This window comes from Pseudomonas sp. SDO524_S393 (assembly GCF_054071875.1).
In genome coordinates this window covers 1-52,329 of record NZ_JBSVVZ010000046.1, presented here as the reverse complement: position 1 = coordinate 52,329, position 52,329 = coordinate 1, and the positions used below count along the sequence as shown (strand labels likewise).

The window sequence follows — 52,329 nt, the reverse complement described above, 5'->3', positions numbered from 1 at the left end:
CCACCAACCCGTTCCCGTGGATGAGCGAGATCATGGACTTGAAGAAAGAGAAGAATTTCTTTGAGACTCGGGTGATTGAGTATCAGACGGGTGGTGCGTTGAGCTGGGATTGATACACAAATAAAAAAGAGCTGCTAAAGGCAGCTCTTTTTTTTGACAAATAATCAGGATCGGATCAGCAGCATGGAAATGCTTGTCTTCACACTTATCAGCATCGCCCTACTTTCCCTGGGAGCCTGGGGCATCCTGAGCGGAAGGCTTTACAGGAAACCGTTTACCCTTTACCTGATTGGATTCCTCCTGGCACTAGGGGGCGGATACATTGCCTATGGTCTGGACCTGGGATCTCAAAACGATACAGTTTCCAAGTTTTTCACCCACCTAAAACTAGCCTCCTCGTTCGTCAGCTACACCATCGCAGCAGCGGGCGGTAGTCTCATTGCCAGCGGTATTGTCTTGAAAGCGCAGCACCAAGCCAAAGAAGACCACCTGAGGGCGAAAGCTTCGGTAGAGCTTATTTTAGAAGCCATCAGGATCATCCAATTGAGCGCCAAGGAAATACTCGATGATCCAGGAAGATTTCCGTTAGAGCAGCAGGAACAAAGACTTGAATACCTGCGCCAACGTTTTTTCGACCAGCAAATCGCATTGCGTCACGCCATCGATCGACTGGAGCGCATGGAGTACCTATAAGGTCGAAGCAGTGCGGACTGCTTTTTTCATCGTCCCTGCAATGCTGTAGCCTTGTGCCCCAATTGCCACCTGCGTTGTTACTGGTCCAAATGGCCGCTGTCTTCGCAGATGAATGACTAAATTTACTAAATAGGACCGAGGCCACCCGTGAACCCAGACATGCTCGAAGCCGGCCCCGCTGACGCCAAAGTACTCTCCGTCTTTGACTTCGACGGCACCCTGACCCATCACGACAGTTTCGTGCCCTTCCTGAAATTCGCCTTTGGCCCTGGTGAGTTCTATGGCCGGATGGTCAAGCTGGCGGTGCCGGGGCTGCGTTTTTTGGTGCGGCAGATCAGCCGGGATGAGTTGAAGGCGCAGTTGATCCGCACCTTTATGACGGGGGTGGAGAAGGCGTGGGTTCAGCAGAAGGCTGAGGCGTATTGCCAGAAGACGTGGCCACGGTTGATGCGGCCGACGGGCTTGCAGTCGGTGGCGGATGAGTTGAAATCCGGGGCGGTGGTGACGCTGTGTTCGGCGTCGCCGGCGTTGGTGTTGCAGCCGTTTGCCGATCGGTTGGGGATCAAGCTGATTGGCACTGAGCTTGAAGTGGTGGATGGGGTGTTGACCGGCAAGCTCACCGGGAACAACTGCCGATGTGAGAACAAGGTGCTGCGGCTTGAGGCGGTGTATGGGGATTTGGGCGAGTATCGGCTCAGGGCCTGGGGCGATACGCGTGGGGATCGGGAGTTGTTGGCGGCGGCGCAGGATGCGCATTTTCGGCATTTTCATGCGAAGAAAAAGCGGGCTCGGTTGCAGCGGTGATGCGGGTGGGTGGGGTTAGCGGGTAGACCGAGGCGATCCCATCGCTGCCTCGCTGGGGCTCGAGAGCTCCCACATTTGATCGGTGCTAGAGGCCTAGTCGTCTAAGGACTCTCGGTCCTGGTGTTTCTGCTGGGTCCTTTCAAGCATGAAGTCGCTGGAGACGAATTCAGGGTTTAGGAAGAAGCTGTCCCAGGTATTTTCTGCAGGAGCAATGATTCGCTCATTGCCCATCGCGCGCACCGTTATATCTTCTACCTCTGCCGGGAAATGCAAATCTGCTGGGATGCAGACTGTTTGTTCTCGGTTGCCTGAGTTAATTTTTGTTTGATGCATAGGCGTACTCCTCCTGGTTGGTTAAAGACAATACAAGTCAGATGGCTTGCCGCCTAGGCAGAAAATGTATCGATACAAATAGCGAGTTCGGCGGGTGGACCGAGGCGATCCCTTCGCAGCCTCGCTGGGGCTCGACAGCTCCCACATTTGAGCTTCGTCAGCTTGTTGATCAGTGTTCGGCGGGGGCTATGTTGCGGCCTTGAGGTCTACGCCCAAGGCTGTGGCAAAGGCTTTCACCATCGAGCTTCTTGGGGCGTTGTGGCGCAGGATCAGGTTGAAGGCGGTGCTCAGTTGAACCTGTTCCGGGCACAGCGAGCGCAGGCGCCCTTCTCTTACCAGCGGTGCGGCGTAGTGTTCCGGCAGGAAACCGAGGAAGCGGCCTGTGAGGATCAGAATGGCGACAGCTTCCACTTGTGAAGCCGACGCAGACTGACTGTCGTAGTTGACGAACTGGCTCTTGTCCCGGTGAATCGCGTAGCGATGGTTCACCACTTCGTACTGGCGCAGCACTTCCGGTGTAATTTCACTCGCATTGAACAGCGGATGGCCTACGGCACAGTAGGCGTGGGCCTTTTCCTCATACAGCGGGAAATAGTCGAATTCTTCGCGGCGCTGGTACACCGGCACAATGCCGACGATCAAGCGCCCCTCCACTACACCGCGCTCAACTTCGTCCAATTGCGAGGCATGTAAGCGCAGCCTGATTTTCGGCGACTCGCTATGTAATTTTCCCAACGCGGCAATGAGCGGGGAATTAACATCGGACACGGTGTTATCAATAACGCCCACACTAAGGTCGCCAATAAGCTCGTTTTGCGCCGAACTAAGCTTGTCGCGAAAACTGTCCACCGAGGTAAATAACTCGATGGACGCCTGATACACCAGCTTGCCTTCTTCGGTCAGACCGAAGCCTTCCCTGCCCCGTGTGCACAGGCGCATGCCGATACGGATTTCCAGGTCGGAGATCTGTTTGCTGATGGCCGCCAGGCCCACGTTCAGCTCGTTTTGCGCGGCGCTGAAGCCGCCGGCTTCGACCACGGCCATGAACACACGCAGCAATTTGAAGTCCAGCCCGCTCAGTTGCAGGGGCGGTCTTGTGCCGGGTTTGGGCGGTAGGTTTCCAGAAGTGGAAAGTGGGGTTTCCATAATACGCGTTGACCTCAAGTGCCATATTCAACAGGCTTCAACCCAATCCTTGAACATAGCCAGGCGGCGATAATGAACATAAACATCCGCCCTTGGCAACCTTGAATACGGCGCGTCAGACGCTGGTTCAGTCTAGTTGAAAACTTATTTTTACTGCCTCCGACTCTTCTAAAAACAAGCGTGAGGAACACCCATGTCTCAGCCCACCGACCGCCTTTGGGGCGCTCGTTTCAAGACCGGTCCCTCGGTTGCCTTGGCCGCGTTGTCCCGTTGCCCTGAGCGCTATTTCCGCCTGACGCCCTACGACCTGGCCGGCTCCCGCGCCCATGCCCGTGAGTTGCAGCGCGCCGGTCTGCTGGACGAGTCGGAAACCGCGCGCACCCTCGCCGCCCTGGACGGTATCGGCGCGGATTTCGCCGCCGGCAACCTGCATCCCACGCTGGATGACGAGGATGTGCACACCTTCATCGAACGTGTACTCACCGAACGCCTCGGCGCCCTGGGCGGCAAGCTGCGTGCCGGGCGTTCGCGCAACGACCAGACTGCCAATGACCTGCGCCTGTTCCTGCGTGACCATGCGCGCACCATCACCACCGAGGTGTTGGGTTTGCAGCAGGCGCTGGTGGAGCAAGCCGAGCAGCATGTGGAAAGCATCTGCCCAGGTTTTACCCACTTGCAGCAGGCGCAACCCATTGTGTTCGCCCACCACTTGCTCGCCCATGCTCAGTCGATGTTGCGCGATGTGCAGCGTTTGGTGGATTGGGATACGCGCACGGCGTTGTCGCCGTTGGGTGCTGCCGCCATGGCCGGCTCCGCGATTGCCCGCCAGCCTGAGCATTCGGCCCAGGAAATGGGCTATACCGGGCCGTGCGAAAACTCCATCGATGCCGTCGCCAGCCGTGACCATGTGGCGGAATTTCTGTTTGTGGCAGGCATGCTCGGGGTGAATATTTCGCGCCTGTCCGAAGAATTTTGCCTGTGGTCTTCGCGGCAATTTCGCTGGGTAGTGCTGGACGATGCCTACGCCACCGGCAGCTCGATCATGCCGCAGAAGAAGAACCCGGACATTGCCGAATTGGCGCGGGGCAAGGCTGGGCGGTTGATTGGCAACCTGACCGGGTTGATGTCGACACTCAAATCGTTGCCACTCTCCTACAACCGTGATTTGAGTGAAGACAAGCACAGCGTGCTGGACAGTGTGGACACCCTGCTGCTGGTATTGCCGGCGATGGCCGGGATGGTTGCGACCATGAAGGTGCAAGTGGAAGAGCTGCGGCGCCAGGCGCCGATGGGCTTTACCCTGGCGACCGAGGTGGCGGACTGGTTGGCGACCCGGGGTGTGCCGTTCAAGGAGGCCCATGAGATTACGGGCGCTTTGGTGCAGGCCTGTGAGAAGCATGAGATCGAATTGTGGGAAGCCTCGCCAGCAATGTTGGCGGAGGTGGATGCACGGCTGACGCCTGAGGTGCGCGACTGCCTGACCCTGGAAGCGGCGATTGCGGCGCGCAGTGGATGGGGTGGGACGGCGCCGGAGCGGGTTCGGGAGCAGATTGGGCGGTTGAAGTCCGCATTAGCGGCTCAACAGCAGTGGGCAGAGAGTTATCAGGGGTTCCGGATTTAAATCTGCGGTATTTGGGCTGGCGTCTTCGCAGGCAAGCCAGCTCCCACATTTGGACCGCGTACAGTAGTTAGAGCGTTGTAAGTTTTGGAGATTCACCATGAACCAAACCCCGGCCGAGCGCTTGGCAGCCGAGCGCAAATTGTCCGAGAACCAGTTCGATATCACGCAGTACGAGCACGTGCCGCGGCGCTATTACGGGCGGATGTTTTTTGCCACCTTGATCGTGATCGTGTTGGCCGCGTTGTTGCGCGCATTCGCCAATGGCCAGATCGAATGGTCCTACATCAGTCAGTTCCTCACGTCTGAGGCCATCCTTTGGGGCCTGGTGAATACCATCGTCATGTCGATCCTGGCCATGGCGTTGGGCGTGGTGATCGGGGTAATCACGGCGATCATGCGCATGTCGGCCAACCCGATCCTGCGCTACGTGGCCATTACTTATACGTGGCTGTTTCGCGGCACGCCGCTGATTCTGCAACTACTGCTGTGGTTCAACCTGGCGTTGATCTTCCCGGTGATCGCGATCCCCGGCCTGTTCAGCATCGACACCGTCGACCTGATGACGCCATTCGTCGCCGCCCTGCTGGGCTTGAGCATCAACCAGGGCGCCTACACCGCCGAGGTGGTGCGCGCCGGTCTGCTCTCCGTAGACACCGGCCAGTACGAAGCCGCCAAGTCCATCGGCATGCCGAGCCTGCAAGCGCTGCGTAGGGTGATTCTGCCGCAGGCGATGCGCGTGATCATTCCGCCCGTAGGCAACGAGTTCATCAGCATGGTGAAAATGACCAGCCTGGCCAGCGTCATCCAGTACTCGGAGCTGCTGCACAACGCGCAAAACATCTACTACGCCAACGCCCGGGTGATGGAGCTGCTGATCGTGGCCGGCATCTGGTACCTGGCGGTGGTGACTGTTCTTTCATTTGGCCAAAGCCGCCTCGAGCGTCGTTTTGCCCGCGGCGCCGGCAAGCGTTCGTAAGTCTGGGTTGAGGAGAATTGCCCCATGAGAAGCATCGTCAAGGCCGTCAACCTGAACAAGTATTACGACCAGTATCACGCGCTGCGCGACGTCAATATCGAGGTCGAGCAAGGCGAAGTGATGTGCATCATCGGCCCGTCGGGCTCGGGTAAAAGTACCCTGCTGCGCTGCGTCAATCAGTTGGAAAAGATCGACAAGGGCGGCCTGTGGGTCGACGGCGAACTGGTGGGTTACCGCGTCGTCGGCAACAAGCTGCATGAGATGAATGAATCCCAGATCGCTCGCCAGCGCCTGGCCACCGGCATGGTGTTTCAGCGCTTCAATCTGTTCCCGCACATGACCGTGTTGCAGAACATCATCGAAGGCCCGTGCCAGGTGCTCAAGCGCTCGCCCAAGGAAGCCATCGAAGACGCGTTGGAACTGCTGGCCCGCGTCGGCCTGGCGGACAAGCGCAATGCCTACCCGGTGGAGTTGTCCGGCGGGCAGCAACAGCGTGTGGCGATTGCCCGTGCATTGGCGATGCGCCCCAAGTTGATGCTGTTTGACGAACCCACGTCAGCCCTCGACCCGGAGCTTGTAGGCGAAGTGCTGTCGGTGATGCGTGATTTGGCCACCACCGGCATGACCATGATCGTGGTCACCCATGAATTGGGCTTCGCCCGTGAAGTTTCCAACCGCATGGTGTTTATGGATGCCGGCCAGATTGTGGAAGCCGGCAGCCCCGAAGAAATTCTAATAAGCCCACAAAACCCGCGTACCCAAAGCTTTATTTCTGCCGTTCGCACTTAACTAAAAAACAAACGAGAACGCCCCCATGAAAAAATTGTTTATCCCAACGTTGCTCGCAGGCCTGATGGCCTCCACCGGTGTGTTCGCGGCCTTGCCGGCGGCCATCAAGGACAAGGGCGAGATCAGCGCAGCCATCGTGCCGAACTACCCACCGATGGATTTCAAGGATCCGGCCACCAACAAGATCACCGGCCTGGACTTCGACCTGGGCAACGCCCTGGCAGAGCGCCTGGGTGTGAAGATCAAATGGCAGGAAACCGGCTTCGAGCAGATGCTCAGCGGCCTGACCACCAAACGCGTGGACATCGTGCTGTCGGGCATGACCGACACCGCCGAGCGTCAGAAGGCGGTGACCTTCATCGACTACTTCACCAGCGGCCCGCAGCTGTACACGATGGCCAAGCGTGAAGACCTCAAGGAATTGACTGACCTGTGCGGTAAAAAAGTCGGCACCAGCCGCCGTACTACCTGGCCGTCGGAAATTACCGCATGGAGCAAGGAAAACTGCGAAGCCGCCGGTAAGCCAGCGATTGTGGTGATCGGCACCGAAGGCTCGGCGGACGCACGGGCGCAGTTGCAGCAGAATCGTCTGGATGCGGCGATGCAGGGCAGCGAGACCATTCCTTATCTGATGTCGCTGGACAAAGGTAAGTACAAGCCAGTGGGCCTGGCGATTTCCAAGCAGTTCACAGGACTTGGGATCGAGAAGAGCAACACCGAGCTGGTCACGGCGATCAGTGAGGCGTTGCAGGGCATGATCGATGACGGCACCTACGGCAAGATCCTGAAGAAGTGGGATCTGGAGCAAGGTGCTGTAGAAAAAATCACCATCAATTCCGGCCAGTAACTCACTCTGATTGTGGGAGCGGGCTTGCCCGCGATGGCGGCAGGTCAGCTTGCATATTCATGGCCTGACCCACCGCTATCGCAGCAGTGCAACGACTCGACAAGCCAGCTCCCACAGTTGATCTGTGTTCACTCCTGATTTGTGTTGTATTGAGAAACAACAAGGACGCTCGCCTCCACCGTGGCCACCTACTCCCTGGTAATCCGCCGCTTGATGATCTGCTCGCTGACCATCGTGATCAGCCGGGCGATGACCAGCCCCTTGATGACCTTGTTGCTCAGCCGTCGCCTGGGCCTCAATCAGCAGGACATCGGTTTGCTGATGGGCATCGCGGTGTTCACCGCCACACTGATGGGCCTGTATGGCGGCTACGTCATCGACCGCATGGAAAAGCGCAAGCTGCTGATCCTAGCGATGCTCTCCAGCTCCATCGGTTTTCTGTTACTGACCTTTGCCACCAACCTTTACCTCACCACCTTGACCCTGGTGATTACCGAGTCGGCGTCTGCGCTGTTCCTGATCGGTTCCAAAGCGATCATCAGCGAGAACCTGCCGGTGGACCAACGCGCCAAGGTGTTTTCCCTGCGCTACACCCTCACGAATATCGGCTACGCCACGGGCCCCATGGTGGGTGTGGTGATTGCCGGGCAGATGCCGCTGTTGCCGTTCATGCTGTCCAGCGCGATTGCGTTTATCAGCGTGTTTCTGATGATTGGCATTCCGCCCACCCAGCGCGACGAAAGCAGCAAACCCTTGAGTTTTCTCACCACCCTCAAAACCCTGCGCAACGACAAAAGCCTGGTGTTGTTCACCGGCGGCAGCCTGTTGAGCACCATCGTGCATGGCCGCTACACCCTGTACCTGTCGCAATTTCTGTTGGTGATTCACAACCCGGATGATGCGCTGAAAATTCTGTCCGCCGTACTCGCGTGCAATGCCATCACGGTCATGCTGCTGCAATACCAGATTGGCCGCTTCCTCAAGCGTGAACAATTGCGCTATTGGATCCTGCTCGGCACGGCATTGTTCATCGCTGGCCTGATCGGTTTCAGCCAGGCCGACAGCCTGCTGTCCTGGTGCGTCGCGATGTTCGTATTTACCTTGGGCGAGATGATCATCTTCCCTTCCGAGTTCCTGTTTATCGACACCCTCGCCCCCGAGTCGCTGCGCGGCAGTTACTACGGCGCACAGAACCTGGCGGCCTTTGGCGGCGCATTGAGCCCGGTGATCTGCGGCTATCTGCTGATCAATTCACCTCCCACCACAATGTTTTACGCGCTGGCCGGTTTGACGGCAGTGGGCGGCACACTGTGCTTCTTGAGTGGCAGGCGGGTTGCACGTTCTTGCTGATATTTGAGCTGGATCCCGCTATTAATAGCGAAACTTCTCACGGACCCGAGCCCCATGAAATTCGACACGGCCTACAGCCTGAGTCTCGACGACAAGCTGTCGATCTATGACGTTCGAGACCTGAATTTCGACGAAACCAGCGATTTCGACTCCGACAAGGATCGCTTTCTCTGCCCCAACGACGACTGCCGCGCAGCGTTCGATACGGGCAACGTCTTGAGCACCTTCAACGCCAAGAACGTCAATTACCTGCGTACTCCCCACTTCAAGAACAAGACCACCACCCGGCATATCGAAGGCTGCCGCTATGCCAGCACTCACAAGAACGCGACCGGCGAAAGTGACGACGAGCGCGAGGATAATTTCCCATCGGAATGGGTACTGACGCGGCGCCAGTATGAGCGTAAGACGCTTCCGGCCGGAGTCGAGGGTAGCCTCCCACAAGAACCGGCAAAGGCACCTTCACTCCGCGCCAGCAGCGCCTACAGCACCGGTGACAGCACCCCGGACAAGACCAGCGTGTTTGCCCATCCGGTGGAGTGTTACGTGTCCAACATCGATGATAAGGACAAGCTCAAGCGCATGCCGCTGAAGATCGGCGAGCACACCGCGACCTACTGGACGTTCTTCAAGAAAATCGAGTACCTGCAAGACAACAAGGGGCTGATCTACTGGGGCAAGGTCAAGGCGATCAAGGACTACACCAGCAGCTTTCGCATCGACTTCGAAAAGAAGGTGTGGCTCGACAAGAAGCCGTATTCGGTCAACGTTTACTTGAGCAAAAAGCTCATCGAAAACTACCGCAAGCGCAATGCGTTCCTGGAGCAGATCAAGGCCGCCGTGGACAGTGAGCGAGTGTTGTATTGCTTCTTCTACGGGGTGACGCCGGAGCTGAAACAGGTGCCGAGCAAGAAGAACCCCGAGCAGACCTTCGGGGTGTTCAGTGCGAATATCGAGAACCTGGACCACTTGATCATCCGCGAGGCGCCAGGGGTGGAATAAGGGCTGGTGAAACAGCCAGGTGATGAGCGGTCAGAACAACTGTATAAAAACACAGTATAGTTTGCCCTCACCGTCAAATCCTGGAGAAACCCCATGTCCTCTCTGGCAATGAGCTCTTTCGTAGAACAGCAGATCGTCCTGCATCAATTCACCGCCAAACACAGTGCCCAGGCCCGTGCAATGCTGGGCTGGAGCCGCGAAGAGCTGGCCCGCCAAGCCGAGGTGACGGTGGAGGCGGTGCAACGGTTCGAGAACCTGGGCGATGTGGACGATAAAACCCGTTTGAATCTGGCATTTCGGCTGGAAGCCGAAGGGCTGGTGTTTTTTCCGGGCTTTGCTCCGGGATGGGGAATGAGTGCCCGCCGGTTTGAAACGACACCAACCGACCCCGCCACCCCCGGCCTTATCTCGCGATTGATGGGCTCCACAGGCGTATCCCTGGAGTCGTCAAACCCTCAACCGAATGGCGCCTAGCATCCAACCGAATCACCGCAGCGACGTCAGGCCTGCAATTGCAGCGCGCGACGCATCATTTGCGGCGGTTGGCCAAAGGCACGCAGGAAGGCGCGGCGCATGCGTTCGGGGTCACCAAAGCCGGTTTCGCGGGCGATGATGTCGATGGAATGGTCACCGGACTCGAGCAACAAACGCGCCGCCTCGATACGCAACCGTTCGACGGCCTTCGCCGGTGATTGGCCAGTTTCGGTGCGAAACAAACGGCTGAACTGACGCGGGCTCAAATGGGCAACCTCGGCCAGGCGCTCTACCGACAATTCGTCTTGCAGATGCCGGCGGGCATAGGCCAAGGCGGTTTGTATGCGGTCAGATTTTGGGTCGATTTCCAGCAGGGCGGAAAACTGCGACTGGCCCCCCGCGCGGCGATGATAGACCACCAGTTTGCGTGCCACTTCACGAGCGATTTCCACGCCAAGGTCATGCTCGACCAGTGCCAGGGCCAAGTCGATGCAGGCGGTCATGCCGGCCGAGGTCCAAAGTGGGCCGTCGACGATGAAGATCCGATCTTCTTCCAACTTTACATTGGGGTAGGCCTGGCGGAATTCGCGGGCGTGATACCAGTGGGTGGTGGCTTTGCGCCCCTCCAGCAATCCGGCGGCAGCCAGATGAAACGCGCCCGTGCAGGTGGACGTCACGCGGCGAGACGTCTGCATGCCTTCCTGCAAATAGGTCAGCATGCCGGGCGTAGCCTTAAGTACTTCGTTGTCCCCCACCACCATCAGGGTGTCGTAGTGACGGCGGCCAAAGGGCACGCTGTCGATGGCAAACCCCATGGAACTGTTGATCGGCCCGCCCTGTTCCGACACCAGGTCCACCCGATAGAACGGTTGCTCCCTTTCCAGGTTGGCAAATTCGAACACGGTGCTGGTACTCAGGCTGAGCATCTGAAACCCGGGAAACAACAAGATACCGATGGACACCATGGTCAAACCCCATGTCTCAAAAAGAGGGATATACGTCATTGCCGCCAACACATTACGCTCATAATCTGGATCCAACAAGGCCGCCCTCCCCCGGCCATTCTGGAGCTGCTGCAATGAGTCAATCCAAAGGTTTTGCCCTGATCACCGGCGCGTCATCCGGTATCGGCGCCATCTACGCTGACCGTCTGGCCCGCCAGGGCTATGACCTGATTCTGGTCGCACGCAACCAACAGCGCCTGGAGCGGTTGGCGACACGCTTGACGGCCGATACCCAACGAGAAATCCAGGTGGTGGTTGCCGACCTCAACCTGCCGGCCGACCTGGCGCGCATCGAACAGATCCTGCACGACGACAGCCGCATCAGCCTGCTGGTGAATAACGCCGGGGTGGGTGCCACCGCCTCGGTGCTGGCCTCGGAAGCCGACAGGATGGACGCCATGATCCTGCTCAACGTCCTCGCCCTCACGCGTCTGGCCAAAGCGGCAGCCGCCAATTTTGTTGCTCAGGGGCGCGGTACGTTGATCAATATCGGCTCCATCGTCGCGGTTGCACCCAAGCTGTTGAACGGTGTGTACAGCGGTTCCAAGGCTTTCGTGCAGGCGTTCAGCGAATCCCTGGACCATGAGTTGAGCGACAAGGGGGTGACCGTACAAGTGGTGTTGCCCGGCGTGACCGCCACCGAGTTCTGGGACGTGGCAGGATTGCCCGTGAACAACCTGCCGGAAGCCCTGATCATGAGCGCCGAAAACCTGGTGGATGCGGCCCTCGCCGGACTTGCCCAGGGCGAAAAAGTGACGATCCCCTCCCTGCCGGATCTCGTGGACTGGAACGCCTATGAAAGCGCGCGCCTGGCGTTGGGGCCGAACCTTTCCCACCAAAAGCCAGCCGCACGTTATAGCCTGGAAAGCGCCTGACCTTTTCAGCGCCCAGGCTTCGACAAGGCCTGGGCCGTTGCCTGCTCATAGCCATAGGCCACGGCCAGCAGTTTTTCTTCAGACCAGCGCGTACCGAAGAAGTACGCGCTGGTGGGCTTGCCCTCCTCATCGGTACCGGAAGGTACGGTGATGCCCGGGTAGCCTGCGGCGGCTACGCCGAAATAACTATTGGTTTCGAAATCCGCCACCATGGCGTCCAGGTTTTCCTCGTTGATCGGCTTATCCACCGTTGCACGAAAGTCCGTGATCAAGGTGGTCCAGGCCTCCTCGCGTTCTTCAGGCGTAAGGGTCGAGCCACTCACCTCGTGGAGTGTCGGCTGATGATCAGTCTCTGTCCCGTCGCGTTCGTCGTTGAATTTGATCAGTTCCGTCAGTGACTTGACCGGTAATCCGTTACGCTGGCTCAGGTAAGTATTCAGTTCCTGTTTCACATCCGAGAGCACCAGTTCTTCGTAGCGAGAGGCGTCTCCCAGCCGCATGCTCACCGGCACCAGAATCGCACCTTGCTCCCGAAGTACCTCCAGGGTCTTGGTGAACTGCTCACTGTTAACCACCGGTTCCAGTTGACCTTCTACGACGAAGTTGGCGGGATAGCCGATACGCTTGCCCATCAGCGCTCCGGGAACGAGGGCCTTGGTGTAATCGATGCCTTCTGGTGCGCCGACGCTGGCCGGATCCTTCGGGTCGCGACCCGACATGGCGTTGAGCATCAACGCCACATCAAACACCGAACGTGCCATCGGCCCCGGCGTGTCCTGATGATGGCTCGCGGGAATAATGCCGTTGCGGTCCAGCAAGCCGACACTGGGCTTGAGCCCTACCACACCATTGAATGCTGCCGGTACGACGATTGAGCCATTGGTCTCGGCGCCGACTGCCAAAGGGGCCAGTCCTGCGGCTACCGCGGAGGCTGATCCGGAGCTGGATCCACCTACGTCCCAACTCGGGTTGAGCGGATTACGGGTTTGCCCGCCCCGACTGCTCCAGCCATCAGGGCCGCCGCGAAAACCACCGAGTTCGGTCAGGTTGGTTTTACCAATAATGACGGCCCCTTGTTCAATCAAACGCTGGACCAGCGGCGCATTCTTGCCAGCTGGATCACCGACAAGGCCAAAAGCCCCTGCGCTGGTTTGCATGCCTTCGGTCTCGATAGTGTCTTTGATCAGGATGGGGATCCCATGCAGCGGGCCTCGAACTTTGCCTTCGGCACGCTCCTGATCCAGCTTGCGCGCATCTTCCACCGCCTGGAAATTGAGCTCGATGACCGCATTCAAGTTAGGGTTCTGCCTGTTGATACGGTCCTGAAAGTACTTGACCAGATCGACTGAGGTCAGACCGCCCGGCTTGCTCATTTGCCTGCCCAGCTCACTGACGCTGGCGTACTCCAAGCCGGTCGGCATCGGCCTCAACGAGCCGGCCAGGGACGATGCCCCCACAAAATGCGAGGCAAGATGAATAAATGCGTGTACACCGTGACCAATTCCAAACATAAAGCACCTTTTAAGAGGGGGTAAGAAATGACGAAGCCCCCTTGTGGGGAGCGGGCGCCAGTCTAAAAACCCTGATCCTTCCAGGCTGCAAGACGCAGGTCGTTCACTTCGTGTGATTGTTCACTGCATGTTGTGTGTGCTCCCTAAACATCTGACAGACAACACACCCTGCGATACGCCTGCATCATCGACGCCAGCGAGTCCCCGGACCAACGCGTGCCGTAGAACCACAGCGTCGCACCGTTCCCAAGCGGCTCACCGACATGTGGATACCCATTCCAGCAGGCCGTACGAAACGCAGCGGTGTGGCTGTCAGACACCAGAGCATCCAAACGATGCTCGCTCACATGGGCATCGATTTCGTTGTGCGTCTGCAGGCTGAAACGCAGGGTTTCGTCAGGCCGCTGGGCCGACACCGCCACCAACTGCGCCCCGGCGCGGCGCAGAACGTCCAGCGCTTTCAGGAAAACAGCGCTGTGTTCGATCGGCTCACGTTCATGGCCACGCACCCACCGGTTGGCGAACCCCAGGCGTCGGCCTGTCAGGGGCTGGGAGGCAGTAAAGGTGGTGTTGTTCTGCACGAGGGGCACTTCAACCATCACCGGTCCGGAAGGATCGACACCGCTCAAGGCAATCAGTGATAACGAAGGGTCACGGGAAGGCTTGAGTGCCAGCGTGGGAGCGTCATACCCGGGAATAGGCACGCCGCCCTTCGACTGAACGCCGAACGCGATGCCGCGTGGGCTGGCGCTTTCACCCGTTGAACCGGGCGATTCAAAGGCCTTTCCCGAAGGCTCCAACAGCGACGACAAGGGCTGGCCCAGCCGACAGGCCATACCCACTCGCCAATATTTCTTACATTCTTCATCCATCAGAACCTGCCCCCGGAAAATGAATTTCCGGGGATCATCGCACCCTATTCCGGGACTTGTCGCAGGCCTGAAACACCTTGAAATTTCCTTTTTTCCGAACGCTCCGCGATCAGCTTACAAGACGCTCCTCCGCGCCCTGGTTTTCCACCTCCAGCCACCACGCATGGCCACGCTCAGGCTGGTTCAGGCTGAATGCCTGCCCCATTGCCGGCGTGGTGATCGACACATTGCGCTCCCAGGCCAAGGCCATGATGCGATCGAACGGTTCATGCCAGGCGTGGAAGGCCAGGTCGAAGGTGCCGTTGTGAATGGGCAGCAGCCAGCGCCCCTTCAGATCAATGTGCGCTTGCAAGGTTTGCTCCGGCTGCATATGCACATGAGGCCAGTCGACGTTGTACGCGCCGGTTTCCATCAGCGTCAGGTCAAACGGACCGTACTGCTCGCCAATGCGCTTGAAACCGTCGAAGTAACCGGTATCGCCACTGAAAAAGATCCGCCGCGTACCGTCGATCATCACCCAGGAACACCACAAGGTCTGGTTGCCATCAAACAGCCCGCGACCGGAAAAATGCTGTGCGGGCGTGGCGACGAAACGAATGCCCTCTACCTCGGTACCCTGCCACCAATCCAGTTGGCGAACTTTGCTCGCATCGATCCCCCACTTGACCAACGTGTCGCCCACGCCCAATGGCGCCAGGAAATAGCGGGTCTTGTCGGCCAGTTGGATGACAGCCTTGTGATCAAGATGATCGTAATGGTTGTGGGAAAGAATCACCGCTTCCAGTGCAGGCAACTCCTGCAGGCTGATGGGTGGCTGATGGAACCGCTTGGGACCGGCCCAACTGAAGGGCGACGCGCGCTCGGCAAACACCGGGTCGGTCAGCCAGAACTTGCCGCGCATTTTCAACAGCACGGTGGAATGTCCCAGGCGGAATACGCTGTGATCCGGCGCGGCCAGCAATTGTTCACGGGTCAGCGGTTGCACCGGAATCTGGCCTGTCGGTCGCGTGGTACGCGGCTTGTGAAACAGCATGTTCCAGAAAATACGCAGGGTCTTGCCAAAGCCGCCGTGCTGCACGGGGGTCCCATTACTGAAGTGGCCCTGGTCCTGCTCGGCAGGCTTGTGTGTCGCAGGCGATGGATCGAGACGGGATGAGATCGTGGCCATTACAAGGTTACTCCGAGGGACCGCTCAAAAAATTACACTGCACAGTGTAGTTTCAAGATTGCAACAAAATGCGGAGCAAGTAAACTACCGAGTGTAATTTTCTCTGAAGAGCCGAGCGCCGACCATGACTGCCCCTCAACGCCTCACCGACCGCAAGCGCGAAGCCATCGTGACTGCGGCCATTGCCGAGTTTCGCGACAACGGCTTCGAGGTCACCAGCATGGACAAGATCGCCGCCACCGCCGGCGTTTCCAAGCGCACGGTGTATAACCACTTCCCCAGTAAAGAAGAGTTGTTCGCAGAGATTCTCCACCAGCTCTGGGCCAGCAGCGCGGCGCAACTGGACGTGAACTACACCAGCGAGCGTCCGCTGCGCGAACAATTGCGGGGTTTGCTGGAGGCGAAGATGAAGATGATGTCGGACGCCAACTTTCTCGACCTGGCCCGGGTCGCCATCGCCGCCACCATCCATTCCCCGGAACGTGCGCAAGACATGGTCAACCGCCTGAGCAAACGCGAGGAAGGCTTTACCCAATGGGTACGCGCCGCCCAGGAAGACGGCCGCCTTGACTGTCCCGATCCGGCCTTCGCCGCGCACCAGATACAAAGCCTGCTCAAAGCCTTCGCCTTCTGGCCACAGATCACGCTGGGCCAACCCACCCTCGAAGTGGCTGACCAGGCCAATGTGATCGAGTCGGCCATCGATCTATTCCTCGCCGGGTACGAAGTTCATCCGCCAGCCCCTCGATAAACGGTTGCATGAGCGACATTGCACGTCGCTTTTGACGCATCCGCCCTCTGTTTCACGCAAATGGCCCGGAAGGACACTGATTATTCCCGCGCGAATAACTGACAATATTCACCGGTATTATCCGATCAACGGTTAATCCCACGAATGCGCGTTGCCGTACCTGCAAAAAAGAGTTGACCCGGAAAGCTATGGAAAACAGACGAGGCAAAGGGCTTTCATTTGCCAGACGTATCTACAAGCCAAGGATCATTGGCCTGGGTATCGGCAGCATCAGCGTTGCTGCGGCCCTCTCCCCCCTGCCGATGCCCGGCTGGGTCTGGGTATTCCTGTTATTCAACGGATTTGGGTGGGCTCACGTGGCCTATCAGCTTTCAAGCCGTTCGCAATTCCCCTACCAGGCCGAACAACGCAACCTGATCTACGACTCGCTGTTCGGCGGGTTCTGGGCCGCCGCCACGCAGTTCACTCCGCTGACGGCGGTGACCATTCTGTCGATGATGACCATGAACAACGTCGCCGCCGGCGGCAAGCGCCTTTTCCTGCGCGGTGTGCTCGCGCAAGCAGCCGGCGTTGCGGTGGCCTGGCTGCTGTTCGGCATGAAGTTCAACCCCAATGTGAGCCTGACCCAGGTCTATGCCTGCCTGCCGATGCTCACCCTCTACCCGATGGCCATCGGCATGGTCTGCTATCAACTGGCAATCAAACTCTCGGAACACAAACGCGCCCTCAGTGCGTTGAGCCGTACTGACAGCCTTACAGGCCTGCTCAACCACGGCTCGTGGAAAGACCTGCTGCAACTCAAGTTCCACAAATGCCAGCAGCAACAAAGCCACGCCACCATCGCCTTGATCGACATCGATCACTTCAAGCAGATCAACGACAGCCACGGGCATATCGTCGGTGATGCGGTGCTGCGACAACTCAGCGTGGAACTGCGCAAGCACTTGCGGGAAAACGACCTGGCAGGACGTTACGGGGGCGATGAATTCTGTGTGATTCTTCCACTCATGCCCTCGGAAGAAGCGGCACGCGTGATGGAACACATGCGCGAAACCTTCAGCAACTACCGTAACCCGCAGATCCCCGAACTGCGGGTGAGCCTGAGCATCGGCCTGGCAGACTTCCAACCCTGGTTCACCGACGCCGCGATGTGGCTCAATGCCGCGGACCGTGCCCTGTATGCCGCCAAGGACACCGGGCGCAACCGGGTCAATGTCAGCGACGAGCCGATCGCCCACTCGGCCTAGGCGTCGCGTGACGGCCAGCGCACATGCCGTCCCAGCTCGTCGAACAGCGTCACCACCGAGCGTAATGCCCGGCAATCGGGACGCGTCAGCAACCACAGTGCTGTGTCACGCCCTGCCAGTGCGGGACCGATGGGTTGCAGGTCCGGCGCCAGCATGAACGCCGGCAATGCTGCGACCCCCAACCCTGCCCGCACCAGTTCGGCCACCGCGAGCATGCTGTTGCAGCGATAAGCAGGACGCACACCGGGCAAGTGTTCGCGGCGCCAGACCACCGTGGGGTGATCAGGCAGAAAATCGTCCGGCGCAATCCAGGAAAGCTCAGTCAATGCCCGGTCCTGATGCCGGCGCGCGTAATCGGGATTGGCGCACACCTGATACGTCACCGCCCCCAGGCAACGCCCTACAAGGTGCTCGGGCGGTGTCTTGGTCAAGCGCAGGGCAATGTCTGCGTCGCGGCGGCTGAGGTTGGCAAAATCGTTGGACGTACTCAACTCCAACGTCAAGCCCGGATATGTCGGCATGAACTGCGCCAGGGCCGGCAGCAACAGGCCCTGCAACACCGAGTCGGTGCAGGTCAGGCGCACGGTGCCGCTGACCACTTCACCGCCCTGCTCCACACCGATACGCGCGGCGTCCAGCGCCTGCTCGGCGCGCTCGGCCTGCTGCGCCAGGTGGCTGGCCAGGCTGGTGGGCAAATAGCCAGAGCGGCTCTTTTCAAACAGCGACTGACCCAGTGCCGCCTCCAGGCGCCGTACCGCACGGAACACCGTCGACACATCCACCCGCAGCAATGCCGCGGCGCGTGCCAGGGTGCCGCCGCGCACGAGGGCGAGGATCAGCGAAAGGTCCGGGTAGTCGATTCGATAGTGCGCTGCTGCATTGAACATGTGGGCAAACGCCAATATTGATTGCGTGAACGCCAATCTATAGTGCGCGCCAGGACACAACAAGCCATGGGATGCCCACGATGAAAACCACTCCACTGCACATCGCCTTGATCGGTGATCACGATCCCCATGTCACTGCACACCAAGCCATTCCCGTGGCCCTGCAACGGGCTGCCGACACCCTGGGTCTGGACATTCATCTGCACTGGCTCGACACCGACAACCTCACATCCACGCTGCCCCTGCATGGTTTCGACGGTTTCTGGTGCGTACCCGCCAGCCCTTATCGCGATACCGAGGGCGCACTGCGGGCCATCCGTTTCGCCCGGGAACAGCGCCGTCCTTACCTGGGCACCTGCGCGGGTTTTCAGCACGCCGTATTGGAGTACGCGCGCAATGTGCTGGGCTGGGCCGACGCCGAACATGGCGAGTTGGCACCCGAGGCCAAACGCGCTGTCATCGCCCCTCTCAGTTGTGCACTGGTGGAAGCGATCGACAGCGTGCGCCTGACCCCCTACACCCGAATTGCCGAGGCGTATGGCGCCCTTGAGTTGCAGGAGGGGTATCGCTGCCGTTTCGGTGTGAATCCTGAATTTCTGGATGCCTTGCTGGAGGGCGATCTGATCCCAAGCGGTCATGACGCCACGGGCGACCTGCGCGCGGTCGAACTGCTCGACCATCCGTTCTTCGTCGCCACCTTGTTCCAGCCCGAACGTGCGGCGCTCAAGGGCGTTACGCCACCGCTGGCGATAGCGTTTCTCGAGGCCTGCCAGCGCCTGCAATAAATAAGTTTGCTGTGGTGAATGGGGCTTATTGTGGTGACCAATCACTTTTGGTGTTGCCCTTTTTTGTGATGAGAGGGGGATGCTTGTGGTGAGCGGGCTTATCCCGCGCCGGGCTGCGCAGCAGCCCCAATAAAACCACCGCGTTATTCCAGAAAGAATGCGTCGTCTGGTTTCAGGGCGGCTTCGCCACCCAGCGCAGGACAAGCCTGCTCACCACAGTGGCTGTGTATTGAGTCAGATGGATTCGCCGGGGTTTTGCCTCCGCTCACCCCACCAAACGGCGCAACGCCACAATCTGCGGGATCTCCACCCTGCGCATATACACGCACAACGGCTCGGTGATGTGGATGCGTTCGTCAATGTTCTGGTCCAGCAACAGTTGGATACGCTCACGCGACAGGGTCATGGCCTGGCCGGCGGCCGGTAGCCAGACGAATTCGGTGGTGGGAATGATGCCGTCGTCGGCCACGTCCATGCCGAAGGCGTCTTCGCTGAAACGCACGAGGTACTGGCCGGTCTTGCGGTTCAGGCCGACAAAACCCTGGAGTTGATCGGCGGCCTGGCAGATGAGTTCGGAAGTGATGCGCATGCTAAACCTCACTGAAAAGTCCCATCGGGACTGGAAAGATGGTTTGCACGCGTGGCGGAAAGTAGCGCCCTCTGACGGGGCAGCTTCAGGCAAGCGTACTGCAACACAGCGCAAAAAAACCGAGAAAATTGGCCCCTGCGCACGTTAATGTCGGTTTGGTGATAGCGCCTTTCGCAATCAATTGTTAAAAAGGAGGCCTTCTCAAAGCTACCTCCACGAAAGGACTTCGCCTATGCCTGTCACGTTTACCAAGAGCGCCTTGCTGCTCGCACTGATGCTCGGCCTTGGCCAGGCACAGGCGCAAGACCCGATCAGCCCGGCTGAATTGGCAACCAACGAAGGCATTCCGTACCCGGCGGTCATCGCCCACCGGGGTGCGTCCTTTGATGCTCCCGAATCCACCGCCGCCGCCTACAAGATCGCCCGCGACCTGGGGGCCGACTACCTGGAGATGGACCTGCAACGCAGCAAGGACGGCGTGCTGTTCGCCCTGCACGACAACAACCTGCAGCGCACCACCGACGTCGCCACCAAGTTTCCTGACCGCAAGGACGCCCCGGCCAACGAGTTCACTTGGAAAGAACTGCAAACCCTCGACGCCGGCAGTTGGTTCAACGCCGCCTACCCGGACCGTGCACGCCCAGGCTTCGTCGGCCTGAAAATCCAGAGCCTGGACGACATCATCAAGATTGCCGAGGGCAACCCGCAGCACAAACCCGGCCTCTACATCGAGACCAAGGAGCCCAAGCAATTCCCGGGTATCGAGGCCGATCTGAAAAACAAGCTGCTGGATAAAGGCTGGTTGAGCTCGGCCGGCTCCAAGCTGGGCAAGAGCAACACCGGCGTAGGCCAGGGCAAGGGCCGTGTCGTGTTGCAGACCTTTGAAGTTGCCAGCCTCAAAGAGCTGCAAAAAGAGATGCCCAACACCCCGAAAATCCTGCTGTTGTGGGTAGGCCCGGGCAGCATCGAGCCGAAATCCACCCAGACCTTCGCCGAGTCCGGCGAGGCCACCAAGGCCGCCTACTACGCCAAGCAGGAGCCTAAGGACGCCGCCGAGTTCGAAAAATGGGTCGACGAAGCCAAGAGCCTCGGTGCCATCGGCACCGGCCCGTCCGCTGAGCTGACCAATCACGGCGACCAGAGCTACACCGACCTGGTCAAACCGGAGATGAACAAGCTGACCCACGACAAGGGCCTGCTGGTGCACGTCTACACCGTGGACGAACCGGTGGACTTCGACAAAGTGATGAAGGCCGGCGTCGATGGCATCTTCACCAACCGCGCCGCCGAACTGTTGAAGTTCTACAAGCGCTGGCCGTCCTCCAGCGTGCAAGACCTGTTGAACGACTACAAATACTGAGCGAAGGCCGGTGGTCAGGCTGGGCCTGATCACCGCGCCCGACGGCATGAATAAACGGTGCAAACGTCTGAATCAATTTAAGGGTGAATTAAGTTGCGCTGGTTAATCTGGCCCCACTTAAACAGCTCACCCGAGAAGGACATACACCATGAAAACCCTGACCGCTTTGTTCGCCGCCACCGCCCTGACCCTGACCGCGGGCCTCGCCCAAGCCGATGTTCGCCCGGACCAGATCGAAGGCCTGCTCAAGTCCGGCGCCGTCAAGCCTTTCGTAGACCTCAACAAAGACGCTCTGGCCAAACACGCCGGCGCCACCATCAACGACACCGAGCTGGACCATGAAGCCGGTCGCCTGGTCTACGAAGTGGACCTGACCGACACCGCTGGCAAACAGTGGGATGTGAAGCTCGACGCCAAGACCGGCGAAGTGCTGGAAAACAAGCAAGACACGTAATTCGCAACGCAAAACAACGCCACCCATGGGTGGCGTTTTTTATGCCCGGTCAGGCACTCAAACGTGCCGTCACTTCATTCAGCTCCCCCGACAACCCTCGCAGGTTCTGACTTGCCGCTTCCGTGCGCTGCACGTTGCTCAGGTTGGCCGTGGCGACCGTGGTGATCTGGGTGATATTGCGTGAGATATCCTCCGCCACCGACGTCTGCTCCTCGGCAGCCGTGGCGATCTGGCGGTTCATGTCACGGATGGCTTCCACCGCCTGGGTGATGTGGGCCAGCATGGCACCTGCCTGGGTGACTTTCTCCACACTCTCATCGCTGCATGACTGGCCGCTTACGATGGCCTCGGCCGCGTCCACCGCGCCCGTCTGCACGGCTTCGATAATGCTGTTGATCTCGATGATTGACGTCGCCGTGCGTTGCGCCAGGCTGCGCACTTCATCGGCCACCACTGCAAAACCCCGCCCGGCCTCGCCTGCACGCGCTGCTTCGATCGCCGCATTGAGCGCCAGCAGATTGGTCTGCTCGGCGATCCCGCGAATCACCTCCAGCACCTTGCCAATCCGTGCGCTGTCGGTCTCCAGACGTCGAATGATGGTGCCGGTACTGAGAATCTCGTTGCGCATCTGGCCAATGGTGGCGATGGTGACTTTCATCACCTCGCCGCCTTCCCGAGCCGACTGGTCAGCTTCATCGGCAGCTTGCGAAGCGCTGGCCGCATGCCGTGAAACCTCTTGGGCTGTGGCTGACATTTCGGTCATGGCCGTCGCGACCTGGTCGGTCCGGTTGAACTGATCGTGAGTACCCGTCGCCATCTGCCCGGCGATGGCATTCAACTCGCCACTGGCACTGACCAGGTCGGTGGCGCTGCGCTGCAAACGGCTGAACGTTTCGGCAAGGAAATCGCGCAAGGTATTGGCAGCGGTGGCCAAATGGCCCAGCTCATCCTGACGGCGACTGGCCACACGTTCGGCAAAACGACCATGACTCAGTTGGGTCACATAGTCGATCAAACCACGGATCGGCAAGATCAGATTGCGGTTGATCAGCCAAAGGCTGAGCAAGCCGATCAAGACACCCGACAACACCATGATCGCCAGACCTGCCAGCACCGTGCGCTCAACGTAGGCGCTGATGGCACTGGACTGCCGGCTGCCTTGCTCCCGCAGGTCGCTGACCAGGGCGCTCATCTGCTCGCTGGCGGCACGGTCCACCCCCTTCACCGCCGCGTCGCCCACCGTTGCATCACCGCCCGCCATCACAAAGGCATCACGACCACGCTGATAGGCCACGCCGAGTTGCTGGTGTTCCTGGCGCAGCGTGTCGATACGCTGGCTCAGAGTCGGGTCTTCCCGGGTCTGGTTCACCAGCCGTGTGAGGATGCCTTGCACATCCCGTTGCCGGTCCTGGAACTGGCCCCAGTATTTTTCCAGGTCCTGGGGCTGTTTGCCGCGCAGCAGGACGTTTTTCCATTCCTGTACCTGCACCTTGAATTGCAGGTTGGCTTCATCGATCAACTGGGATGTGAGCAACGGCCCGTCCATCAACGTGCGATAACTCTGCACCCCGCTGGAGAGGAAGTTGAAACAGGCCAGGGCGATCAACAACATCGCCAGCAGACTGCCACCGAGCAACGACAGAATCTGTGCTCTCAAGGAGGTTCGTAAAACATTCATCGGGGTAAAGCCTCGACACAAGGGGAGTGGCGCACACACGCCATAACGTCCCTGTCATCAAAGGCACCGCCAGTCCACAGCGGTTCTCAACGGCCTGAATCGGCTGTGCCAGAGGCTTCTTGAACGAATCCTGACAAACGGTCAATAAAATGTCACCGCTGCGAAATAAACCCCAAACGGTCACAAAACTGTCAAATCACCTTGCAATGATTCGCCCACGCGAACCTGTGAAACGTCCTACAGGCGCTTTCTCTGCGAGCCTCCATGAACCACAGCATTGACCACAGCCACCAGGACTCCGATCTGTTTGGCTTGCTTTATGGTTTTCGTTTTCGCCCCGGTGAAAAGGGCGAGCAAATCGATTCGGCTACCGCCTTGCAGGCCTTGCAACAACCGGCCGACCCGGACGAGTTTCTCTGGCTGCACCTGAACCTGGCGCACGCCGCCTGCGAGCGCTGGATGAAAACCCATCTGTCGCTGCCCGAAGAGTTCTTCGAAGCCTTGCACGAAGGTTCGCGTTCCACGCGAATCGAACACGTCGACTCGGCGCTGCTGGCGGTGGTCAACGACGTGGTGTTCAACTTCAGCAGCATGATGTCGTCGGACATTTCGACGCTGTGGGTCTGCGCCCGCAGCCGCCTGCTGATCAGCGCCCGCCTGCAACCCTTGCACTCGGTGGACAAGCTGCGCTCGTCGGTCAAGGCCGGTGAGCGCTTTCGCTCGCCCCTGGAGCTGCTGGTGCATCTGCTGCGCGACCAGGGCGAAGTACTGACCCAGATCGTGCGCAAAACCAGCATCAGCGTCGACCATATCGAAGACCAGTTGCTGTCATCGCGCCTCTCCACCAACCGCGCCGAACTGGGCGCCATGCGCCGGGTGCTGGTGCGTCTGCAACGCCTGCTGGCGCTGGAGCCGGGCTCGCTGCTGCGCTTGCTCAACCGCCCACCGCAATGGCTGCAAAAGGAAGACGTGAAGGAGTTGCGCAAATCCACCGAGGAGTTTGCACTGATCATCAACGACCTGATGGCCCTGGGCGAACGCATCAAATTGCTCCAGGAAGAGATCGCCGCCAACCTCAACGAGCAAAGCAACCGTACGCTGTTCACCCTCACCGTGGTCACGGTGCTGGCCTTGCCGATCAACATCATCGCCGGCTTCTTCGGCATGAACGTAGGGGGCGTGCCCCTGGCCCAGGACCCCGAAGGTTTCTGGATTCTGGTGGCACTGGTGGCCACCTTCACGCTGATTGCCGGGCGCTGGGCGTTCCGCAAACGCAAGGATTACTGACCTTACTGTCGAGCCCCGACGAGGCTGCGAAAGCGGTGGTTGACCGATCGTTCCCACGCTCTGCGTGGAAACGCATCCTGTGACGCTCCGCGTCACGACTTCAAAAGCGGACGCGGAGCGTCCAGGGCGGCATTCCCACGCGGAGCGTGGGAACAATCAAAACCACTGCCAATCCCCTGTGGGAGTTGTCGAGCCCCGGCGAGGCTGCGAAGACGGTGGTTCAGGTGTTTATTGGACAAGTGGCACCCTCAATGCCTTAAACACTGACCTGCCGCAGCATCTCTGTAACATTCTGCAATGATCATGAACGGCATCCTTCCCAACCCTGGATGCTCCGGCATGGCCACCCCTTCCCTGACTGCCTCCACCCCCGCCGCACACGCAGACCCCAAACCCAGGCTGGATAAAAAACCCGGCCTGTTGACGGTGATCATTTTTGTCGCCGTGCTCGCCATGGGCCTGTTATTCACCGCCTACAGCCTGATGCACGATATGCATGAGCTGGGCACGGTCGTCACCACCTGGACGCCGTTCCTGTTGTTGGGCGTGGCGTTGTTGATCGCGCTGGGCTTCGAGTTCGTCAACGGTTTCCACGACACCGCCAACGCCGTGGCCACGGTGATCTACACCCACTCGCTGCCGCCGCATTTCGCGGTGGTGTGGTCGGGCTTTTTCAACTTCCTCGGCGTGCTGCTCTCCAGCGGTGCGGTGGCCTTCGGCATCATCGCGCTGCTGCCGGTGGAGCTGATTCTGCAGGTGGGCTCATCGGCCGGTTTCGCGATGATCTTCGCCCTGCTGATCGCCGCCATCCTGTGGAACCTGGGCACTTGGTGGCTGGGGTTGCCGGCCTCGTCGTCCCACACCCTGATCGGTTCGATCATCGGCGTGGGCGTGGCCAATGCCTTGATGCACGGGCGTGACGGCACCAGCGGTGTGGACTGGGGCCAGGCAATCAAGATCGGCTACGCGCTGTTGTTGTCGCCCTTGATCGGCTTTGCTTTCGCCGCCCTGCTGTTGCTGGCCTTGCGGGCTTTTGTGAAGAACCGCGCGCTGTACAAGGCACCGAAAGGCGACACGCCGCCGCCATGGTGGATCCGCGGCATGCTGATCGCCACTTGCACCGGCGTGTCGTTCGCCCACGGTTCCAACGATGGCCAGAAAGGCATGGGCCTGATCATGTTGATCCTGGTGGGCACCCTGCCGATGGCCTATGCGCTCAACCGCACCATGCCGGCCGAGCAGTCGCTGCAATTTGCGGCGGTGGCCGAAGTGACCCAGGTCGCGCTGGTGAAAAGTGCGCCGCAAGTGCTCTCGGGCGACCCACGCCCCGTGCTGTCCACCTATGTGCGCACCAAGGAAGCCACTCCGGAACTGGTGCCCGCCCTCGCCGCCCTCGCCGGCCAGATCGGTGACGAAGTGAAAGGCTACGGCTCCCTGGCCAAAGTGCCTGCCGAAGCCGTGGGCAACGTGCGTAACGATATGTACCTGACCAGCGAAACCATTCGCCTGATGGACAAGGGCAAGGTCGGCAACTTCGACGCCGACACCCAGGGCAAACTCAAACTGTTCAAGGACCAGATCGATAACTCCACGCGTTTTATCCCGCTGTGGGTGAAGATCGCGGTGGCCATCGCCTTGGGCCTCGGGACCATGGTCGGCTGGAAGCGCATCGTGGTGACCGTAGGCGAGAAGATCGGCAAGACTCACCTGACCTACGCCCAGGGCGCTTCGGCGGAGATGGTGGCCATGCTGACCATCGGCGCGGCGGACATTTACGGCCTGCCGGTGTCGACCACCCATGTGCTGTCGTCCGGCGTGGCGGGCACCATGGTGGCCAACGGTGGCGGCTTGCAGATGAGGACCATCCGCAACCTGCTGATGGCCTGGGTGCTGACATTGCCGGCGGCGATTCTGCTGTCAGGCAGCCTGTACTGGCTGTTCACCAAACTGTTCTGATCGCGCAACGGGAGCCGGACCTCCGGCCCCCCTCGTTCAAAGCATGGATTGCAGCGTTGTCGCCAGCCAGTCCATGAACACTCGCACCCGCTTCGGCAGATGCCGCTGTCCGGCATAGAGCAACGACACGTCCAACGATGGCGCCGGGTACTCCGGCAACAAGGCCACCAACTCGCCGCTTTCCAGCAGATCACGAATGCCCAGTTCGGGCACCTGGGTAATCCCGAACCCACTGAGGCAGGCCGCGCGGTAGCCGTCGGTGCTGTTGACCGTGACGCGCCCGGCCATCGGCACCCGATGCACCTTGTTGGCGTGCACGTACTCGAAGCCCGCCGAACGTGCGCCCAGGGTACGCACGTAGTGCACCAGTTGATGGTGCGCCAGGTCAGCCAGGGTCAGGGGCACGCCATAACGTTGCAGATACGCCGGCGTCGCGCAGTTGATCATCGGCATGCTGTACAGCCGCCGCGCCACCACCGTCTGGTCCGGCTGCGCGCCCACCCGCAGCACACAGTCGAAACCTTCGGCGAGCAGGTCGACCTGGCGGTCGGTGCTGCTCACTTCCAGTTCGATCAGCGGATGAGCATCCATGAAGGCCGGCAGGCGCGGCAGGACCAGCTCCCGCGCGACCACGTTGGGCATGTCCACACGAATGCGTCCGGTCAGCTGCGCCTCGTCCTGGCGAAACAACCCCTCCAGCTCCTCCATATGGGCCAGCAAATCCTTGCTGCGCTCATACAGCACGCGACCATCCTGGGTCGCCTGCACCTGACGCGTGGTGCGCTGCAACAAGCGCGTGCCGACCAGTTCCTCCAGGGCCTGCACATGCTCGGACACGGTGGAGCGCGGCAGACCCAGGCGCTCGCCGGCCTGGGTGAAGCTCGACAATTCAGTAACGCGCACGAAGGTGCGCAGCAACTCCAGTTTGTTCATGGGATTGTTCGCCTTATCCGGCCAGTGATTCCGGTATAGCGCTGTTTATCACGTTCCAGGCGGACAAATACACTTCTTCCACGATCAATCGGAGGAATGCACCATGTCTCGCAAAATCGCACTGATCACCGGCGCCAGCCGCGGCCTGGGTAAAAGCGCCGCCCTGCATCTGGCCGCACAAGGCGTCGACATCATTGGCACCTACCACAGCGCGGCGGCTGAGGCGCAAGCGGTGGTGGAACAGGTTGAGGCCTTGGGTGGCCGCGCCGCCATGCTGCAACTGGATGTCAGCCAAAGCACCACCTTCAACGGCTTCGTCAGCGAAGTCGGCCACGTGCTCAAGGACGTATTCGCACAGGATCATTTCAACTTTCTGCTCAACAATGCCGGGATCGGCACCCATGCCAGTTTTGCCGACACCAGCGAAGAACAGTTCGACCGGCTGGTCGCGATCCATTTCAAGGCACCGTTTTTCCTCACGCAGAAACTGCTGCCGCTGATCAGCGACGGCGGGCGCATCATCAATATTTCCAGCGGCCTGGCACGGTTCAGCCTGCCGGGGTACTCAGCGTATGCCTCGATGAAGGGCGCGGTGGAAGTGCTGTCGCGCTACCAGGCTCGGGAACTGGGGCCACGCGGGATCAGCGTGAACACCCTGGCGCCGGGCGCGATCGCCACCGACTTCAGCGGCGGCGTGGTACGGGACAACCCGGAAGTGAACGCGATGGTCGCCCAGAACACCGCCCTGGGGCGCGCCGGGCTGCCGGACGACATCGGCGGGGCCATTTCGATGCTGCTGGCCGATGGCAGCCACTGGATCACCGGGCAACGTATCGAAGCCTCGGGCGGTATGTTTCTGTAGGCACGCGTGCGCTAGCATTGATGCCTACCGATCACTGACAGGCAATCACCGATGAGTTTCGATCCAGGTTTGGCCGGCGGCATGGGCGTATTGGCAGCCGTGGTGGACAGCGGCAGTTTTGCCCGCGCCGCCGACAGCCTGGACATGACGCCGTCGGGCGTCAGCCGGGCGATTTCACGCCTGGAGAAACGCCTGGGGATCCGCCTGTTCGACCGCACCACACGCTCGGTGCAACTCACCGATGAAGGCCGACGTTTCTACCAGGAAATCGCCCCGCTGCTGGCCGGTCTCGAAGAGGCCGCCAACTCGGCGGCCGACAGTGCACTCACCGTCCGTGGGCGCCTGCGGGTCAATATCGACCCGTACTTCTCGCGACTGGTGCTGGGCCCGGTGCTGGGCGACTTCATGCGCCGCTACCCGCAGCTGCAACTGGACCTGCACACCCGCGACCAGTTGGGCGACCTGGTAGCCGACGGCTTCGACCTGGCCATTCGCTTCGGCATCCCGCAATCCTCTTCGCTGATCGCGCGCAAGCTGATGGAAGTGCGTGTCATCACCGTGGCCTCCCCCGCCTATCTTGCGCAATACGGTCGACCGGCCATGCCCCAGGACCTGGAACACGGGCATATGTGCCTGGACTTTCGCGACTCACAAACCGGTCGACCGTTCGCCTGGGAATTCCACCGTGCTGGCGAGCAGGTGACTGTGCGTACCGATGGCCGTTTGGTGGTCAACGACGCCAGCACCTTGTACAGCGTGTGCGAACACGGACACGCGGTGGCGCAGATGCTCGACCTGGGACTGGCCCCGGCACTCAAGGCCGGCAGCCTGGTGGAATTGTTTCCCGACTGGCCGGACGAACGTTTTCCGTTGTACGCCTATTATCCATCGCGACATTTGCCCGCCGCCAAGGTGCGGGCTTTCCTGGATTTTGTCGCCGCACTCAAGCTTGGCTAGGCACCCGGGGCTGTACGATTTTTTCCCGAATGACGTCATACCCCCAGTGATACAGGTAGGTATACGGCAGGAAAAACAGCAATACGCCGATATCTAGCCAGAACGCCTGCATCAGGCTGATCCCCAGCCACGCCGCGATCAACGGCACGGCGACGATAATCAGCCCGCCTTCGAACATCAGCGCATGCAGCACGCGCGTCCCCACGCCACCGGCCAATTGCAGGCGCACCTTCAGGCGGTCGAACAGGCTGTTGAAGATAATGTTCCAGGTCAGCGCCAACAGGCTCAGCCCCAGGGTGACCGCGCCCATTTCCAGCGCTGGCCGGCCGGTGATCCACACCAGCAACGGGGTACAGATCAACAAGGCCAACCCCTCGAAACCCAGGGCTTGGCAAACGCGTTCAGTCATCGACTTGGTAGGGTGCATGACCCGGCTCCAGAAAGTGGCAACGGTTGCCATCATTACCTTTCAGCTCGATACTTCATAACCAATAACCATCGATCAAGGCGATAGTCATGGCCTCCCATGAAGTGCTCCAGGCGTTTGTACAGGCCGCCACCCAAGGCTCGTTTTCGGCTGCGGCACGCAAGCTGGGCAAGAGCCAGTCCACCGTCAGCGCGGCGGTGGCGAGCCTGGAGATTGATCTGGATGTGGTGTTGTTCGACCGCAGCAGCCGCAAGCCAACGCTGACCCCGGCAGGCCATGTATTGCTGCAACGCGCCGAGCAGGTGCTGGAGGCCAGCAGCCAGCTGGCGTTGGCAGCGAGCCTGTTATCCCGGGGCTTGGAACCCAAGCTGACGGTTGCGATGTCGGATACCTACCAATCACAGCGTTTCGAAACCGCCATCATCGCCTTCGCCGAGCGCTACCCCGACCTGGAACTGGAATGGCTGATCGCCGAATGCGATGACCTGATCGACCTGGTACAGAGTGGCCGGGCGCATATTGCGTTTATCGAGCAGCAGGAGGTGTACCCGCCGGACCTGACCAGCTCGCCCGTGCAGGAACGTACGCAGACGGCGTTGTTTGTGTCGCCGCAGCATGCGCTGGCCAGCCTGGCGACTGTCGACCAGCAGGCCCTCAAACACCACCGCGAGCTGCGCCTGGCGAGCATCGTCAAACCCTATGACAACCGCGCGGCAGGACGGGTGTGGTCAGCCGCCAGTTACCTGATGCTGATGGAAATGGCGCAATTGGGTTTTGGCTGGGCGCCCCTGCCCCGCTGGCTGGTGGAGCGCTTCGGCAACGACAGCCTGCTGGAACTCAAGGTACGCGGCTGGCCGCGCTCGGTGGTCGTGGATGCGCTGTGGTCACGCCAACACCCACCGGGCCCGGCAGGGAGTTGGTTGTTGAGCGAGATGCTGAAGTAATCAGCGCTCACCACAAGAAAACACCTGCCTTCGCGGTCAGGCCGCCGACAGTTGCGGCGGCCGGTGGTTCTGGAAGTACTCGTGCAACGCGCGCAGCGCCGGCAACTCCAGCGCCTGCGCGGCAAAGCACAGGCCCACCCGGCGCGTGGGCGCGGGCAGATGCCATTCGCGAATCACCACCCCGGCGCGTTCGGCGGCCAGTGATTGCGGCAGCATCGCCACGCCCACGCCCGCCGCCACCATGTGCAACGCCTGGGTCAGCGACCCGGCATGGCCGGCCACCGCCTGCGGCGAACGGCCATACAGTGCCATCAGGCGTTGATGGGAATCGTGTTGCGGGCAGGTGATCCAGTCTTCGATCGGGGCCCAGGCCTGTTCCTTGACGCCCTGCGCCATGGGATGGGCCGTGGGCAAAGCCATCACGTAGGACTCTTCCCAGAGCGGCAGGAACAACTCGTCCTCGCAGCACATTTCTTCCACTGCCAGGCGCCCCTGGCCGACGCAACCTTCCTGCAGGGTCAGCAGCAAACCCGGCAGCCCTGCATGGGCCATGCGCAGGAAGGTTTCGATCTGGCTGTCGGCAATATCGCCCTCGACGCCCAGCTCCAGGGCGATGCGGTTTTCGCGCCCGCGAAACAAACGGCTCAGCGCCTCGGCTTCGGCCACCATGCGCCGCGCCTGGGGGTACAGCATGCGCGCCTCGTCGCTGACCTCCACGCCCCGGGGCTGGCGTACGAACAGCGCCACGCCCAGTTCGTCTTCCAGTTGCTTGATGGTCACCGACAAGGTCGGCTGGCTGATGAACAGGCGCTGGGCGGCGCCGGTGATATTGCGCTCTTCGAACACCGCGAGAAACGCCTTGAGGTGACGTACATCCATAGAATTCTCCGATGGCAGGCAGAGGAATAAGGCATTTTTCAGCCTTGAACGCGATAAATATACTGCACCCACGAACAAGCTATCGATTTTTCTTATCTCAGGAGTGCATTCATGAGCAAGCCACTGATCATCATCACCGGCGCCAGTTCCGGTATCGGCGAAGCCACTGCCCGCCGCTTGTCCGCCGCCGGCCACCCGTTGCTGCTGCTGGCCCGTCGCATTGAGCGCCTCAACGCACTGGCCCTGCCCAACACCTTGAGCCGTGGCGTCGACATCACCGACCGCGCCGCGCTGGTCGCTGCCGTGAAAGAAGCCGAAGCGCAGTTCGGCCCGGCCGACGCCCTGATCAACAACGCCGGCGTGATGCTGCTGGGCGCGATCAGCGAGCAGGACCCGGCGCAATGGGACCAGATGCTGGATGTCAACGTGAAGGGCCTGCTCAACGGCATCCACGCGGTGACCGCCGGCATGGTCGCGCGCAAGAGCGGCACCATCATCAACGTCAGCTCGGTGGCCGGGCGCAAGACCTTCCCGAACCATGTGGCCTATGTCGGCACCAAATTCGCGGTGCACGGGATTTCCGAGAACCTGCGCGAAGAACTGTCGCCGAGCAATGTGCGCGTGATCACCATCGCCCCGGGCGCGGTGGAAACCGAACTGCTGAGCCACACCACCGACGAAGCGATCAAGACTGGCTACCAGGCCTGGAAACAGGACATGGGCGGCACCGTGCTCAGCGCCGATGACGTAGCTTCGGCAATCGCCTATGCCTACCAGCAACCGCAGCACGTGTGCATCCGCGAGATCGTACTGGCGGCCACGCGCCAGCAGCCATGACCCACAGGGGCTTGGCGGTGGCTGGAAAGCCGCTGCCAACAAGGCCATCGCGCCGGACACTTTCTCGCCAACGATAGAGCTCCAATGTGGGAGCTGGCTTGTCGGGTCGCCGCATCGCTGCGAAGGCGGCGGCACTGCCAAAAGATATGTCGCCTGACCCACCGCATTCGCAGCCTCGCTGGGGCTCGACAGCTCCCACAGGGAACTTGCAGTGGCTGGAAAGTCGCTGCCAACAAGGCCATCGCGCCGGGCGCTTTCTCGCCAACAATGGAGCTCCAATGTGGGAGCTGGCTTGCCTGCGATGGCATCACCGCGGTGTGACTGACACACAGCGGTGCCTGCATCGCGGGCAAACCCTGCTCCCACATAGCCGGTGCCCAAGCGTTGATGTTCAGCGCTGGGAAGGCTTGAGTTCGGCAAGGCGGCGTTCGAGGAAGCGCTTTTCCGGGGTTTGCCGGGTCAGTGACAGGGCTTTTTCATAGGCGGTCCGCGCCTCGTCCACCCGCCCCAACAGCCGGCAGAACTCTCCCCGTGCCGAGTGTGCCAGGTGGTAATCCAGCAGCTCGCCCCGCGCCAGAATCCCTTCCACCTCTTGCAGTCCCGCCAAGGGTCCATCGCGCATGGCCAGCGCAACGGCCCGGTTCAGTTCGATCACCGGTGACGGCACGGCCCTGAGCAATACGTCGTAGAGCCCGACAATCTGCATCCAATCGGTTTCGCCCGCCGTCGACGCCTCGGCATGCACCGCGGCAATCGCCGCCTGCAAGCCATAGGCGCCAAAGCGCCGGGTGCGCAGCGCCTGTTCCACCAGTGCGCAGCCTTCGGCAATCAACGCCGCATCCCACACCGAACGGTCCTGTTCATCCAGCAGCACCAACTCGCCACTCGCCGACGTGCGCGCCGCGCGGCGGGATTCGTGCAGCAGCATCAGCGCCAGCAGCCCCATGACTTCGGGGTCGGGCAACAGCTCCATGAGCAAACGCCCCAGGCGTATGGCTTCGCGGCTCAGGTCCTCACGCGTGACATCCGTGCCGGCGGAGGCCGAATAACCTTCGTTGAACACCAGGTAAATCACCCGCAATACGCTGTCGAGACGCTCGGGCAACTCGGTCAGTGACGGCACCTGATAGGGAATCCCGGCCTCACGAATCTTGCCCTTGGCCCGCACGATGCGCTGGGCGATGGTGGCGGGCGTGGCCAGGAACGCCCGGGCGATTTCTTCGGTGGTCAGGTCGCAGATCTCGCGCAAGGTCAGTGCCGCCTGGGCGTCGGCCGCCAGCGCCGGGTGGCAGCAGGTGAAGATCAGGCGCAGGCGGTCGTCTTCCACGTCCTCGGCACTCCATTCAGTTGCTTCCAGCGCGTCGGCCTGCGCTTGCAACAACGGGGTGAAACGCGCCTGGCGACGCAAGCGGTCGATGGCCTTGAAACGTCCGGTCGATACCAGCCAGGCCCGTGGGTTGTCGGGCACGCCCTCCGTGGGCCAGCGCTGCACCGCGACAAAAAACGCCTCGTGCAGCGCCTCTTCGGCCAGGTCGAAGTCGCCCAGCAGGCGAATCAGCGTCGCCAGGACTCGACGTGATTCGCTGCGGTAAATGCCCTCGACCGACAGGGTCAATCGGGCATGCCTTGGGTCACCAGCGCCACCAGGCGGTCGAGGCTCTGGCCCCAGCCCTCGTGAAAGCCCATGGCTTCATGGGCCTGTTTGTCTTCGGCACTCCAGTGCAGGGCGCGGGCGGTGTACAGGGTCTTGTTGCCCTCGATTTCCTGCAAGGTCACTTCGGCGGTCATGAACGGCTTGCCGGACGGGACCCAGCCCGGCGTGAACGCGTCGGTAAAGACCAACCGCCGTGGCGCAACGATTTCCAGGAACACGCCCTGGGTCGGATACTCGGTGCCATCCGGCGCGCGCATCAAGGTGCGGAACAAGCCGCCGACCCACAGGTTCATTTCGCACTCGGGGGTGGTCATGCCGTGAGGGCCCCACCATTGCTGGAGCAAGGCGGGTTCGGTCCAGGCACGAAACACTCGGCTGCGCGGTGCATCGATCACGCGGCTGATGGACAGCTCAAACTCGGCAGGTTGCGTAGACATGGGGTAAACCTCTTGAGTCTTATGGTTGTTGTGTTCAGAGATTCAATGTGCGCACGGGGCGCACTTCCACACTGCCGACCCGGGCGGCCGGAATACCGCCGGCCACCTGGATCGCTTCGTTCAAGTCCCTGGCCTCGATCAGGTAGAACCCGGCGAGCTGCTCCTTGGTTTCGGCAAAGGGCCCGTCGGTGATCGACAACTTGCCGTTGCGCAGGCGCACGGTGGTGGCACTGCTCACCGACTCCAGCGCTTCGGCGGCCAGCATGCGGCCACTGCCGTGAACGGCTTCGGCATACGCCTGGCACTCCGGGTCCCTGGGGCTGTCGGGCAAGCTGTGCAGCAAGGCTTCGTCGCTGTAGACCAGACACAGGTATTTCATGGTGTTCTCCGTTTTCGGACTACTGACTATAGTTCGCGGCCTTCAAGGTTTCAGGTCGAACAGACCGGCGCCGCTTTCCATATCGAACGGCGCCGACCAGTGTTCGTGCACCACCTTCCATTGGCCATCGATGCGCTGATAACCGGCCGTCACACGCATCCAGCAAGTCTTGAGCACACCATCCGGGCCGGTGCCGCCGCAATGGGCAAGCCAGTGGGCGAAGGCGCTGTCGGCGGCGGCGACGATGTGCAGTTCATGGAAGTCGAACACGCCGGGCCCGGGGCAGAACTCCATACACGCCTGCCAATGCGCCTGGTAGGCGGTCTTGCCTTTGAACTGCAAAGCGTTAACGGCATCGAACGCGACGATATCGTCGGCGTAAAAGCTGACAATCTTCTGGAAATCCTTGGCGGTGACAGCCTGTTTCCATTGTTCGATCAGGGTATTGATGGCGGTGCTCATGGCGATACTCCTCGGGGAAAAAATTCACGGAAGACACCCTTGGTCGAATGGCGCGTCACTCAATCGACAACCCGCTGAAAAATAATTTCGCTGCCGACAAACCCGCTAGAATCCGCGCCCCTTTGCAGGATTTTGTACATGCCGCCGATGGAAACCCGCCTCGTCCCCTATGAGACGCTGAGCCTTGTGCAAAAACAGCAGCTCAACACCCTGCAAGTCCATCCTGAGCAGCGGGCGTATTCCGGGGATATCGACTGTGCGCTGAACAGCCTGCTGGTCAACCCCAACCCCGCCAGCGTCAAAGGCTTCGTCCTGCTCGCCGATGACATGCCTGTGGCCTTCCTGCTGCTCAAACGCCCGCCCTGCCTGCCCCATTGGGCGGATGAGCACAGCGCGACCCTGCATGCGTTGCAGGTGGACCGCCATCAGCAAGGGCGCGGGTTCGGCAAAGCCTGTTTGCAGGCGCTGCCGGCGGCGGCGCTGCACGCCTGGCCGCAGATCAGCGGGCTGGAGCTGTCGGTGGATGCGGACAATGTGGCGGCAATGGGCTTGTATCTTGCGGCGGGATGGGTGGACAGCGGAGAGGCATACAAGGGGCGGATCGTCTATGAGCGCAGGTTGAGACGGGTGTTGAGGCCGGCCACTTGATGTCACGTAAACAGGACGTTCATGTCCTGTTTGCGTGACAACCGCCAGTGCTTCAGCCTTTCTCGCCCACCGGCAGCCAGATCTCTACCGTCCCGGTGCCCTTGCGCGCATCGAAATCGGCGCTGTAGCGCTCGAAATCCGCGCCCATCACCTTGTAGCCCGAGTGCGGCAGCCATTCGAACATGATGCGCTCATACGTTTGCTCAAGGGCTTGCACCGGCCCGTAATGGGGGAACACCGCGTAGTTGAGCGGCGCTATTTCGATGGATTCGAAGTTTTTGGGCACATCGCCTTTGCTGGGTACTTCGACGCCGGCCAGGTAGTCGAATTCGCCATGCCTGGGGTTATGGCACACGCCATAGGTCACCCCGCCCACACGCTGCTTGATGTCTTTGATACAGGTATCGAACAACTCCCACAGTTTGGGGATATCACCAATGGTGGCTTTCGAATAACGCCCTTGCACACCGGCAATCACCAAGGCCTTGCCCGCTTCCATGCGCGGCTCCAACGGTTGTTTTGTCTGCTGATCCATACGAACAGTCTCCTTCTTATGAGGGAACAAACCCGCATCGAGTATAGGGGGATATTCGCGCGGTACTCCACGCAGAAAATTTTCCTACGCATCTGGACAACTGGCCATCATCGCCCGTATTGTCTGCCGCGCAGGCCACCGCAGTGGCCAACGTCGCTCGGACGGTTCCGGGCGCTTACGTACTTCGAGGCAACAATGGCAGACCAAGGTTCGCCGCGCCGCTTTGCGCGCATCGATCGACTCCCCCCTTATGTTTTCAATATCACTGCCGAGCTGAAGATGGCTGCGCGTCGGCGCGGCGAAGACATCATCGACTTGAGCATGGGCAACCCCGACGGCGCCACGCCGCCGCACATTGTCGAAAAACTCGTACAAGTTGCCCAACGCGAAGACACCCACGGCTATTCCACCTCCAAAGGCATTCCGCGCCTGCGCCGCGCCATTTCGCGCTGGTACAAGGACCGCTACGAAGTGGATATCGATCCCGAGTCGGAAGCCATCGTGACCATCGGTTCCAAGGAAGGCCTCGCGCACTTGATGCTGGCCACCCTGGACCAGGGCGACACGGTACTGGTGCCCAACCCCAGCTACCCGATTCACATCTACGGCGCCGTGATTGCCGGCGCCCAGGTGCGTTCCGTGCCGCTGGTGCCCGGCGTGGACTTCTTCGCCGAACTGGAACGGGCGATTCGCGGTTCGATCCCCAAGCCGAAGATGATGATCCTGGGCTTCCCGTCCAACCCCACCGCGCAGTGCGTGGAGCTGGATTTCTTCGAGCGCGTGATCGCCCTGGCCAAACAGTACGACGTGCTGGTGATCCACGACCTGGCCTATGCCGACATTGTCTACGACGGCTGGAAAGCCCCGTCGATCATGCAAGTGCCAGGGGCCAAGGACATTGCGGTGGAGTTTTTCACCCTGTCCAAGAGCTACAACATGGCCGGCTGGCGCATCGGGTTCATGGTGGGCAACCCGGAGCTGGTCAGTGCCCTGGCACGTATCAAGAGCTACCACGACTACGGCACTTTCACCCCGCTGCAAGTTGCCGCCATTGCCGCATTGGAAGGCGACCAGCAGTGCGTGAGGGACATCGCCGAACAGTACCGCCAGCGCCGCAATGTGCTGGTCAAGGGCCTGCATGAACTGGGCTGGATGGTGGAAAACCCCAAGGCGTCGATGTACGTCTGGGCGAAAATTCCCGAGCAGTATGCCGCCCTGGGTTCGCTGGAATTTGCCAAGAAACTGCTGCTGGAAGCCAAGGTCTGCGTCTCGCCGGGCATCGGCTTTGGTGAGTACGGCGACGATCATGTGCGCTTCGCGCTGATCGAAAACCAGGACCGGATCCGCCAGGCGGTGCGCGGGATTCGCGCGATGTTCCGCGCGGATGGGCTAGCTCAGAAGAACTGACACAACAGGCTGTGTGACAGCAGGCTTGTGTGGTGGGCAGGCTTGTTGTGGTGAGCGGGCTTGTCCCGCGCTGGGTGGCGCAGCAGACCTAAAACCAAACACCGCATTCTGCCTGACAGAATGCGGTGTTTTTTGTTGGGGCGGCTTCGCCACCCAGCGCGGGACAAGCCCGCTCACCACATAAGCCCCGCTCCCACATCTGGATTGGGTTTTCACCCCGACGCTGCAGGGTGTCGGTCAGACCACCAACGACAGCAACATGATAAAGACCAGCGCCACCACGGACAGGATGGTCTCCATCGCCGTCCAGGTCTTGAACGTCTCGGCCACGGTCATGTTGAAGTACTGCTTCACCAGCCAGAACCCCGCATCGTTGACGTGGGACAGAATCAGCGACCCCGCCCCCGTCGCCAGCACCAGCAGTTCACGGTTGACTCCCGGGATCATCCCCACCACCGGCACCACGATACCCGCGCCGGTAATGGTCGCCACCGTGGCCGAACCGGTCGCCACACGAATCACCGCCGCCACCAGCCACGCCAGCAGAATCGGGTTGATCTGCGCGTTCACCGCCATGTGGCCGATCACGTCGCCCACGCCGCTGGTCACCAGCATCTGCTTGAAACCACCGCCCGCGCCGATGATCAGGATGATCGCCGCCGTCGGCGCCAGGCTGGCGTCGAGCAGTTTCAGAATTTGCTTGGAATGGATGCCCTGGCGATGGCCGAAGGTGTACAGCGACAGCAGCAACGCCAACAGCAGCGCGGTGATCGGGTGACCGATCATGTCCATCCAGTTGCGGATCCCATGGCCTTCGGGCAAGGCAATGTCAGCGAAGGTCTTGAGCAGCATCAGGAACACCGGCAGCAGCACGGTGACCAGGGTAATGCCGAAGCTCGGCAGGGTTTTCGACTCGGGTTCGCGGGCCAGTTGGTCCACCAGTTCCTGGGACGGATTGCCCGGAATGTACTTGGCGATGAACGTCCCGAAGATCGGGCCGGCGATAATGGCGGTCGGCAGCGCGACGATCAGGCCGTACAGGATGGTCTTGCCGATGTCGGCGCCAAACACACCGATGGCCAGCAGCGGGCCCGGGTGCGGCGGCACCAGGCCGTGCACCGCCGACAGACCGGCGAGCAGCGGGATACCGATCTTGATCAACGACACGCCCGTGCGGCGCGCCACGATAAACACCAGCGGGATCAGCAACACGAAGCCGATCTCGAAAAACAGCGGAATGCCCACCAGGAACGCGGCGAACATCATGGCCCACTGGACCTTCTCTTTGCCAAAGGCGCGGATCAGGGTCTGGGCGATCTGATCGGCGCCACCGGACTCGGCCATCATTTTGCCGAGCATGGTCCCCAGCGCGAGGATGATGCCGACAAAACCGAGCACCCCGCCGAAGCCGTCCTGGAACGCCTTGATGATCTTGTCCACCGGCATGCCCGAGGTCAGGCCGAGGAAGCCGGCCGCGATGATCAGTGCAATGAAGGGGTGGACCTTGAACCGGGTGATCAGGACGATCAGCCCGATAATGGTGACTACTGCATCGAGCAGCAGGTAGGACTCGTGGGACATGCCAAACATGGGGGGTCTCTCCTGTTTGTTGTTGTTATTAAAGCGGGTGTCGAATTTCCTGCCGCAGATAGCGCTATCTTTCCGGCAAAAAATTATCTGGAAGGTTCAAAGCCGTGTTGCAGCCACCAGGCATGGGTTTGCTCGGCCAATTCCTCGACGCTGTCTTCGCTGGCGTTGAGGGCCAGGGTCAGCGGTTCGCCCACGGGCGATTCAAGGGTGGCGAACTGGCTGTCGATCAGGCTCGCGGGCATGAAATGGCCAGGGCGGTGGGACACGCGGTCGGCGGCCACGGCACGGGTCAGTTCCAGGAAGACAAACCCCAGGCCCGGCGCGGCTTCGCGCAGGTGGTCGCGGTATTTCTTCTTGAGGGCCGAACACGTGAGCACCGGGTGTTCGCCGGCCTTGAGCGAGCGGCGCAGCTCATCGCACAGGATGTCGAGCCAGCCGGCGCGGTCGTCGTCGTTGAGGGGGTGGCCGGCGCTCATCTTTTCGATGTTGGCGGGCGGGTGAAAGCTGTCGCCTTCGATGGCAGTGGCGCCGTTCAGACGGCACAGGGCCTCGCTGACGCTGGACTTGCCACAGCCGGAAACACCCATGATCACCAGGGCGGTAACAGGTTGACTCATGAAACACCTCAGAACGCAGATAGCGCTACCTTTGCACGCCGCAAAGCAGGTGCAAAAACAGGCTTTTCCCGCGCCGTCTTGTCTTTTTTTATGGAGTGACGCGTGCATCCTCTCCAATGAGTTGAACGGGGATCAGGCAACCCGGCGTTCAGCATTTGCAGCCGTTTGGAGACAGCGCTACCTTAGTGCCTCGATTTTTGTTTGGCAAGCCGCCTGATGACCTCCAAGAACGATAAAAAATTGCGCACTACGGGTCGCCCGACCCTCAACGAAGTCGCCCGCCTGGCCGGCGTCAGCCCGATTACCGCCTCCCGCGCCCTGCGCGGTATCAGCACCGTGGCCACGGAACTGGTGGAAAAAGTCCAGCAGGCCGCCAGTGAACTGAACTACGTGGTCAACCCCGCCGCCCGCGCTCTGGCCTCGGCCCAGAGCCATTCGGTGGTGGTATTGGTGCCGTCGTTGTCCAACCTGCTGTTTATCGAAACCCTCGAAGCCATCCACCAGGTGCTGCGGCCCAAGGGCTTTGAGGTGCTGATCGGCAACTCCCATTACTCCCGCGACGAAGAAGAAACCCTGCTGCGCAACTACATGGCCTACCAGCCCCGGGGCTTGCTGCTGACCGGCTTCGACCGCACCGAAAGCGCCCGACGAATGGTCGAGGCCAGCAACGTGCCCTGCGTCTACATGATGGACCTGGACCCGAACGCCGGCGTGAACTGCGTGGGTTTCTCGCAACTGAGCGCAGGCGAAACGGCGGCAGCACACTTGCTGTCCCGTGGGCGCAAACGCCTGGCCTACATCGGTGCGCAACTGGACCAACGGACCCTGCTGCGTGGCGAAGGCTTCCGCCGCGCCTTGCAACAAGCCGGCATGTACGACCCGGCGCTGGAACTGCTGACGCCCCGCCCTTCGTCAGTCGGCTTGGGCGGCGAGTTGTTCCTGCAGATGTTGGCGACCCATCCCGACGTGGACGCGATCTTCTTCGGCAACGACGACCTCGCCCAGGGCGCCCTGCTCGAAGCCCTGCGCCAGGGCATCAAGGTCCCGGAGCGCGTTGCGGTGCTGGGCTTCAACGACTTGCCGGCCTCCTCCTTCATGGTGCCGCGCCTGAGCAGCATCAGCACCCCGCGCGAGGCGATTGGCCGGCGCGCGGCAGAGCATCTGCTGACGATCATGGCCGGCAACAAGATCGCCAAGCCGGTGGTGGACATGGGGTTTGAATTGCAGGTGCGGGAAAGCACCTGATCACCCACCCGGATCCCCTCAAATGGGAGAGCGGGCTTGTGTGGGAGCTGGCTTGTCGGGTCGCCGCATCGCTGCGAAGACGGCGGCACGGCCGACACAGCTGCCACCTGACCCACCGCTTTCGCAGCCTCGCCGGGGCTCGACAGCTCCCACAGGGGACTTGCAGTGGCTGAAAAAACGCGGTCAGCAGGACCATCGCGCCGGACGCTTTCTTGCCAACAATAGAGAACTCATGTGGGAGCTGGCTTGCCTGCGATGGCGATGGTGAATTCAACACAGCTCCCACATTCGACCGCGTACGGGTTGAAGATACGCGCCCGGAAGCCCTTAATGACGCCTCCGATCCATCGTCAAGGAAGCACCATGGCACACTCACTGAAAATCCTGGGTCGCACCTCCTCCATCAATGTGCGCAAGGTGTTGTGGACCTGCCAGGAACTGGGCATCGACTATGTCCGTGAAGACTGGGGCATCGGTTATTCGCCGACCCAATCCCCGGAGTTTCTGGCGCTGAATCCCAACGCGCAGGTACCGGTGCTGATCGACGATCACGGCGTGTTGTGGGAGTCCAATACCATCTGCCGCTACCTGGTCAGCCTCCACCGGCGCCACGATCTGCTCCCCGCCGAACCGGCGCCACGGGCACGGGTGGAGCAGTGGATGGACTGGCAAGCCACCGAGCTGAATCCGTCGTGGGGTTATGCCTTCCACGCGCTGGTACGCCGCAACCCGGACTACCAGGACCTGCAACGCATCCAGGCCGGTGTGCAGGGCTGGAACGACAAGATGTGCCTGCTCGAACAGCAGTTGCGCAAGACCGGTGCCTACGTGGCCGGCCCGGAATTCACCCTGGCGGACATTCTTGTCGGCCTGTCGGTGCACCGTTGGCGCAACGCCCCGCTGGCGCATCCCTCGTTCCCAGCGGTCGATGCCTATTACCAACGCCTCAGCCTGCGCCCCGGTTTCCAGACGTTCGCCCTCGACGGTCACAATTGATCGAATACCTTACAAGAATCAGGACGTGTACCCATGCCTTCACCCGTTGCAACTGCCGGTCTCGATCCGGTCCGCGCCGCCCATATCAGCGCGCGCATCGACCGCCTGCCGGCCGTCGCCACTGTCTGGCGCCTGGTGGCGCTGTTGTCCATCGGCGGCTTCTTCGAGCTGTATGACTTGTTCCAGACCGCCTATATAAGCCCCGGCCTGATCAGCGACGGGATCTTCCACACCGGCAGCGAGGGCGTGTTTGGCTTTTCCGACCAGGCTGCGTTCGCGTCGGCGACCTTCCTGGGGCTGTTCCTCGGCGCCAGCCTGCTCAGCCCCATCGCCGACCGTTTCGGGCGCCGGGCGATCTTCACCTTTGCATTGGTCTGGTACACCGTGGCCACGGTGTTGATGGGCTTGCAGACCTCGGCACTGGGCATCATCGGCATGCGTTTCCTGGTCGGCATCGGCCTCGGTATCGAGTTGGTGACCATCGACGCCTACCTCTCGGAACTGGTGCCCAAGCGCATGCGCAGTTCCGCGTTTGCCTTTGCGTTTTTCATCCAGTTCCTGTCAGTACCGGCGGTGGCGCTGATGTCCTGGTGGCTGGTGCCGCAAGCGCCGTTCGGTGTATCCGGCTGGCGTTGGGTGGTGTTGTCGAGTGCGGTGTTTGCGCTGTTTATCTGGTGGCTACGCAAGCGCCTGCCGGAGTCGCCGCGCTGGCTGGCGCAAAAAGGTCGCTTCGACGAAGCCGGAGCGATCATGGACACCCTTGAAGCACGCTGCCGCAAGGATCATGGCCAGCCTCTGGATGAACCGGAACCACAGGCCGTGAGCGTGCAAGGCAGCGGCCGCTTCGCCGATATCTGGCAGCCACCCTATCGCCGCCGCGCCTTGATGCTGATCGTGTTCCATGTGTTCCAGGCCATCGGTTTCTTCGGCTTCGGCAACTGGCTGCCGGCGCTGCTCTCGGGCCAGGGCGTGAGCGTGACCCACAGCCTGCTCTACGCTTTCCTCATCACGCTTGCCTACCCGCTGGGGCCGCTGCTGTTCGTGAAGGTGGCGAACCGCTTTGAAAATAAATGGCAGATCGTCGGCTCGGCCCTGGGCGCTATGATCTTCGGCAGCCTGTTCGCCTTGCAGACCACCGCCGTGGGCCTGGTGGTGTGCGGTGTGATGATCACCTTCTGCAACGCCTGGCTGAGCTTCAGTTATCACTCGTACCAGAGCGAACTGTTCCCCACCAACATCCGCGCGCGCGCCGTAGGGTTCTGCTACTCGTTCAGCCGCTTGTCCACGGTGTTCAGCAGCCTGTTGATCGGTTTTATCCTCGAACACCTGGGTACACCGGGCGTGCTGGCGTTTATTGCCAGCAGCATGCTGATCGTGATCATCACCATCAGTGGGTTCGGGCCGCGCACGCGTAACCTGGCGCTGGAAAACATCGCCCACTGACGGCAACGGTTGGCCGCCGGCAGGACAATACTTGCCGTGTCGGCCGCCTTATCGTCAATGAATCCGGGGGCTTCGTACCCGGCACAGTATTTGCTCAACCTGTGGCACCGTACATTTCCACAGGTGACCGATCATGCTGGTTAACAACAACACCCAGGCCGTCTCGACCGTACAGCAGCTCAAGCGTGCCGACATGGACCCGGCCAACGCCGCCGCCAGCACGCTCTACAGCGGCGCCCTGCAAGCCGCACAGCAAAGCATCACCGTGCCGGCAGCGCAGAAGGACCTGGACAAGGCCAACGACCGTATCGACGAAGCCTTCGCCAAAACCCGTGTGCAATTGCAGACCACCACCGAAGCCGCCAAGGCCGCGACCGATGTACCGGCTGCCGGCTCGTCCACCAGCACCGCACGCGCCGACTTCACCGACTACATGAGCAAATCCCCGGCCGAGCGCATTCGCGAACAATTGCTCAAGGAAAAGGGTTTGACCGAGGCGGATGTACAAAGCATGCCGCTGGAAAAACAGGACGCCATTGCCAAGGAAGTCGCGGAACGCCTGAAACAGCAGCAGGAACAGCAGGTCGCGGCAAAAGCCACTGACCCGGCGCAGAGTGTGAAAGAAACCCTGGCGGCGATCTAAACCTCACCCCGGAACCTGTAGTGAGCGGGCTTGGCGAATCGTCGCACCGCCCGCGCTGGGGCGCGAAGCGGCCCTGAAATCGACCACCTCGGTATATCTGATACACCGTAGTGTTCCTGTTGGGGCGGCTTCGCCGCCCAGCGCAGGGCAAGCCTGCTCACTACAACACGCGTGTTGGTGCCAGTAAGAACGCGTGAAAGTGCCAGGTTGAGATGAGCACTTGTGGTGAGTGGGCGGTGCGACCCGCTCACCACAACAGCCCCCGTCTCAATAAGTCATTGCAACTGCAACGTCGAGTTGAACTGGCTGATCGCGTCCACCACATGCCGTGACCCTTCCTGAATCTCCAGAATCACCTGCCCTGCCTCGTTCGCCAGTTCCACCCCCAGCCCGGTACGGCTCAAGCTCGACTGCATGCTCGTGACCGCGCTCAGCGACAGGTCGTGGTTCTTGCGCACCACATCCACAATCTCCACCGTGGCCTGGCTGGTGCGGGCCGCGAGGCTGCGTACTTCGTCGGCCACCACCGCGAACCCGCGCCCGTGCTCACCGGCACGCGCGGCTTCAATGGCAGCATTGAGCGCCAGCATGTTGGTCTGTTCGGCGATGCTGCGAATGGTCTGCACAATGGCGCCGATGATGTCCGACTGTTTGTTCACCGCATCGATGCTTTGTGCCGCCTGGTTCAGGTCGCGGGAAATTTCCTCGATGATCTGCACCGTCTGCTGCACCACCTCCGATCCCTTGCGCGCGCAGGCGTCGTTCTGCACCGAGGTGGCGTGGGCCGAGTCGGCAGCCGTGCGCAGGGTGGTGACCTGATCGGTGATGTCGCTGGCGAACTTCACCACTTTGTACAAGCGCCCACTGGCATCGAAGATCGGGTTGTAGGACGCCTCCAGAAACAGCGTCTTGCCGTACTTGTTTTTGCGCTCGAAACGGTGGGAGTGATATTCGCCGCGGTTGAGCGAAGCCCAGAACGCCTTGTACGCCGGCGAGTCCACTTCGCTGCGGTGACAAAACATGCTGTGGTGCTGGCCGACGATCTCATCCAGGGAATACTGCACCGTCTTCAGGAAGTTTTCGTTGGCGTTGATGATCTGCCCCTGGGGCGTGAACTCGATCACCGCCATGGAGCGGCTGATGGCGTCAATCAAGCTCTGGTTCTCATGCTCGCGGTGAATGCGCGCCGAGATATCCGACGCCACCTTGATCACGCTCTGCACCTGGTTGTCGCGATCCAGTACCGGCATGTAGCTGGCTTCGAGCCACACCTCCTCGCCGCGTTTGTTCAAGCGCATGAAGGTGCCGCTCAACGCCTCGCCCCGGGCCAGGTCGCGCCACAACTTGGCGTAAGCCTCGGTGTGGGTGTAGGACTCTTCACAGAAAATACGGTGATGCTTGCCGCGAATCTCCTCGACGCTATACCCCATGGCCTTGCAGAAATTGGGATTGGCGTCGAGCACGATGCCGTTGCGGTCGAACTCGATCATGGCCATCGAACGGCTGATGGCGGCCAACTTGGCGTTGGATTCAGTCAGTGCACAGGAAAAGCGCTCGATTTCAAGCAGGTCGGATTTGTGATGAAGGTTGAACATGATCAGATCACCCTGGATTCCCGGCGCCAGAAGGCGCATTCCATTCATAAGTTGGAGACTGCCGGAACAGCTGTATGGGAACAAAACCATCCGAATCGCTTTGCAAGCCAAGCGTCATCACGGTTTGGGTGAGCATAGACAGCGCTTGGCGCTATGCAAGGTCACTAGTCAGCCAGCATTTTTAACAATGCGCAGACCGCCGCCGAAGGCGGGCGAGAGGGAGAGCCCACCAGGGCAAATTCGCGGTGCAGGGGCTCCGTCAACGGCATCACCCTCAGGCCATCGCGCTGGCTCGGCAGGGCCAATTCCGGCACCAGCGTGACGCCAACCCCTTCGCGCACCAGGCTGAACGCGCTGCTCCATTCGCGCACTTCCACGCGAATATCGCTCAGGGTCAACCCGGCCGCCGCACCAAGGCTGCGGGCGTTGGCGGTGCAGCCGCCGGTGGCCAGCACGAAGGGTTGCTCCAGCAGTTCCGCCAGCGACACCCGCGCATCGGCCGGGCGTTGCGCGAACGCATGGTCCGCCGGCACCACAGCCATCCAGTAATCCCGGCCCAGCACCGTGGCGTTCTGCTCGGGCTTGGGGTTGAGCACCACGCCCAGGTCGATCAGGTCGGCCTTGAGCAGGGTCAGCACTTCGTTGTCGGTGACATCCAGGGTAGTGACGTCGATACCGGGATAAAGCTGGGCAAAACGCTGCAACAGCGGCGTCAGAAAGGTCTCCAGCACCTTGGGGAAACTGGCGATGCGTATCGTCCCACGCAGCGTGGGGCGGGCTTCCTCCACCGTGTTGCGAATAGCCTGCAAGGCGCCGAGCATCACCCGCGCCTGCTCGATCACATTGAGCCCCAGAGCGGTGGGCAGGGTCTTGCGCGGCTCACGGGTAAACAACTGCGCGCCCAGGGTCGCCTCCATGGCGGCCATGGCCTGGCTGGCGGCGGATTGGGTCATGCCCACGCGCTCGGCGGCGGCGGTGATGCTGCCGTGATCGGCCACGGCCACCAGCAAGCGCCAGTGCATCAGGTTCATCATGGCAGTAGCTGTCCTTATGGCAGGGGTCTGAATGTTTAATTTTACCCACGGTGCCATGCCCGCGAGACTGGCGCAAACCCAACGGAGCCACCCAAGATGAAACTGTATTTCTTCCCCCACGCCTGCTCCCTCGCCCCGCACATCGTGCTGCGCGAATTGGCGCTGCCATTCGAGCTGGTGCGGGTGGATAACCAGACCAAGACCACCGCCGACGGTGATAATTTCCTGCAGATCAACCCCAAGGGCTACGTCGCGGCGCTGAAACTGGACAACGGCCAGGTGCTGACCGAAGCCAGCGCGATCCTGCAATACCTGGCCGACCTGAAACCCGCCGCCGGCCTGGCGCCCGCCAACGGCAGCTGGGAGCGTGTGCGCTTGCAGGAATGCCTGAACTTCATCGCCACCGAGATCCACGGCGGCGTGGCGGTGTTCTTCAACAGCGCGATCCAGGGCGAGGTCAAAGCCTCGTTCCAGGCCACGCTGTTCAAACGCTTCGCGGTGCTGGTGCAAACACTGGAGCGTCAGGACTACCTGCTGGGCGCCGAGTATTCGGTGGCGGATGCCTATCTGTTCGTGGTGTTGCGCTGGGCGGCGTTTCTCGATCTGGACCTGAGTCCCTGGCCGGCACTGGTTGCGTTTCAACAGCGGGTGGGCGAACGGCCAGCGGTGATTGCTGCCCTGGAAGCAGAAAGCCAATGATCTGAAAATGCAATCAATCTGTGGGAGCGGTTTCGCGTCAAAGAAAGGGTTTCAAACCGCCCTTGCGGATGAAGGCGCTCAGTGCCAGCAGATCCACCGAGCCCGAGCGGTCCTGATCCAGATGGGCCACCTGGCTGCGCACGGCCTGGTGGATCCGCCGCGCGCCCTGCCCCAATCGCAGCGTGCCGCGCAAGTCCACCGCTTGCGCGGCAACGATCAGCTCGATGCTGGCCAGCCATAGCACGCGTTCGGTCAAGCGGCGGGTCTTGTCCACCACGGCCAGGGCTTGCCCGGCGTAGTCTTCCACACGATCAGCCACCGGCACACTCACCGCCGGCAGCGGATTGGCCAGGTGCCCGATCTCCGCCACCAATGCCGAGCTGGTGCGTTGCAACGCGGCCATCCCGACATGCCCCGGCTGCGTGATCAGAAAGCGTGGCAAATCGCTGGAGCCGGGCGACAGCAGCTTGGCGATGCGCTCGGCACTGCACGCGGCCGCGCGACTCAAGGCCAGCCCCACACCTTCAGCGGCCAGTGCCAGGTGCGTGCTGTCGAAGTTCGCCGTGGCCAATACCTGCGCGGCTTCGCTGATCAGCGCCGGGTTGTCTGCACCACTGCGCAGTTCCAGCTCGATCAACCCCTGTAACTGCGCCAACGCCTGCTGCGCAGCACCCTGCACGACGGTCCCGCAGCGAAAGCTCAACGGGTCCTGCAAGCGGCGCGGGTGGTCCGCCAATTCACCGCCTTCCAGCCACTGCAACAACGCTGCCGATTGCTCGGCTTGCCCTGGCGCCGGGCGCAGGCGCGAGGCCCACGGCTGGAACGGACTGAGGTTGGCGCGATAGCCCTCGCACGACAGCGCCAGCGCCGCCAGCAAGGCGTCGAGCGCCTGTTGCGCCTCGGCCACCAGCAATGCCCCAAGCCCGATACTGGCGGCATTGGCCGAGACCAGCGCCAGGCCGTCCTTGCCGGTCAGCGGCACCGACAGCGCCAGGCTCAAGTGGGCCAAGGGTGCCAGATCACTCTCGCCCAAAGAGCCGAGCAACGGCACTTCGGGCTCGGCGCCGGCGTTGAGCAACGCCAGCAACGCCTCGGCGGTATTCAAGGAAATACCCGAGCGCCCCTGGGCCAGGCTGGCGAGGCGCGCCGCCATGATCGCGCGCAGTTCCTCGCGATTGGCCAGGCGCCCGACCCCCACCGCGCGCCCCAGCGCAATGCTCGCCTGCACGGGCGCCACCGGCGTATCCACCGCCGCACCCAGGCCGGTGTTCACGCCATAGATCGGCGTACCTTGCGCCGCCAACTGCACCAGCAAACGATGGCCGTCCTCGATGCGCCGACGGGCCTGCGCGGTGAAGTCCGCCGCAACGTCCTCACGCGCAATCGCCAGCAAATCGGCCAGTGCCAAGCCTTGGGGATCGAGGTGAATCATGCCCAGCGCAGCCGTTGGCCGATCCCCAGGTGCCTGGCTTTTTCCAGCAGTGCGTGGCCCAGGGCGATATCGCTGAGGCTCAGGCCACGGTGCCAGAACAGGATGGTTTCCTCGGGGTTTTCCCGAGGTTTTTTCAGTCCGGCGACGATCTGCCCCAGTTCGGCGTGCAGGGTTTCGGCACTGAGTTTTCCGGCGTCCACATGGGCACGCAATGAGCCGAACAGCCCGCCCTTGCACTGCCCCCAATCGTCCACCACCAATTTGCTCATGATGTCGGTGAGCGACAACTCCACCGCACTCATGGTGCCGTAGGGCACCACAAAGGCGCCGGGTTTGATCCAGTCGGTGCGCAACAGCGGTTCGGGCTGATCCAGGCGCGACGCCTCGACCACGATGTCGGCCCCGCGCACGGTGGACTCCCAATCCTCGGTGACGATCACCGGCTTGCCCAGGTCGCGACGCAGGCGCTCGGCAAAGGCCTCGCGGCTCTCACTGCGGCGCGAATGCACGCGGATTTCCTCGAAGTCGAACAGGTGGTCAAGCAAACGCACGTTCCAATAGGCCGTACCCCGCGCGCCGATATGCGCCAATACCTTGCTGTCGGGACGGGCCAGGTATTTAGCGCCGATGGCGGTGACGGCGCCGGTGCGCATGTCGGTGATCGCCGACGCATCGAGGATGGCTTTGGGTATGCCGGTGGCCGGGTCCAGCAGGTTGAGGATCGCCAGTTCCGAAGGCAGGCCCTTGCGGTAGTTGTCGACAAAATCCCCCACCACCTTGACGCCGGCGTAGCCGATGTCGCCGCCCAACACACCGCGCAGCACGTTAAAGTGGCCGTTGATTGCGCCACCGGGAATCAGGTGCGTGCGCGGCTCGATCACCGCCTCGCCACGGCCCTGGATCGCCAGGCTGGCTTCGATGGCGTTGAGGATTTCGTCGTTGGTCAGGCCCAGTTCGTCGATGTCGAGGCCGTTGAGAAAGTCGATGTAGATCGGTTGCATGGTCTGCTCACTGATTAAGTCGGGGGATCTGCATCACCTTGTGGTGAGCAGGCTTGCCCTGCGCCGGGCTGCGAAGCGGCCCCATCCAGGCTTACCGCATCAAGGGGCCTTGAACACGGCTTGCTGCACATCGACCTTTTTCGGGATCAGGCCGTTGGCGAAGAACAGGTCGGCGGTGCCTTGCTGCGTGGCAATGTCGGAGGCTTGCAGCGGCCGGATCGGTATCGAGGCGCGGTGCTCGAAGTAGCTTTTGACCACCGCCGGTTGCAGGCCCAGGGTCTTGGCCATCAGCGCGATGCTCTCGGCGGGCTGGTCCAGGGACAGCCGCTGCGCCTTGGCGAGGGTCTGGATAATCGTGGCGATGGCCTGCGGATGCTGTTTGATGAACGGGCTGCTGGCGACGAAGAAGGTGCCCGCCGGGTTCAGCCCCTGGCCATCCCCCAGCACCCGCGCCGAGCCATCGACCACTGCGGCGGAGTAGTACGGGTCCCACACCACCCAGGCGTCAACCTTGCCTTGTTCGAAGGCGGCACGCCCATCGGACGGCGACAGGTACACCACCTCGACGTCCTTCCACTGCAAACCTGCGCGCAGCAGGCTCTTGAGGAACAGGTTGTGGGCACTGGAGCCTTTGAGCAACGCCACGCGCTTGCCCTTGAGTTCGGCCACGCTCTGCACGTTGCTGTTCTTGGGCACCAGCACCGCTTCGGATTTACCCTCGTTGGGCTCGACGGCAACGTACTGCAACTCGATGCCGGCGGCCTGGGCAAAGATCGGCGGGATGTCGCCGATGTTGCCGATGTCCAGGCTGCCGCTGTTCAGGGCTTCGATCAGCGGCGGGCCGCCGAGGAATTCGATCCACTGCACCTGGGTGCCGGGCAACGCTTCTTCGAACAGTTTGTGCTCTCGGGCCAGCACCATGCTCACCGAGCTTTTCTGGTAGCCGATGCGCAAGGTGGAGGGCTCGGCGGCCGAGACGGCATTCGACAACAGCAGCGAGGCGAGCAGCCCACTGAAAAACTTAACCATGCTTGTCACCTGTGAATACGGAACGCAGAGCGTCCGGGGTGGCATTCCCACGCACAGCGTGGGAACGATCGGTTACAGGGCGGCCTTGACCTTGACCGCCACGTCCGCCGGCACCCAGTGCTGCCAAACGTCTGGATGGCCTTTGAGGAAAGCTTCAGCCACCTGGCGTGGCGGTGTGCGTTTCTCGCTCATGTCCCCGAGGATGCCGTTGAGCAGGTCAATCGGCAGGTCGACCTTTTCAAAGAAGCTCACCAGTTGCGGGTACTGCGCCTTGAACGGTGCCGAGACGCCAATCGCCAGGCGCGCCGGCATCGAACGGGTGCCGATGGGGTTGGGGTTCTTGGCGTCGGACAGGGTCTTCCAGGCTTCGGCGTTGAACGGGGGTTCTTCGAGTTTGATCAGCTTGAAACGCCCCAGCAGTGGCGTCGGCGACCAGTAGTAGAACAACACCGGTTTGCCCCGACGGATCGACGACGCCACCTCGGCATCCAGCGCTGCGCCGGAGCCGGTGCGGAAGTTGACGAAGCTGTCGGTCAGGCCGTACGCCTTGATCTTCTGGCTGTTGACGATCTCCGAGGTCCAGCCGGTGGGGCTGTTGAGGAAGCGCCCACGACTCGGGTCTTCAGGGTCGCGGAACACATCTTTGTAGCGCGGCAGGTCGGCGACTGACTTGAGGTCCGGCGCCAGGGGTTTGATGCCGCGTTCGGCATCGCCCTTGATCACGAATTCCGGTACCCACCAGCCTTCGGTGGCGCCTTTGACCGTATCGCCCAGGCCCAGGACCTTGCCTTCGCTTTCGGCCTTGACCCACGCCGGGCTGCGACCGGCCCACTCTTCGCCGATCACCTGGATATCATCCTTGGCCAGCGCGGCTTCCAGGCTCACGGTGCTGCCCGGCAAGGTGTCGGTGGGCAGGCCGTAGCCTTTCTCGACGATCAGCCGCAGCACCTCGGTGATGAGGCTGCCGCTTTCCCAGGTGATATCGCCGAAGTGAATCGGTTTGACCGCTTCAGCGGCTATTGTTGGCTGCGATAAAACGGCCAGTGCCAGCAGCGAGCCACCGAGCAGTGTTTTGAGTTTTTTCATGCAGTACCTCGTGGTGAATCATTTTCTGGAGCACAGAGGATCCAGTGTGGGAGCGGGCTTGCTCGCGAAAGCGGTGGGTCAGCGATGCATGAGCTGGCC

At 61.2% G+C, this 52,329-nt stretch carries 53 protein-coding genes and 2 pseudogenes; 29 read left to right on the top strand and 26 right to left on the bottom strand.

Annotated elements, in window-relative coordinates; genetic code table 11:
• The 3 genes from ACW9IB_RS19690 to ACW9IB_RS19680 form a co-directional block, all read left to right on the top strand.
• Positions 1-113 (top strand): hypothetical protein (locus tag ACW9IB_RS19690; protein WP_238346834.1); only part of this gene is annotated, 113 nt, incomplete at its 5' end.
• A 70-nt stretch (positions 114-183) separates the two neighbouring features.
• Positions 184-693 (top strand): hypothetical protein, encoded by a 510-nt coding sequence (locus tag ACW9IB_RS19685; RefSeq protein ID WP_457415025.1) that lies wholly within the window; start codon positions 184-186, stop codon positions 691-693.
• Positions 694-852: 159 nt separating this feature from the next.
• Complete coding sequence (locus ACW9IB_RS19680) at positions 853-1,497, top strand: HAD-IB family hydrolase (RefSeq protein WP_457415023.1); 645 nt, start codon at positions 853-855, stop codon at positions 1,495-1,497.
• 93 nt (positions 1,498-1,590) lie between these two features.
• Here the strand turns inward: ACW9IB_RS19680 and vapB are convergent, their stop codons facing one another.
• Positions 1,591-1,830: a type II toxin-antitoxin system VapB family antitoxin gene (vapB, locus tag ACW9IB_RS19675; RefSeq protein ID WP_457367753.1), complete on the bottom strand. Its 240-nt coding sequence runs from the start codon at positions 1,828-1,830 to the stop codon at positions 1,591-1,593.
• Between the two features lie 186 nt (positions 1,831-2,016).
• Positions 2,017-2,976, bottom strand: a complete 960-nt coding sequence (locus tag ACW9IB_RS19670; RefSeq protein WP_457415021.1) for a LysR family transcriptional regulator — start codon at positions 2,974-2,976, stop codon at positions 2,017-2,019.
• A gap of 193 nt (positions 2,977-3,169) precedes the next feature.
• Between ACW9IB_RS19670 and argH the strand changes: the two genes are divergently transcribed.
• From argH to ACW9IB_RS19635, 7 genes are all read left to right on the top strand, one after another.
• Positions 3,170-4,597, top strand: coding sequence for an argininosuccinate lyase (argH, locus tag ACW9IB_RS19665; RefSeq protein ID WP_457415020.1), 1,428 nt, complete (start codon positions 3,170-3,172; stop codon positions 4,595-4,597).
• Positions 4,598-4,694: 97 nt separating this feature from the next.
• On the top strand, positions 4,695-5,573 hold the full coding sequence (locus tag ACW9IB_RS19660) for an amino acid ABC transporter permease (RefSeq protein WP_457415018.1): 879 nt from the start codon (positions 4,695-4,697) through the stop codon (positions 5,571-5,573).
• A gap of 24 nt (positions 5,574-5,597) precedes the next feature.
• Complete coding sequence (locus ACW9IB_RS19655; RefSeq protein ID WP_457367756.1) at positions 5,598-6,362, top strand: amino acid ABC transporter ATP-binding protein; 765 nt, start codon at positions 5,598-5,600, stop codon at positions 6,360-6,362.
• Positions 6,363-6,387: 25 nt separating this feature from the next.
• Positions 6,388-7,209: an ABC transporter substrate-binding protein gene (locus ACW9IB_RS19650; RefSeq protein WP_457415017.1), complete on the top strand. Its 822-nt coding sequence runs from the start codon at positions 6,388-6,390 to the stop codon at positions 7,207-7,209.
• A gap of 180 nt (positions 7,210-7,389) precedes the next feature.
• A complete protein-coding gene (locus tag ACW9IB_RS19645) occupies positions 7,390-8,559 on the top strand; it encodes an MFS transporter (protein ID WP_457367758.1) in 1,170 nt (389 codons plus the stop codon).
• A gap of 54 nt (positions 8,560-8,613) precedes the next feature.
• Positions 8,614-9,561 (top strand): hypothetical protein, encoded by a 948-nt coding sequence (locus tag ACW9IB_RS19640; RefSeq protein ID WP_457415016.1) that lies wholly within the window; start codon positions 8,614-8,616, stop codon positions 9,559-9,561.
• Positions 9,562-9,654: 93 nt separating this feature from the next.
• On the top strand, positions 9,655-10,035 hold the full coding sequence (locus ACW9IB_RS19635) for a helix-turn-helix domain-containing protein (RefSeq protein WP_457415014.1): 381 nt from the start codon (positions 9,655-9,657) through the stop codon (positions 10,033-10,035).
• 26 nt (positions 10,036-10,061) lie between these two features.
• Here the strand turns inward: ACW9IB_RS19635 and ACW9IB_RS19630 are convergent, their stop codons facing one another.
• Positions 10,062-11,000 carry a GlxA family transcriptional regulator gene (locus tag ACW9IB_RS19630; protein WP_457415012.1) on the bottom strand — a complete coding sequence of 313 codons (939 nt, stop codon included), beginning with the start codon at positions 10,998-11,000 and terminating at the stop codon, positions 10,062-10,064.
• A 113-nt stretch (positions 11,001-11,113) separates the two neighbouring features.
• On the opposite strand from ACW9IB_RS19630, the gene ACW9IB_RS19625 reads away from it, so the two are divergent.
• Positions 11,114-11,914 (top strand): SDR family NAD(P)-dependent oxidoreductase, encoded by an 801-nt coding sequence (locus ACW9IB_RS19625; RefSeq protein WP_457415010.1) that lies wholly within the window; start codon positions 11,114-11,116, stop codon positions 11,912-11,914.
• Positions 11,915-11,919: 5 nt separating this feature from the next.
• On the opposite strand, the gene ACW9IB_RS19620 is transcribed toward ACW9IB_RS19625, so the two are convergent.
• The 3 genes from ACW9IB_RS19620 to ACW9IB_RS19610 form a co-directional block, all read right to left on the bottom strand.
• Complete coding sequence (locus ACW9IB_RS19620; protein ID WP_457415008.1) at positions 11,920-13,425, bottom strand: amidase family protein; 1,506 nt, start codon at positions 13,423-13,425, stop codon at positions 11,920-11,922.
• A 143-nt stretch (positions 13,426-13,568) separates the two neighbouring features.
• Positions 13,569-14,297, bottom strand: coding sequence for a hypothetical protein (locus ACW9IB_RS19615; RefSeq protein ID WP_457415006.1), 729 nt, complete (start codon positions 14,295-14,297; stop codon positions 13,569-13,571).
• Positions 14,298-14,406: 109 nt separating this feature from the next.
• Entirely contained in the window at positions 14,407-15,465 is a 1,059-nt protein-coding gene (locus ACW9IB_RS19610; RefSeq protein WP_457367765.1) for an MBL fold metallo-hydrolase, read from the bottom strand.
• Between the two features lie 124 nt (positions 15,466-15,589).
• Here ACW9IB_RS19610 and ACW9IB_RS19605 point away from each other — a divergent pair, with 124 nt between their 5' ends.
• Together ACW9IB_RS19605 and ACW9IB_RS19600 are read left to right on the top strand one after the other, a co-directional pair.
• Positions 15,590-16,216 carry a TetR/AcrR family transcriptional regulator gene (locus tag ACW9IB_RS19605; protein ID WP_457415004.1) on the top strand — a complete coding sequence of 209 codons (627 nt, stop codon included), beginning with the start codon at positions 15,590-15,592 and terminating at the stop codon, positions 16,214-16,216.
• Between the two features lie 188 nt (positions 16,217-16,404).
• The gene (locus ACW9IB_RS19600) at positions 16,405-17,463 is read left to right on the top strand and encodes a diguanylate cyclase (RefSeq protein WP_457415003.1); all 1,059 of its coding nucleotides are present in this window, start codon (positions 16,405-16,407) and stop codon (positions 17,461-17,463) included.
• On the opposite strand, the gene ACW9IB_RS19595 is transcribed toward ACW9IB_RS19600, so the two are convergent.
• Positions 17,460-18,350, bottom strand: coding sequence for a LysR family transcriptional regulator (locus ACW9IB_RS19595; RefSeq protein WP_457367768.1), 891 nt, complete (start codon positions 18,348-18,350; stop codon positions 17,460-17,462). The two genes, ACW9IB_RS19600 and ACW9IB_RS19595, sit on opposite strands and share 4 nt — an antisense overlap.
• Positions 18,351-18,430: 80 nt before the next feature.
• On the opposite strand from ACW9IB_RS19595, the gene ACW9IB_RS19590 reads away from it, so the two are divergent.
• Entirely contained in the window at positions 18,431-19,135 is a 705-nt protein-coding gene (locus tag ACW9IB_RS19590) for a CTP synthase C-terminal region-related (seleno)protein (RefSeq protein WP_457415000.1), read from the top strand.
• Positions 19,136-19,400: 265 nt separating this feature from the next.
• Here ACW9IB_RS19590 and ACW9IB_RS19585 read toward each other — a convergent pair whose 3' ends face one another.
• Positions 19,401-19,724, bottom strand: coding sequence for a DUF2025 family protein (locus ACW9IB_RS19585; RefSeq protein ID WP_457414998.1), 324 nt, complete (start codon positions 19,722-19,724; stop codon positions 19,401-19,403).
• 232 nt (positions 19,725-19,956) lie between these two features.
• Between ACW9IB_RS19585 and ACW9IB_RS19580 the strand changes: the two genes are divergently transcribed.
• Together ACW9IB_RS19580 and ACW9IB_RS19575 are read left to right on the top strand one after the other, a co-directional pair.
• Positions 19,957-21,084 (top strand): glycerophosphodiester phosphodiesterase family protein, encoded by a 1,128-nt coding sequence (locus ACW9IB_RS19580; protein WP_457367771.1) that lies wholly within the window; start codon positions 19,957-19,959, stop codon positions 21,082-21,084.
• Positions 21,085-21,232: 148 nt separating this feature from the next.
• Positions 21,233-21,538 carry a PepSY domain-containing protein gene (locus tag ACW9IB_RS19575; RefSeq protein WP_457367772.1) on the top strand — a complete coding sequence of 102 codons (306 nt, stop codon included), beginning with the start codon at positions 21,233-21,235 and terminating at the stop codon, positions 21,536-21,538.
• A gap of 49 nt (positions 21,539-21,587) precedes the next feature.
• Here ACW9IB_RS19575 and ACW9IB_RS19570 read toward each other — a convergent pair whose 3' ends face one another.
• On the bottom strand, positions 21,588-23,216 hold the full coding sequence (locus ACW9IB_RS19570; RefSeq protein WP_457414996.1) for a methyl-accepting chemotaxis protein: 1,629 nt from the start codon (positions 23,214-23,216) through the stop codon (positions 21,588-21,590).
• A gap of 264 nt (positions 23,217-23,480) precedes the next feature.
• On the opposite strand from ACW9IB_RS19570, the gene ACW9IB_RS19565 reads away from it, so the two are divergent.
• Both ACW9IB_RS19565 and ACW9IB_RS19560 read left to right on the top strand, forming a co-directional pair.
• Positions 23,481-24,503, top strand: coding sequence for a transporter (locus ACW9IB_RS19565; RefSeq protein WP_457367774.1), 1,023 nt, complete (start codon positions 23,481-23,483; stop codon positions 24,501-24,503).
• 339 nt (positions 24,504-24,842) lie between these two features.
• On the top strand, positions 24,843-26,459 hold the full coding sequence (locus tag ACW9IB_RS19560; RefSeq protein ID WP_457367775.1) for an inorganic phosphate transporter: 1,617 nt from the start codon (positions 24,843-24,845) through the stop codon (positions 26,457-26,459).
• A 36-nt stretch (positions 26,460-26,495) separates the two neighbouring features.
• Here ACW9IB_RS19560 and ACW9IB_RS19555 read toward each other — a convergent pair whose 3' ends face one another.
• Complete coding sequence (locus tag ACW9IB_RS19555) at positions 26,496-27,392, bottom strand: LysR family transcriptional regulator (protein WP_457414995.1); 897 nt, start codon at positions 27,390-27,392, stop codon at positions 26,496-26,498.
• A gap of 103 nt (positions 27,393-27,495) precedes the next feature.
• Between ACW9IB_RS19555 and ACW9IB_RS19550 the strand changes: the two genes are divergently transcribed.
• Both ACW9IB_RS19550 and ACW9IB_RS19545 read left to right on the top strand, forming a co-directional pair.
• The gene (locus tag ACW9IB_RS19550; protein ID WP_457414994.1) at positions 27,496-28,254 is read left to right on the top strand and encodes an SDR family NAD(P)-dependent oxidoreductase; all 759 of its coding nucleotides are present in this window, start codon (positions 27,496-27,498) and stop codon (positions 28,252-28,254) included.
• Positions 28,255-28,305: 51 nt separating this feature from the next.
• Entirely contained in the window at positions 28,306-29,211 is a 906-nt protein-coding gene (locus ACW9IB_RS19545; protein WP_457367778.1) for a LysR family transcriptional regulator, read from the top strand.
• Here the strand turns inward: ACW9IB_RS19545 and ACW9IB_RS19540 are convergent.
• A complete protein-coding gene (locus ACW9IB_RS19540) occupies positions 29,198-29,638 on the bottom strand; it encodes a multidrug/biocide efflux PACE transporter (RefSeq protein ID WP_457414992.1) in 441 nt (146 codons plus the stop codon). The genes ACW9IB_RS19545 and ACW9IB_RS19540 overlap by 14 nt on opposite strands.
• An 89-nt stretch (positions 29,639-29,727) precedes the next feature.
• Between ACW9IB_RS19540 and ACW9IB_RS19535 the strand changes: the two genes are divergently transcribed.
• Positions 29,728-30,582 carry a LysR family transcriptional regulator gene (locus ACW9IB_RS19535; RefSeq protein WP_457414990.1) on the top strand — a complete coding sequence of 285 codons (855 nt, stop codon included), beginning with the start codon at positions 29,728-29,730 and terminating at the stop codon, positions 30,580-30,582.
• A gap of 36 nt (positions 30,583-30,618) precedes the next feature.
• Here the strand turns inward: ACW9IB_RS19535 and ACW9IB_RS19530 are convergent, their stop codons facing one another.
• Complete coding sequence (locus tag ACW9IB_RS19530) at positions 30,619-31,461, bottom strand: LysR family transcriptional regulator (protein ID WP_457367781.1); 843 nt, start codon at positions 31,459-31,461, stop codon at positions 30,619-30,621.
• A 111-nt stretch (positions 31,462-31,572) separates the two neighbouring features.
• Here ACW9IB_RS19530 and ACW9IB_RS19525 point away from each other — a divergent pair, with 111 nt between their 5' ends.
• Positions 31,573-32,298: an SDR family oxidoreductase gene (locus ACW9IB_RS19525; RefSeq protein ID WP_457414988.1), complete on the top strand. Its 726-nt coding sequence runs from the start codon at positions 31,573-31,575 to the stop codon at positions 32,296-32,298.
• 391 nt (positions 32,299-32,689) lie between these two features.
• Here ACW9IB_RS19525 and ACW9IB_RS19520 read toward each other — a convergent pair whose 3' ends face one another.
• The 4 genes from ACW9IB_RS19520 to ACW9IB_RS19505 are packed head-to-tail and all read right to left on the bottom strand — an operon-like array spanning position 32,690 to position 35,230.
• Positions 32,690-33,913, bottom strand: a complete 1,224-nt coding sequence (locus tag ACW9IB_RS19520; protein ID WP_457414987.1) for an RNA polymerase sigma factor — start codon at positions 33,911-33,913, stop codon at positions 32,690-32,692.
• Positions 33,910-34,389, bottom strand: coding sequence for an SRPBCC family protein (locus ACW9IB_RS19515; protein WP_457367784.1), 480 nt, complete (start codon positions 34,387-34,389; stop codon positions 33,910-33,912). Before ACW9IB_RS19515 ends, ACW9IB_RS19520 begins: the two co-directional genes overlap by 4 nt.
• A 34-nt stretch (positions 34,390-34,423) precedes the next feature.
• A complete protein-coding gene (locus ACW9IB_RS19510) occupies positions 34,424-34,768 on the bottom strand; it encodes a YciI family protein (RefSeq protein WP_457367785.1) in 345 nt (114 codons plus the stop codon).
• Positions 34,769-34,810: 42 nt separating this feature from the next.
• On the bottom strand, positions 34,811-35,230 hold the full coding sequence (locus ACW9IB_RS19505; protein WP_457414986.1) for a YybH family protein: 420 nt from the start codon (positions 35,228-35,230) through the stop codon (positions 34,811-34,813).
• A gap of 147 nt (positions 35,231-35,377) precedes the next feature.
• Between ACW9IB_RS19505 and ACW9IB_RS19500 the strand changes: the two genes are divergently transcribed.
• Positions 35,378-35,878: a GNAT family N-acetyltransferase gene (locus ACW9IB_RS19500; protein ID WP_457415026.1), complete on the top strand. Its 501-nt coding sequence runs from the start codon at positions 35,378-35,380 to the stop codon at positions 35,876-35,878.
• Positions 35,879-35,930: 52 nt separating this feature from the next.
• Here ACW9IB_RS19500 and ACW9IB_RS19495 read toward each other — a convergent pair whose 3' ends face one another.
• The gene (locus ACW9IB_RS19495) at positions 35,931-36,413 is read right to left on the bottom strand and encodes a GyrI-like domain-containing protein (RefSeq protein ID WP_457414985.1); all 483 of its coding nucleotides are present in this window, start codon (positions 36,411-36,413) and stop codon (positions 35,931-35,933) included.
• A 195-nt stretch (positions 36,414-36,608) separates the two neighbouring features.
• On the opposite strand from ACW9IB_RS19495, the gene alaC reads away from it, so the two are divergent.
• A complete protein-coding gene (gene alaC, locus ACW9IB_RS19490) occupies positions 36,609-37,820 on the top strand; it encodes an alanine transaminase (RefSeq protein WP_457414983.1) in 1,212 nt (403 codons plus the stop codon).
• Between the two features lie 237 nt (positions 37,821-38,057).
• Here alaC and ACW9IB_RS19485 read toward each other — a convergent pair whose 3' ends face one another.
• A complete protein-coding gene (locus tag ACW9IB_RS19485) occupies positions 38,058-39,410 on the bottom strand; it encodes a GntP family permease (RefSeq protein ID WP_457367789.1) in 1,353 nt (450 codons plus the stop codon).
• An 83-nt stretch (positions 39,411-39,493) separates the two neighbouring features.
• Positions 39,494-40,027, bottom strand: coding sequence for a gluconokinase (locus ACW9IB_RS19480; RefSeq protein WP_457367790.1), 534 nt, complete (start codon positions 40,025-40,027; stop codon positions 39,494-39,496).
• A 213-nt stretch (positions 40,028-40,240) separates the two neighbouring features.
• Between ACW9IB_RS19480 and gntR the strand changes: the two genes are divergently transcribed.
• The 4 genes from gntR to ACW9IB_RS19460 all read left to right on the top strand — a co-directional run bounded on the left by gntR (position 40,241) and on the right by ACW9IB_RS19460 (position 44,354).
• Positions 40,241-41,272, top strand: coding sequence for an HTH-type transcriptional regulator GntR (gntR, locus tag ACW9IB_RS19475; protein WP_457367808.1), 1,032 nt, complete (start codon positions 40,241-40,243; stop codon positions 41,270-41,272).
• 363 nt (positions 41,273-41,635) lie between these two features.
• On the top strand, positions 41,636-42,268 hold the full coding sequence (locus tag ACW9IB_RS19470) for a glutathione S-transferase family protein (protein WP_457414982.1): 633 nt from the start codon (positions 41,636-41,638) through the stop codon (positions 42,266-42,268).
• Positions 42,269-42,301: 33 nt separating this feature from the next.
• Positions 42,302-43,711, top strand: a complete 1,410-nt coding sequence (locus ACW9IB_RS19465) for an MFS transporter (RefSeq protein ID WP_457414980.1) — start codon at positions 42,302-42,304, stop codon at positions 43,709-43,711.
• 133 nt (positions 43,712-43,844) lie between these two features.
• A complete protein-coding gene (locus tag ACW9IB_RS19460) occupies positions 43,845-44,354 on the top strand; it encodes a hypothetical protein (RefSeq protein WP_457367793.1) in 510 nt (169 codons plus the stop codon).
• 275 nt (positions 44,355-44,629) lie between these two features.
• Here ACW9IB_RS19460 and ACW9IB_RS19455 read toward each other — a convergent pair.
• The 3 genes and pseudogenes from ACW9IB_RS19455 to ACW9IB_RS19445 form a co-directional block, all read right to left on the bottom strand.
• Positions 44,630-45,031, bottom strand: a pseudogene (locus ACW9IB_RS19455) (methyl-accepting chemotaxis protein); the annotation flags it as partial.
• 189 nt (positions 45,032-45,220) lie between these two features.
• Positions 45,221-45,844, bottom strand: a pseudogene (locus ACW9IB_RS19450) (PAS domain-containing protein); the annotation flags it as partial.
• A 269-nt stretch (positions 45,845-46,113) separates the two neighbouring features.
• Complete coding sequence (locus tag ACW9IB_RS19445; RefSeq protein WP_457414979.1) at positions 46,114-46,983, bottom strand: LysR family transcriptional regulator; 870 nt, start codon at positions 46,981-46,983, stop codon at positions 46,114-46,116.
• Between the two features lie 96 nt (positions 46,984-47,079).
• Here ACW9IB_RS19445 and gstA point away from each other — a divergent pair, with 96 nt between their 5' ends.
• A complete protein-coding gene (gstA, locus tag ACW9IB_RS19440) occupies positions 47,080-47,682 on the top strand; it encodes a glutathione transferase GstA (protein WP_457414977.1) in 603 nt (200 codons plus the stop codon).
• Positions 47,683-47,719: 37 nt separating this feature from the next.
• Here the strand turns inward: gstA and ACW9IB_RS19435 are convergent, their stop codons facing one another.
• The 4 genes from ACW9IB_RS19435 to ACW9IB_RS19420 form a co-directional block, all read right to left on the bottom strand.
• Positions 47,720-49,114, bottom strand: a complete 1,395-nt coding sequence (locus ACW9IB_RS19435) for an aromatic amino acid lyase (protein WP_457414975.1) — start codon at positions 49,112-49,114, stop codon at positions 47,720-47,722.
• Entirely contained in the window at positions 49,111-50,115 is a 1,005-nt protein-coding gene (locus ACW9IB_RS19430; RefSeq protein WP_457414973.1) for an ornithine cyclodeaminase family protein, read from the bottom strand. The genes ACW9IB_RS19435 and ACW9IB_RS19430 overlap by 4 nt, the downstream gene beginning before the upstream one ends.
• A 99-nt stretch (positions 50,116-50,214) precedes the next feature.
• Entirely contained in the window at positions 50,215-51,144 is a 930-nt protein-coding gene (locus ACW9IB_RS19425) for an aliphatic sulfonate ABC transporter substrate-binding protein (RefSeq protein ID WP_457414972.1), read from the bottom strand.
• Positions 51,145-51,216: 72 nt separating this feature from the next.
• Positions 51,217-52,230 carry an ABC transporter substrate-binding protein gene (locus tag ACW9IB_RS19420; RefSeq protein WP_457414970.1) on the bottom strand — a complete coding sequence of 338 codons (1,014 nt, stop codon included), beginning with the start codon at positions 52,228-52,230 and terminating at the stop codon, positions 51,217-51,219.
• Between the last annotated feature and the right edge of the window lie 99 nt (positions 52,231-52,329).

Excerpts from the sequence above, each read along its gene's own strand:
- ACW9IB_RS19685 (WP_457415025.1), top strand. The coding sequence starts at position 184 with ATGGAAATGCTTGTCTTCACACTTATCAGCATCGCCCTACTTTCCCTG.
- ACW9IB_RS19680 (WP_457415023.1), top strand. The coding sequence starts at position 853 with ATGCTCGAAGCCGGCCCCGCTGACGCCAAAGTACTCTCCGTCTTTGAC.
- vapB (WP_457367753.1), bottom strand. The coding sequence starts at position 1,830 with ATGCATCAAACAAAAATTAACTCAGGCAACCGAGAACAAACAGTCTGC.
- ACW9IB_RS19670 (WP_457415021.1), bottom strand. The coding sequence starts at position 2,976 with ATGGAAACCCCACTTTCCACTTCTGGAAACCTACCGCCCAAACCCGGC.
- argH (WP_457415020.1), top strand. The coding sequence starts at position 3,170 with ATGTCTCAGCCCACCGACCGCCTTTGGGGCGCTCGTTTCAAGACCGGT.
- ACW9IB_RS19660 (WP_457415018.1), top strand. The coding sequence starts at position 4,695 with ATGAACCAAACCCCGGCCGAGCGCTTGGCAGCCGAGCGCAAATTGTCC.
- ACW9IB_RS19655 (WP_457367756.1), top strand. The coding sequence starts at position 5,598 with ATGAGAAGCATCGTCAAGGCCGTCAACCTGAACAAGTATTACGACCAG.
- ACW9IB_RS19650 (WP_457415017.1), top strand. The coding sequence starts at position 6,388 with ATGAAAAAATTGTTTATCCCAACGTTGCTCGCAGGCCTGATGGCCTCC.
- ACW9IB_RS19640 (WP_457415016.1), top strand. The coding sequence starts at position 8,614 with ATGAAATTCGACACGGCCTACAGCCTGAGTCTCGACGACAAGCTGTCG.
- ACW9IB_RS19635 (WP_457415014.1), top strand. The coding sequence starts at position 9,655 with ATGTCCTCTCTGGCAATGAGCTCTTTCGTAGAACAGCAGATCGTCCTG.
- ACW9IB_RS19630 (WP_457415012.1), bottom strand. The coding sequence starts at position 11,000 with ATGGTGTCCATCGGTATCTTGTTGTTTCCCGGGTTTCAGATGCTCAGC.
- ACW9IB_RS19625 (WP_457415010.1), top strand. The coding sequence starts at position 11,114 with ATGAGTCAATCCAAAGGTTTTGCCCTGATCACCGGCGCGTCATCCGGT.
- ACW9IB_RS19620 (WP_457415008.1), bottom strand. The coding sequence starts at position 13,425 with ATGTTTGGAATTGGTCACGGTGTACACGCATTTATTCATCTTGCCTCG.
- ACW9IB_RS19615 (WP_457415006.1), bottom strand. The coding sequence starts at position 14,297 with ATGGATGAAGAATGTAAGAAATATTGGCGAGTGGGTATGGCCTGTCGG.
- ACW9IB_RS19610 (WP_457367765.1), bottom strand. The coding sequence starts at position 15,465 with ATGGCCACGATCTCATCCCGTCTCGATCCATCGCCTGCGACACACAAG.
- ACW9IB_RS19605 (WP_457415004.1), top strand. The coding sequence starts at position 15,590 with ATGACTGCCCCTCAACGCCTCACCGACCGCAAGCGCGAAGCCATCGTG.
- ACW9IB_RS19600 (WP_457415003.1), top strand. The coding sequence starts at position 16,405 with ATGGAAAACAGACGAGGCAAAGGGCTTTCATTTGCCAGACGTATCTAC.
- ACW9IB_RS19595 (WP_457367768.1), bottom strand. The coding sequence starts at position 18,350 with ATGTTCAATGCAGCAGCGCACTATCGAATCGACTACCCGGACCTTTCG.
- ACW9IB_RS19590 (WP_457415000.1), top strand. The coding sequence starts at position 18,431 with ATGAAAACCACTCCACTGCACATCGCCTTGATCGGTGATCACGATCCC.
- ACW9IB_RS19585 (WP_457414998.1), bottom strand. The coding sequence starts at position 19,724 with ATGCGCATCACTTCCGAACTCATCTGCCAGGCCGCCGATCAACTCCAG.
- ACW9IB_RS19580 (WP_457367771.1), top strand. The coding sequence starts at position 19,957 with ATGCCTGTCACGTTTACCAAGAGCGCCTTGCTGCTCGCACTGATGCTC.
- ACW9IB_RS19575 (WP_457367772.1), top strand. The coding sequence starts at position 21,233 with ATGAAAACCCTGACCGCTTTGTTCGCCGCCACCGCCCTGACCCTGACC.
- ACW9IB_RS19570 (WP_457414996.1), bottom strand. The coding sequence starts at position 23,216 with ATGAATGTTTTACGAACCTCCTTGAGAGCACAGATTCTGTCGTTGCTC.
- ACW9IB_RS19565 (WP_457367774.1), top strand. The coding sequence starts at position 23,481 with ATGAACCACAGCATTGACCACAGCCACCAGGACTCCGATCTGTTTGGC.
- ACW9IB_RS19560 (WP_457367775.1), top strand. The coding sequence starts at position 24,843 with ATGGCCACCCCTTCCCTGACTGCCTCCACCCCCGCCGCACACGCAGAC.
- ACW9IB_RS19555 (WP_457414995.1), bottom strand. The coding sequence starts at position 27,392 with ATGAACAAACTGGAGTTGCTGCGCACCTTCGTGCGCGTTACTGAATTG.
- ACW9IB_RS19550 (WP_457414994.1), top strand. The coding sequence starts at position 27,496 with ATGTCTCGCAAAATCGCACTGATCACCGGCGCCAGCCGCGGCCTGGGT.
- ACW9IB_RS19545 (WP_457367778.1), top strand. The coding sequence starts at position 28,306 with ATGAGTTTCGATCCAGGTTTGGCCGGCGGCATGGGCGTATTGGCAGCC.
- ACW9IB_RS19540 (WP_457414992.1), bottom strand. The coding sequence starts at position 29,638 with ATGCACCCTACCAAGTCGATGACTGAACGCGTTTGCCAAGCCCTGGGT.
- ACW9IB_RS19535 (WP_457414990.1), top strand. The coding sequence starts at position 29,728 with ATGGCCTCCCATGAAGTGCTCCAGGCGTTTGTACAGGCCGCCACCCAA.
- ACW9IB_RS19530 (WP_457367781.1), bottom strand. The coding sequence starts at position 31,461 with ATGGATGTACGTCACCTCAAGGCGTTTCTCGCGGTGTTCGAAGAGCGC.
- ACW9IB_RS19525 (WP_457414988.1), top strand. The coding sequence starts at position 31,573 with ATGAGCAAGCCACTGATCATCATCACCGGCGCCAGTTCCGGTATCGGC.
- ACW9IB_RS19515 (WP_457367784.1), bottom strand. The coding sequence starts at position 34,389 with ATGTCTACGCAACCTGCCGAGTTTGAGCTGTCCATCAGCCGCGTGATC.
- ACW9IB_RS19510 (WP_457367785.1), bottom strand. The coding sequence starts at position 34,768 with ATGAAATACCTGTGTCTGGTCTACAGCGACGAAGCCTTGCTGCACAGC.
- ACW9IB_RS19505 (WP_457414986.1), bottom strand. The coding sequence starts at position 35,230 with ATGAGCACCGCCATCAATACCCTGATCGAACAATGGAAACAGGCTGTC.
- ACW9IB_RS19500 (WP_457415026.1), top strand. The coding sequence starts at position 35,378 with ATGGAAACCCGCCTCGTCCCCTATGAGACGCTGAGCCTTGTGCAAAAA.
- ACW9IB_RS19495 (WP_457414985.1), bottom strand. The coding sequence starts at position 36,413 with ATGGATCAGCAGACAAAACAACCGTTGGAGCCGCGCATGGAAGCGGGC.
- alaC (WP_457414983.1), top strand. The coding sequence starts at position 36,609 with ATGGCAGACCAAGGTTCGCCGCGCCGCTTTGCGCGCATCGATCGACTC.
- ACW9IB_RS19485 (WP_457367789.1), bottom strand. The coding sequence starts at position 39,410 with ATGTTTGGCATGTCCCACGAGTCCTACCTGCTGCTCGATGCAGTAGTC.
- ACW9IB_RS19480 (WP_457367790.1), bottom strand. The coding sequence starts at position 40,027 with ATGAGTCAACCTGTTACCGCCCTGGTGATCATGGGTGTTTCCGGCTGT.
- ACW9IB_RS19470 (WP_457414982.1), top strand. The coding sequence starts at position 41,636 with ATGGCACACTCACTGAAAATCCTGGGTCGCACCTCCTCCATCAATGTG.
- ACW9IB_RS19465 (WP_457414980.1), top strand. The coding sequence starts at position 42,302 with ATGCCTTCACCCGTTGCAACTGCCGGTCTCGATCCGGTCCGCGCCGCC.
- ACW9IB_RS19460 (WP_457367793.1), top strand. The coding sequence starts at position 43,845 with ATGCTGGTTAACAACAACACCCAGGCCGTCTCGACCGTACAGCAGCTC.
- ACW9IB_RS19445 (WP_457414979.1), bottom strand. The coding sequence starts at position 46,983 with ATGATGAACCTGATGCACTGGCGCTTGCTGGTGGCCGTGGCCGATCAC.
- gstA (WP_457414977.1), top strand. The coding sequence starts at position 47,080 with ATGAAACTGTATTTCTTCCCCCACGCCTGCTCCCTCGCCCCGCACATC.
- ACW9IB_RS19435 (WP_457414975.1), bottom strand. The coding sequence starts at position 49,114 with ATGATTCACCTCGATCCCCAAGGCTTGGCACTGGCCGATTTGCTGGCG.
- ACW9IB_RS19430 (WP_457414973.1), bottom strand. The coding sequence starts at position 50,115 with ATGCAACCGATCTACATCGACTTTCTCAACGGCCTCGACATCGACGAA.
- ACW9IB_RS19425 (WP_457414972.1), bottom strand. The coding sequence starts at position 51,144 with ATGGTTAAGTTTTTCAGTGGGCTGCTCGCCTCGCTGCTGTTGTCGAAT.
- ACW9IB_RS19420 (WP_457414970.1), bottom strand. The coding sequence starts at position 52,230 with ATGAAAAAACTCAAAACACTGCTCGGTGGCTCGCTGCTGGCACTGGCC.